The organism is Acinetobacter sp. P1(2023), from assembly GCF_028367635.1.
Classification (GTDB): Bacteria; Pseudomonadota; Gammaproteobacteria; order Pseudomonadales; family Moraxellaceae; genus Acinetobacter; species Acinetobacter pittii_E.
This window is the reverse complement of the sequence record NZ_JAQNDD010000006.1, coordinates 171121-228791: the sequence shown is the minus strand read 5'-3', so window position 1 is coordinate 228791 and position 57671 is coordinate 171121. Positions and strand designations below refer to the sequence as shown.

The following is a 57671-nucleotide window of genomic DNA, read 5'->3' as shown; positions in this document are numbered from 1 at the left end:
CCAGCGTGATAACCAGAGCACTTCTTGGGTAATTTGATGCGTAACATTTGGATTACCATCACGGTCTCCACCCATCCAAGATGCAAAACGTACTGGTGCAATGTTCAATGGTAAATTGAGTTGGCAATTTTCTTGAACCAACTCATTTAATTCGCGAATGAATTTAGGTACAGCATTCCAAAGTGTTTGCTCAATTGTGGCAAAACCCCATTTTGCTTCATCGACTGGTGTAGGGCGATGCTGTCTGATTTCATCCGTTTGCCATGCCGAACTAATTTGTTGCTTTAAGTTGGCAAGTGCATTTTGACGTTCGCGTGGTGTGAGTTTTTGCTGATCAAGCTGCGATAGGCAAGCATTAATATCATCATATTTTTGGATCAGGGTACGACGGCTCACTTCTGTTGGATGCGCCGTAAGTACCAGTTCAATCTTAAGATCACAAATTTGCTGGAACAGTTTTTCTGTCGAAATACTTTTATCTTTAAATTTTTGAAATAAGTGAACAAGGGGATTCGGAGAGTTTGCATCCGAATCAAATTCTGCCTGTCTGCGGCTACGCACCACATGATATTGCTCAGCAATATTGGCAAAATTTAGGAAATGAGAAAACGCGCGGGTAAGAGGAAGTAATTCTTCATCGGGCAGTTCTAAAAATAATTGTTCTAGTTGCTTTTCGGCTTCAGCTTGACCATCACGTGCACCTTTGGCAAGAGCACGGATTTGTTCGATCTGATTAAACAGTTCTTGTCCTGCATGTTGTTTTAGGGTTTCACCTAACAAGTTGCCAAGTAAGCGGACATCCTCACGCAGTGGCGCATCGATTTGCTGAACCATGCTATTTTTCTCCTGTTCTTATTCTTATCGAATATAGCGCGATTAGCGAACATTCCAAGCTTTGAGCGTAAGAAAATGTGAATTTTTGCTTAAAAAATAACATTTAATTCGCATGTTGAGGCTGAAAAGATGACATGCACTCAGCATAACTTTTGACAATCGGACTTTGGTTTAATTCTGGTATTTGAGCAAGAATAAATGAATTGCATCTTGAATAATTTGTTCAAGCTCGTGCGCATTGGGTACAGCAATGATGCCCAGTAAAACCTTCTGGTGACGTACACCAAGCAATAAAGACAAAAGAAGCTCGGTTTGATAGGTTGGGTCATCGGTTTGAATAAAACCTAATTGAGCTGCTTTTTGCAAAAACTCAGTTAACTGATTTTGCAGTCGAGTATGAGATGCATCAAAAAACTGTAGGGCGAGTGGACTTTGTTCTGCTGCAAGTTCAAATAAAACATGTTCAAGTTTAAGTGCCTCAGGTGAGTAAATAATTTGCAAGGCGCGTGAACACACAATAAAGAGGGCTTGATAAAAATCTGCCGATGCATCTAATTCAAATTGTTTAGTACACAGTGTCTCTTCACAGGTTTCTGTAATCGCACAGATAAACAAGTTGGCTTTGTCTTGAAAGTGGTTATAGACCGTCAGTTTAGTTACACCTGCTTCCTGTGCAATCTGGTTCATGCTGGTACCGTGATAGCCAGATTTCAAAAAAATAGCTTTAGCGGCTTGTAAGATACGAGCACGTTTTTCTAGATCTTTCGGGCGTCCACTTTGATTAACTGTTTGCACAAAATCCTCTAAATAATAATTTAAAAAATAAACACTTACATGTTTTTTTTAATTAATGTACCAATGGGTATATTAATTAAAAAATAAACGAACTATGATGCAAGCATATTGTGCCTTAAAAAATCAGTTTGAATAAGAGCGATAAGATATGAATGTGTTAAAACCTCTCATCATGAGTATGGTGATTGTTTGTATGGTCACATTAATGGGGTGTAGTAAAGAAACTCCAAAAACAGAAGAAATACCTTATGTGATGGTGGCACAGCCCTTAACCACACTTAATGAACAAAAAAGCTATGCAGGGGATGTTCAAGCGAGACAACAAACGGCTTTGGCATTTCGGGTAGGTGGACAAGTCACGGCTCGTTATGTGGATGTAGGCGACCGGGTTAAAGTAGGACAAGTATTAGCAAAGCTTGATGTGGCAGATGCTCAGCTACAATTAAATGCTGCTAAAGCTCAGCTAGACAATGCACAGGCTTCAGCAAAAACGGCAGCAGATGAACTTAAACGCTTTCAGCAATTACTCCCGATTAATGCTGTAAGCCGTTCGCAATATGACACTGTAAAAAATCAATATGACGCGGCACAAGCAGCCTTACAGCAAGCTCGTTCTAACTACGAAGTGTCTGCCAACCAGACAGGTTATAACCAACTCGTTTCTAACAAAAATGGTGTTATTACGGCGCGAAACATAGAAATTGGACAAGTGGTGGCAGCAGGCCAAGCTGCTTATCAACTTGCTATTGATGGTGAACGTGAAGTTGTCATTGGTGTACCAGAACAAGCGGTTAGCGAGATTAAAGTTGGCCAATCTGCTTGGATTACCTTGTGGTCTAAACCGAATGAAAAATTTGCCGGATATGTTCGCGAAGTTTCTCCCGCAGCGGACCAGTCCCGTACTTTTACAGTGAAGGTAGCACTTAAAGAAGGCCAGTCTGCTATTCAGCTTGGACAAAGTGCACGCGTATTTTTTAGTTCGACTCAAACCAACGTGATGAGCGTACCACTTTCGAGTGTTTCAGCAACAGATAACCAGCCTTATGTGTGGGTGGTTAATACAAATCAAACTTTACGTAAAGTACCTGTAACGATTGGTGCATATGGCAAAGATAGCGTACCTGTTATATCTGGTTTAGCTCCAAATGATTGGGTTGTGATTGGCGGCGTACATTTGCTACGTGATAAACAAAAGATTCACCCGATTGACCGTGAAAACCGTGCGGTGAAAATTCAGGGAGTGAAACAGCCATGAAATTCAATCTCTCGGAATGGGCATTAAAAAATAAAGGTCTGGTCCTTTATTTTATGCTCTTGCTTGGCATTATCGGTGCGATCTCTTATTCAAAACTCTCACAAAGTGAAGACCCGCCATTTACCTTTAAAGTCATGGTTGTACAAACCTACTGGCCGGGGGCAACTGCGAAAGAAGTTTCAACGCTGGTGACTGACCGTATCGAAAAGGAACTCATGACAACAGGGCAGTATGACAAGATTATGGCTTACTCCCGTCCGGGTGAGTCAATGGTCACATTCGTTGCCAAGGATTCACTGACTTCTGACAAGATTCCTGATGTTTGGTACAACGTTCGTAAGAAGGTGAATGACATTCGCCATGAATTACCAAATGGTGTACAAGGTCCATTTTTCAATGACGAATTTGGAGACACTTTCGGTAATATTTATGTTCTAACAGGCAAAGACTTTGACTATGCGCTTTTAAAAGAATACGCAGATCGTTTGCAATTACAGCTTCAAAGAGTCAAGGATGTGAGTAAGGTCGAATTGATTGGCCTACAAGATCAAAAAATCTGGATTGAGATTTCTAACACTAAAGCGGTACAGCTTGGAATTCCGGTTACAGCAATTCAAGAAGCCTTACAAAAGCAAAATAGTATGGCAAGTGCTGGCTTTTTTGAAACGGGCACAGACCGTATTCAAATTAGAGTAAGCGGTCATTTACAAGACATTGAGGAAATTAAAAAAACACCTTTATTGGTTGGCGATAAAACCATTCAACTCGGTGACGTTGCGGATGTCTATCGTGGTTTTAGCCAACCTGCTCAACCACGTATGCGTTTTATGGGTGAAAATGGTATTGGTATTGCCCTATCCATGCGTAAGGGCGGTGACATTATTGCCTTAGGTAAAAATCTGGAAACAGAGTTTGCCCAACTACAAAAGACCCTACCTCTAGGTATGAAACTGCAAAAAGTTTCCGACCAACCTGTAGCAGTACAACGTAGTATTCATGAGTTTGTGAAGGTACTCGCTGAAGCAGTCATTATTGTCTTATTAGTGAGTTTTTTCTCTTTAGGATTCCGTACGGGACTGGTTGTCGCTTTTTCTATTCCTTTAGTTTTAGCAATGACCTTTGCGGGTATGAATCTATTCGATGTCGGACTGCATAAGATTTCACTGGGTGCCTTAATTCTAGCGCTGGGTCTATTAGTCGATGATGCCATTATTGCTGTCGAGATGATGGCTATTAAGATGGAGCAGGGCTATAGCCGAATAAAAGCTGCCGGATTTGCATGGAAAACCACAGCATTTCCAATGCTCACCGGAACACTGATTACTGCGGCGGGTTTTTTACCTATTGCGACAGCTCAATCTGGTACAGGTGAATACACTCGCTCTATCTTTCAGGTAGTAACGATTGCCTTATTGGTCTCTTGGGTGGCAGCGGTTTTATTTGTACCTTATTTAGGTGAAAAGCTATTACCTGATTTTACCAAAACAGGCCATCAGGCACCTTGGTATGTTCGCTTATGGGCAAGATTAACTAAAAAGCCGCAACCGCAAACTGTGGCCATTTCTCAGGAACATCACTACGATCCTTATCAATCTAGTTTCTATTTACGTTTTAGAAAGATGGTCGAGTTTTGTGTGACCTACCGTAAAACTGTAATTGCGACTACGGTGGGTATTTTTGTGCTATCTGTGCTGATGTTTAAACTGGTTCCGCAACAGTTTTTCCCACCTTCGAACCGTGCCGAAATTCTGGTCGATTTAAAACTTGAAGAAGGTGCTTCTTTAACAGCAACAGAACAAGCTGTAAAAAAAGTTGAAAACTTCCTGTCTCAACAAAAAGGGATTGATAACTATGTGGCGTATGTCGGTACAGGTTCACCACGTTTTTATTTACCGTTAGACCAGCAATTACCGCAAGCCAGCTTTGCACAGTTTGTTGTACTTGCTTCATCGCTTGATGATCGTGATGAAATTCGACGTTCGTTAGACACACAAATTAAGCAATTACTTCCGCAAGTTCGTACTCGCGTGTCATTACTGGAAAATGGCCCACCTGTTGGTTATCCATTGCAATATCGTGTTTCAGGGGAAGATTTGAATCTGGTGCGTAAAGAGGCGCAGCAGGTCGCTAAGGTGATGAGTGAAAACCCGAATACCACTAATGTACACTTAGATTGGGGTGAGCCAAGTAAGATCATTTCCATTCAGATTGACCAAGACCGTGCTCGACAAATGGGCGTATCGAGTCTGGATTTAGCGAACTTCATTAATGCATCAATTACGGGTAGTGCGATTGAGCAATATCGTGAAAAGCGTGAACTCATTGAAATCCGTTTACGCGGAGACCAGGCAGAACGTGTTGAAGTGGCTTCATTGGCAAGCTTAGCTGTACCTACGAACAATGGAACGACAGTACCTTTAGCTCAAATTGCAAAAATTGAGTATAAGTTTGAAGATGGTTTGATCTGGCATCGTAACCGTTTACCGACTATTACAGTTCGCGCAGATATCCGAACTCAACTACAGCCCGCTACAGTGGTTGGTGAGTTAGCTGAATCAATGGATAAGTTACGCGCTGAATTGCCAAGTGGCTATCTCATTGAAGTGGGTGGAACCGTAGAAGAGTCTGCACGTGGGCAAAATTCGGTTAATGCGGGTATGCCGCTCTTCTTGGCTGTGGTCATGACATTACTTATGATTCAGCTCAAAAGCTTATCTCGCGCGACCATCGTGTTGTTAACAGCTCCATTGGGTTTAATTGGTGTAGTTTTATTTTTACTGTTATTTAACAAACCATTTGGCTTTGTGGCCATGTTGGGCACAATTGCACTCTCTGGCATGATCATGCGTAACTCGCTTATTTTGATTGATCAAATTGAACAAGATAGGCAAGCAGGACATCCAACTTGGGAAGCGATTATTGAAGCGACAGTGCGTCGATTCCGTCCAATTATTTTGACTGCTTTAGCTGCTGTTCTGGCCATGATTCCACTTTCACGGAGTATTTTCTTTGGTCCGATGGCAGTTGCGATCATGGGCGGCTTGATTGTTGCCACCTTACTGACATTATTTTTCCTACCTGCACTGTATGCAGCGTGGTTTAAGGTGAAAAAAACCGCATAAAATACATAAATTTTTTGTGAATAAAGGTGCGAAATATTGAAAACTCCAATATAGTAGCACCTGTCTTTACACAAAAAATACAGGAATATTTCACTGCATAAAAAATAGGCAAAATGCAGTGAATTGAGGTGAAATACAGATGGGGCAAGACCATATCGAACAGCATCGCCGTTATATAGTAATTTCTTATGCGTTCATGTTTCTTGCATTGTTTACGGTTATTTTTGCGGCCTTTGCTTATTTGGTCGCTCGTAAAGTAGCAGTGGTAGATAATGCTGAAGTTTGGATACATGCGCATGCACTATGGATTATGCGCAACGGGATTCTATTTCTTTGTATGGCAATTTTTGCTGTGGTCTGGTTTATTCCGCTCTTCTTCTTTGCATGGGACAGCAATCTTTGGGTCACAGCCTCTACAGTTGCTGGTGTAGTTTTTAGCGCTATCGCGTGGTTATTTTTATTAAATGCATGGTTAAAAGGCTTGTCTAAATATTTAAAAAATAAGGCAGTTTTTTAATATATCTATTTTTTGAACATTTTCCCCTTGTAAATTCGGCTAAAGTCCCCCATTTAGTCGGCAATAGAGTATTGATAAAATTCCGTGAGGAGCACCGCCAAAAATGGCTAAACGTGATTATTATGAGGTTTTAGGCGTTTCAAAAACCGCAAGTGATGATGAGATCAAAAAAGCCTACCGTAAATTGGCGATGAAATATCATCCTGATAGAAACCCTGACAATGCCGAAGCTGAAGAGAAATTTAAAGAAGCTGCTGAAGCTTATGAAATTTTATCGGACAGTGAAAAGCGTAGCATGTACGATCGCATGGGTCATAATGCGTTCGAAGGCGGCTTTGGCGGCGGCGGTGGCGGCTTCGGCGGATTTAGTGCAGAAGATATTTTTAGCCAGTTCGGTGATATCTTCGGTGGTGCATTCGGTGGTGGCGGACGTCAACAACGTCAACGTCGCGGATCAGATCTACGCTATGTCATGGAACTTACCCTTGAAGAAGCTGTAAAAGGGGTGAAAAAAACCATTACCTTTACTGCTCCTGCACCATGTGATGTGTGTGATGGTAAAGGTTCTAAAAATCCAAAAGATGTTGAAACCTGTAAAACTTGTCATGGTTCAGGACAAGTACGTATGCAGCAAGGTTTCTTCTCTGTACAACAAACATGTGGTACTTGTCGTGGTCAAGGTAAAATTATTAAAAACCCTTGTCAGGCATGTCATGGTTCAGGTGTGGCTGACCGTCAACAAACGTTGGAAGTTACCATTCCAGCGGGTGTAGATAATGGTGACCGCGTTCGTTTGAGTGGTAAAGGCGAAGCAATTCGTGATGGCCAATCAGGTGACTTGTACGTTGAAGTTGTAGTTCGTGAACACGAAATTTTCCAACGTGACGGTGCAGATCTTTATATGGACGTACCAGTAAGCATTGCTGATGCTGCACTTGGTAAAGAAATTGAAATTCCAACTCTGGAAGGCCGTGTTAGCCTGAAAATTCCTGAGGGAACTCAAACAGGTAAATTATTCCGCTTACGTGGCAAAGGCGTTCGTCCAGTACGTAGCAGCATGGTGGGTGATTTACTCTGCCGTATTGTGGTCGAGACTCCAGTCAACCTAAATTCTCGTCAACGTGAATTACTTAAAGAGTTACAAGCTTCTTTTGATGGCGAAGACAGTGCTTCTTCACCGAAGAAAAAATCATTCTTTGATCGTTTGTTCGATTAATGCTTGATTAGACAAAAAATTAAAAAGAAGGCGGATATTGATAAAATATCCGCCTTTTTATTGCGCTGATCTATCTTATTATTTTTATTCTGCTGTTGTTTCTCTAATAATCGGGTCAATATCTTCAACTTTAACGTCAGTGTTAGCATCAGTTGCTATAGTTTGAGCTGTAGGTATTGCTGTTTGAGTAGTTACGTTAGTTGTAATACGTGCTTTAGATAAGCTTTCTAATGTGTCTCCTGGCTGGATTGCTGGCTCTGCAAATGCCATTGAACTCATTATCCCCATCATCACTGTAAAGCCAATAATTCTCGAATGCATGCTGAACTCCTTATAGTCATCTTTTTTTCATTCGTGGCCCGTAGTGTGCAGATCAATTCTTTAACTTTTGTGAAAACAGATTAAATTTCAGTTCATCTCAAAAAATAATTTTTACTTTTTATCGGGAGCAAAGAGTTTTGATATAGTAGACAAATTACGTAAAACAGAAGATTGAGAAGGATTATGTCAGCAGCTCCACGCATTGGTATTTTAGGTGCAGGCGGTCGTATGGGCCGTACGCTTATTCAAGCAGTTCAACAGGCAGGTTATCAATTAGCTGCTGCAGTAGAGCGTCCGGAAAGTAGTTTGGTGGGCACTGATGCAGGTGAGCTTGCTGGTATTGGTTCAGTGGGTGTAAAGGTTTCAGGAAACTTGGCAGATGTTTTGAAAGACTGCGATGTAATCATTGATTTTACCGCACCAGTTGCAACTGCTCAGCACTTAAAGCTTTGCCGTGAAGCTGGGGTTGCCATGGTTATTGGTACAACAGGTATGTCAGATGAGCAAAAAGCTGAGTTAGACGAAGTTGCTACTCATACACCTGTGGTTTACGCTGCGAACTATTCTGTGGGTGTAAATGTATCAATCAAGTTACTTGAGCTTGCAGCAAAAGTATTTGGAGATACAGTAGATATTGAAGTGATTGAAGCTCATCACCGTCATAAAGTAGATGCGCCGTCAGGTACAGCGTTAATGATGGGTGAAGCGATTGCAGATACTTTAGGCCGTAACCTAAAAGAAGTTGCTGTATATGGCCGTGAAGGGCATACGGGCCCACGTGATCGTCAAACGATTGGTTTTGAAACTATTCGTGGTGGTGATATTGTTGGCGAACACACGGTTATGTTCATTGGTGAAGGTGAGCGCGTTGAAGTGACTCACAAAGCAACGAACCGTATGAACTTTGCTGCTGGTGCAGTGCGAGCTGCTGCATGGGTTGTGGGCCGTGAAGCACGTAAATATGACATGAAAGATGTTTTAGGATTGAACGACGTACAGGTTTAAAACCCTGTACGCATTCCATGTGTAGCGAGAAAAACAAGATAGAGCAGAACATGAATAAAAAACAAATTGCCTTGACCACTCTTCTTTGCTTGAGCAGCCTCTGGACGGGGGCTGCTTCTACAGAAAAAGCTAAACTCAGCTTAGACCGCAATAATATTAAAGTCTGGACGTATCAAAAGACAGATAATCCAGTCTTTCAATATAAAGCAGAAACGACTTTTGATGTGCCACTTGAACGCGCTGTCGCTGTGATTTTAGATGTAAATCGTGCCGATCAGTGGGTGCCTTATATGGGCAAAGTTGAGATGTTGTCTCAAGATGAGAAAAAAGGTGAATTCACACTCTACATGGTGTTAGATTTTCCATTTCCTTTAAAAGATCGTGATGTGGTTGTAAAAGGAAAAATGAGCAAAGCCACAAATGGCGTTGTGACAATTAAAAATACAGCAATTAGCGGAAACTATCCGATACAGCCCGATGTTGTACGCTTAACTCGTTATGAAGGGGATTGGACGTTCCAGAAACTTGCAAATAATAAGGTGAAAGTAACCACAAGTGGTTATGCAGATCCTGCTGGTTCAATTCCATTGAGCTTTGTGAATATGTTTGTTCAACAACAGCCTTACCAGATGCTGCTGAAAATGAAGCGGGAAGTGATGAGCCCGATTTATGAACACCCGAAATTACCAGAAATTTTAAAATAAATAGCTTAAAAAAAAGCGCCTGATTCAGGCGCTTTTTTTATTAATCTGAACACTGTTGTAATGTTTGGACAGGGCTACTTTCGCGTTTGATTTGGAATAAAACCAATAACAAACCTAACCCAGCCAACAATGCACCAGCAAATGATACTGCGCTATAGCCCCAATCTAAATCGAGTACTAATGCTCCTGCTGCGGCACCGACTGCATTACCTAAGTTAAATGCACCGATATTTACTGAAGATGCAAGTCCAGGTGCTTCATGAGCGACTGACATGACACGCATTTGCAAAGGTGGTACTAAAGCAAAGGTTGCTGCACCCCAGATGACTAATGCAATAGCTGCTCCAATCTGGCTTTGTGCAAGGATGGGGAAAGTCACCATCATGATAATCAACAGAACCAAGAAACCAATCAAAGTTTTGTTGATGGATAAGTCTGCAAAGCGACCGCCTAAATGGTTACCAATCGAGAAACCTACACCAATCAACACCAACATGAACGTAATGAAGGTCGGTGAAGCATGGGTAAACTCAGTCAAGCTTGGCGCAATATAGGTATAAAGCGTAAACATTGCACCTGCACCGAGTACAGTGGTGAGTAGCGCAAGGACCACAGGGGTACGCGTTAACACCTTCAACTCGGCTTTCACATTTGGCTTTTGGGCAACCATGCCTGATGGCAGGGCTTTCCATAAAGCGAGCATCGTAATCACACCAAGCAAGGAAATCGCAAGGAAAGACATACGCCAGCCAATGTTTTGCCCAACCCATGTTGCCAAAGGTACACCCCCAATATTGGCAATGGTTAAGCCCATAAACATGGTGGCTACAGCGCTAGCTTGTTTATGGGCGGGCACAATGCTTGCTGCCACAACAGAGCCAATCCCGAAAAAAGCACCATGATTCAGGCTTGTGATGAGACGCGCACCTAATAAGCTCATATAGCTTGGTGAAAATGCTGCGATCAGGTTACCTATCGTAAAGATCGCCATAAGGAAAATAAGCGCATTACGTCGTGCAAAACCACCAAACCAGAGGGTCATGAAAGGTGCACCGAGCATGACGCCAAGTGCATAACCTGTAATTAACATTCCGGCCGTTGGAATTGAAATCCCTAAATCATGAGCGATATTTGGCAGCAATCCCATTGGTGAGAATTCAGTAGTGCCAATGGCAAAGGCACCAATTGCCAATGCCAATAACGAGAACGCCGTATTTGATTGAGTGTTCATGAGTTTAGTCCCAAACTGGTGCCCATGGCTCTGGGCTAACTTCACGACTGTTACGGTCGAGCTCAGCAATCATTTGCATTTCAGCTGAAGTTAACTCGATATCCTGTGCTTTTAAATTACTGATCAGGTTTTCACGTTTAGTCGAAGATGGAATAACTGCAAAACCACGTTGCAATGCCCATGCCAGTGCAATTTGCGCTGTCGTTGCTTGATGTGCTGCTGCAATCTCCGCTAAAACAGGGTCTTGAAGCACTTTACCGTACGCAAGCGTCATATATGAAGTGACATCAATATTCTTCTCTTGTAAGAAATTCACAAGTTTATGGTTTTGAAGATAAGGACTTAACTCAATCTGGTTGGTTGCAATATGCTCTGCACCAATTGTGTCAATCGCTTGTTGGGTAAGCTCAATATTGAAATTTGAAATACCAATTTGTTGAGTAAGACCTTGTTGTTTTGCTTCAAGTAACAGTTGCATGATTTCAGGAATTGAAACGCCTAAATCTGGGGCTGGCCAGTGAATCAAAGTGAGGTCGACATGGTCAGTACGAAGCTTTTCCAAGCTCTCTTTTAAGCTCGGAATAAACTTATCTTGAGCAAAATTATCTACCCAGATTTTTGTGGTTAAAAATAAGTCCTGACGTGATACACCGCTTTCGGCAATAGCTTGACCAATCGCCGCTTCATTGTCATAAATTTGAGCCGTATCAATTGCACGGTAACCTACATCTAGTGCATTTTTAACAGAATCAATCACCGCTTGTTCTTTAAGACGGAAAGTTCCTAGACCAAAACGAGGGATATTCATGTGTTCACCTGAATTTAAATAATTGTTTAACTTGAGGTGCATTTTGCTTTTTTTATTGTTGCGAAAAAATAGATGAATAAGCAAAATATCTTTGATCATTAGTCAATAATGGAATAAGACATGAAATCAACAATTGAAGAATTGGTTGCCTTTATCACAATTGTTGATACAGGTTCATTTGTAGCGGCAGCAGAACATCTAAAACAAACACCTTCAGGGGTTAGCCGATCTTTAACACGCTTAGAGGCGAAGTTAGATGTGACTTTATTAGAGCGGACTACGCGTAAACTGAAACTCACCCAAGAAGGGCAACAGTTTCTGGTAAAGGCTCGTAAAATTTTAAATGAATTAAATGCGGCCGAAGAAGAATTACAAAAGTCTGATCAAGGTACTGCCGGTCTTATTCGTGTTGATTCTGCCACACCATTCGTTTTACATGTCATTGCACCATTAATGCATAAGTTCCGCGAGTGTTATCCTGATATTGAAATTGAACTCAATAGTAATGATCAGGTGATTGATCTCTTGCAGCATAAAACCGATGTCGCATTTCGATTTGGGGAACTTAATGATTCAAGTCTTCATGCCAAATTAGTATGTAAAAGTCGTTTATATATTGTGGCAAGTCCTGACTATTTAGCGATTAAGGGAACACCGACACAACCTGAACAACTCGAACAACATGATTTAATTGGTTTTACTAGACCTTCATATATCAATAGTTGGCCGATTAAAGTCGGCGATGAATATTTTTTTGCACAATCAAAAATTAAAGCATCGAGTGGAGAGACAGTACGCCAACTTACGATTAGAGGACATGGTATTGCACGTCTATCGGAATTTGAAATTTGGAAAGATATTGAAGAAGGGCGATTAATTGCTTTATTTGAAGACCAAATTGAACATCAATATCAAAGCATCCATGCTGTGTATTATCAACAAGAGCATCTACCAAAACGAATCCGTTTATTCATTGAATTTTTGGCAGAACGGTTAAAAGATGGCTTTAAAAACGCTCTCTAAAAGAACCATAGACATCACTTGGAAAATGAACTTCTAAAAGAAGAGTAACTTGTCCTTGTGATGTTTGTTGCGACAGAAAATAACTTTTTTGCTGTTCTCGGCAGCTAAAGTACAATTTTGAATAAACCGAGTTCATCATCACAACTTCATTTGAGTTATTACGTTTATATTGATAATGAGAAATCGTACTGGTCTTGTCATGAGTGCTTTTCTCCATTTTATAGTCTTGTTGGTTAGTCATTTTTAAATAACCTTCAATGAGACTTTGACAAACCGCATGTCGGTACTGCTCATCTTTTGGATGCGGTTGGCAGCCTGCTAAAAAAATAGAAAATAAAAATATAGCTTTTAATTTCATGATCTTGCTACTTTGTAAGTTGATTTCCATAGCCTAAAGGTGTTCTATAAACCAGTACAGATACAGAAATTTTTAAAAAAGCAGCACAGAATGACTTTCCAATATCAGACTCTTGCCAATCAATTAGCACATCGAATTTATCAAGATGAGCTTAAACCTCATCAGAAGCTTATTTCTTTACGTGATTTTGCTCGTCAGCACGGCATTAGTTTAAGTACAGCAAAAAGTTGCTATGAATTGCTTGAGGCGAGGGGACTCATTTATGTAAAACCGAAGTCAGGTTATTTTGTGGTCGCACGCACTCAATCTGGTCCTATTCCTGATAGCCCAGATTTTTTGTCTTTACCTCGACAAGTCTCAAATCTAGAGCTGCATAACCAAATTCAAGAAGCTGCATTACAGAGCCATCTCGTACCTTTGGGTTCGATTCAGTTAACGCCTCATTTCATTCCAGTGGAAGGTTTACGTCGTTCTATTCAAAGGTCTTTAAAAAATTGCCAGCCACAAGACTTTCTTTACTGTAATAAACAAGGGCATGAGCAATTAAGAAAAGCACTATCTGATCACTGGCGTGAAGACGGTATCTTTATCGCAGCAGAGGATATTTTTATTACCAATGGTTGTATGCCAGCCTTGTCTTTAGTGATTCAACATCTAACAGACGTCGGGGATAGTATTTTGATTCCGACGCCTACTTTTAATGGGCAATTACAGCTTTTAGCAGGCTTAAAACGGCAGATTATTGAAATTCCTGCACATCATCGAGGTATTGATCTTGAGCGCTTAGAATCATTTATGAAGCAAGGTTTGGCTAAAGTTTGCTTAATGACAGCCAACTATCAAAACCCTTTGGGATATTGCTTAAGTAATGCAGAAAAACAAAAGATTGCCGAATTAGCTGCAAAGTATCAGTGTTTTATTATTGAAGATGATATTTATGGGGAGTGTGGTTACAGTGGTGAGCGACCATTACCTATACGTTATTGGGACCGTGAAGGCTATGTGATTTGGTGTGGATCAGTTTCTAAGTCATTGTCGAGTGCGTATCGGGTAGGGTGGTTCTGTTTAAGTGTGAAGCTACAGCATTTAAGGCTTGAGCTGTTGGCTAGTAATATTGGAGTGAATACACCCCTACAATTAGCTCTAGCTGATTTTATTTATAGTCGTGGTTATAGAGAACATTTAGAGCAACTACGACCAAATTTAATGCGCCAAGTCGAGGAGTACCGTAGTTGTATTTTAAATGCCTTTGAAGGTATTCCAATTGCGCTGAGCCAACCAGAAGGTGGTTATGCATTATGGATGCAATTACCTAAAACTGTAGATAGCTTGGCGCTCTATTACACTGCAAAATCACATGGAATTACTGTAGTTCCAGGTCATGTTTTTGGTGAGGATGAACGATATCGGCATTTTATTCGTTTAAATGCAGGCCATGAGCTAACAGCGGATGTCCGTCAAGCGATTAAAGACTTGGCGGACTGGTCACGACAACAGATGAAAACGGTAAGTTAATTTTATTCTGCGAAGTCTGCTTTAAGCACAATACGGTAGCGTGCCTGACCTGAGTGTAGACGTTCAATGGCTTCATTGAGCTGTGACATTGGAAATAGCTCAATTTGAGGCGCGATTTTTTTACGTGCAGCAAACTTTAAAAGCTGACGTAGTGCAGCAGGTGAGCCTGTAGGTGAACCAGTCACTGACTTAGCGCCATCAATGAGAGAGCCGACAGAAACAGGAACAGGCTCCAGCGTGAGTCCCAAGAAGTGTAAAGAACCGTTTGGTGCTAGCGTAGAAATGAAAGCACGCCAGTTTAAGGTCACATTCACAGTACTCAGCAATAAATCAAATTTACCCTTTTGAGCTTTTACTGCATCTGTATCGCGGCTATTTACCACATGGTCGGCTCCCATTGCTTTGAGTTCTTCTGTTTTATCTGGGTTAGAACTAAAAGCAGTGATTTCACAGCCCCAAGCTTTGAGTAGCTTAATAGCTATATGACCTAAGCCACCAATACCAATCACACCCACGTGATGTGTTGCCTGAATTTTGTGTTTGAGTAACGGATCAAAAACAGTAATTCCACCGCAAAGTAGAGGGCCTGCACTTTCAGCGTCTAAATCGTCAGGGAGGGGAATAACCCATTGCCAACCTGCACGGACCTTATCGGCAAATCCACCGGCATGTCCCACGATTGTTGCGACATTTTCGCCCGTACAAAGTACTTGCTGACCACCAATACATTCATCACAGGCTTGGCAACTTTCAGCTGTCCAGCCAATACCAACACGTTGCCCAATTTGTAGACCTTTGGCTTCTGAGCCCAAAGCAACAATTCGTCCAATAATTTCATGGCCCGCAACCACAGGGTATATAGTTGAGCGCCATTCGTTGTTAAGAACAGCAATATCGGAATGACATAAACCACAATATTCAACTTTTACCTCAACCTGATGCGGTTGTAATTCACCTGCATCGAATTGGTAAGGAACTAGTTTTTCACCTGCCTGCATTGCAGCATAAGCCTGAATCGTATTATTGCTCATCGGAACTCCTTAAGCGGATTTGAACCGTTCTGGTGGGTTATGAAGCCTTGAATTGACAATTATTTTCATGATCATCGACCATACCTACTGCCTGCATAAAAGCATAGCAGGTGGTTGGACCGACAAATTTGAAACCATTCTTTTTAAGCGTTTTAGAAAGCTTTACGCTCAGTTCGGTTTGAGCAGGGGCCTGACGGTAATCTATAACATCATTGTGTTGAGGCGTTGCATCTACAAACTGCCAAAGCCATTTAGGAACATCACCAACTTGTGCTTTGAGCGCTTGCCAAGCAATTGCATTATCACGAATGGCTTTGAGTTTGCCTAAGTGGCGAATTAAGCCTGCATCTGATAATTTTAATTCTAAAAAATCATCCGTAAATGAAGCAATTTCTGCAATCGGGTGATTAAAAAAGTGCTGACGATAGCTTTCTCTTTTTTTCAGTACGGTAATCCAAGATAAGCCGGCTTGTTGACCTTCAAGACAAAGCATTTCAAATAGTCGAGCTTCGTCGTGTTCTGGTTTACCCCATTCTTCATCATGATAGGCAATATAAAGTGGATCATTGGAACACCATCCGCAGCGTTGAGTTTTCATGATGATGCTCCTTATATTTATCTTAGAATTTTAAAGTTTGAATAACACCCATTCATTTGGGCGAGTGTCCCAATAATATAGTTCAGCTTGAGTTAAGTCTTCAAACTTTAGCCAAAAGTCTTTACCAACTTTATCTGAAAAACCAGTACTGATTAGTAGGGCATCATCGCTGATTTCCATGATCCAGCCTTGATAGCTATTGCCATTTAAAATGATCTTTTGCTGGTTACCAGACTCGGCAAACTCTACTAAGCGATTGATCAGCGCTTCCGACATAAAATGTTCCTAGCGTAAATATGAATAAGGATTAACTGCACCACGTCCTTTACCGTTGAGGTAAAGACCATAATGAAGATGAGGTGAAGTATAACGCGCATTGCCAGTATTGCCGACATAGCCAATTAGTTCGCCCTTTTTGACGTAGTCACCTACATTTAAGCCACGTTTGTGTCCATCAAGATGAGCATAATAATGCCATGTCCCTGCCGGGCCTAAAATCCAGATGACTTTGCCACCGAGATTATTATTGCGAAGATCGGCAACGAGCCCTTCGGTTGCACTGTACACTTTGGTTCCACGTGGAGCCAAAATATCAATTCCTTCGTGACTGCGCCCCTGACTACGAGCCGCACCCCATGTGTCTTTTAATTCATCTCGATCGATACCCTTTACTGGTACAGGTAGTCGATTTGGAAGCTGCATACTTTTAAGTTTAAAGACCTGAGCAGGTGGAAGTGGGGCAGGTTTTTTAGGTGCACTGGCACAGGCAGCCAATAGAATAATCAGAAAACCAAGTGAGAAGTGAGAAACAAAACGTCGCACGAAATACTCCCTGTCACAGCCATATCAAAATTATTTTACTCACTATGTCACGAACGGCTTGTCGAGATCAATTTTTTCATAGCGGTTGGAACCCCTCTGGCAATGGCTTGTTCTGGACTTAACCATTGGCCTTCAAGTTCAATGGCTAGATGTTCTTTTTGATCAGGTTCCACGTGGAACGTGTGAGCATTAAGTAACCATGTAAAGTGTGTGAAGCTATGACTGATCTGAAAGGTTCGTGGTTGAGGCTGTAGTTTAAATTGCTGGCTTAAGCTCAGTCGATCATGTTCATTTTCTAAAATAGGTAAACAGAATAAACCACCCCATAGGCCATGGGCTTGGCGTTGTTGCCAGAACCATTCATCTTCACACTGAATAATAAGAATATCTGCTGTTTTAACAGGTGGTGTTTTTTTCGGTTTCTTAAAAGGTAATTCTTGCTCTAAACCTTGCTGATAAGCCTGACAATGTGCTTGCATTGGACAGTATAAACATAGCGGTTTTTTAGGCGTACAGATGGTTGCGCCAAGGTCCATAATCGATTGAGTGTAATCATGATTACGATGTGTCGGGCAAAGCTCTGCAGCGAGTTTCCACATTTCACGTTCGTGCTGTGGTTTACTTAAGTCATCTTCAATGGCAAAGAAACGAGCTAAGACACGTTTCACATTGCCATCCATAATGACGCCGTACTGACGTAGACCCAAAGACATGAGTGCACCTGCGGTAGAGGGACCAATGCCGGGTAGTGCAATCCATTCTTCTAGTGTTTTAGGAAACCTGCCTTGCTGAGTGACAAGGCCAGCAGCTTTATGCAAATTGCGTGCACGAGCGTAATAGCCCAGACCCGCCCAATAAGGAGCGACTTCATCCCAAGTTGCATGACCTAAAGCTTCTACTGTTGGGAAGCGTTCCATAAAGCGGTCAAAATATTGCAGAACCGTTTTCACCTGAGTTTGCTGCAACATAATTTCAGAAACCCAGACTTTGTACGGATCATCTGCAACTTGCCAAGGCAAATCATGACGACCATGTTGATCGAACCAGTTTAAGAGGGCATCAGAAAAAGAAAATTCAGGCATGAACAGCTATAGAAGAGAAGTAAGGGCTAAATTATAGCTGAAATTTAGATGAAATTTTGTTTAAAGCAGGCGAACAGCGAGAGTATGTTAAAACAGAGATTACCAGATAATGAGTAATCTCTGTTTCATGTATAAAAAAGGATTAATCCTTTTGTATGCCCCAACGTTGGTCGAGTTTCAACGGTTGGTTTTTGTAGTACGGAATGACATGAATGTGGAAATGATCTGAATTTTGTCCGAACACTTCACCATCATTGAAGCCGATATGGAATCCGTCTGGTTGATGGCGAAGCTGTGTTTCGTGACGAGCAATTTCAAGAAGTGTAAGTAGCCCTTGGTGTTCTTTAGATGTGATGTCAAAAAAAGAACGAACGTGGCGTAGGGGTGTTACTACACAGTGGCCTTTAGATAACGGATTAGAATCAGGCAAAATTACAGCAAATTCATTTTTATCAATGATGTCATATTCATCAAATTCGCAATACGGACATTTCTTGTCAGTCATTGTTGTATCCTCTCATGTTATTCCATTAAACCCCGAGTGCGGGAAATAAGACTAGGCTTTGCTCTAGCTCAACGGGAGTATAGTTATTGAAGTATGGTTTAAAAAATACAGTAAAAATATTGCAAAGTCATATACATTTAAGGGAGCAAATGCGAAAAAGTCATTTGCTCCAAATTTGCTTCTTTTATTTTAAAGTACGATCTAGCAAACCGTACATTTTAGCAAGGCCTTGTTTTTCCGCTTCGCTGCTGTAGCCAAGATCTACACCGTTCGCCTTAGCTTTTTCATCTGCAAGCGGGTTACTAAAGCCATGTTTAGCACCTTCTAAAACCACTACTTCGTGTTTAACCTCAGCAGCTTGCATTTCTTTTTCAAAATTAGCAACATCTTCTAAGGTGACCATACTGTCTAGTTCACCATGTAGAACTAAAACTTCACCTTGAATGTTACCTTTTTGAGCAGGCGCCTTCGGTGCTAATGTCGCATGGAATGTTACGACTGCTTTAAGTGGTGCACCTGAGCGAGCAAGGTCTAATACAACTTTACCGCCATAGCAAAAGCCAATTGCGGCTAGTTTATCGCTATTTACTTCTGGTTGATCAGCAAGCGTTTGTAGCGCTGCGTTAGCACGATCAGTAACTGTGTCTAATTCTTCAAATGTCTGCATCATCCATTCATAGGCTTGAGCTGCAGTTGAGGTGACTTTTTTATCGCCATACATGTCAATAGCAAGAGCGGCATAGCCGTGTTCAGCAAGTTCGCGTGCGCGTTGTTCAGTATATTCATTACGGCCCCACCACTCAGGACCAATAATGATACCTGGTACAGGTTTTTCACTCTCTGGAGCTGCAAAATAACCAATTAATTGGCTGCCGTCTGGTGCAGTATATTGAATTTCACGGGTTTTAATTGCTGTACTCATGACATTAATCCTGAAATTTAACTCGATTTAAACACGCTTGATTAAAGCATAAAAAGGTAAAATTAATATAAATAACTATGTAAGAATCTACATCAAAAGAAAAGATAGAAAACCTCAGGCAATAAAAAAGAAGGAAACCGGTTCCTTCTTTTTTATGTGCTAATGATTAGATTAGGTTCTGCCTCGCGAAATGAAACCAATAACAGCGAGAATTACAGCTATGACTAATAAAATCACGGCAAAGTCTTTAGATAACCCTGCAACACCACCAAACCCTAATAGACTGGCAATGAGTGCAATCACTGCAAAAATTATTGCCCAACGGAACATATGCTGTCCTCCTTATTTTTTCATTGTTGTTTAACTATAAAGCTTGTTTTTTGAACCGAATGTGTCGTTTATGTGGTTGAAATGTATATTAAACAATCATTTTGTGATTCTAAAAACACGACTTCTTTTTTTAGCACCATCCACTTCAATGTTATACTCCTACACTGTTTCAACTATTCAGCTATTAAAAACCTATGTCTACCGAGACCTCACTTCGTCCATTGTTTTGGAAAAATTACACGCTTGAGCAACTGACTCAGGCTGAGTGGGAAGCTTTGTGTGATGGGTGTGGTTTGTGCTGTCTGGTTAAGCTAGAAGATGAAGATACCCATGAGGTGGCTTATACCAAAGTGGCGTGTAAGTTACTTGATTGCAGTACAGGGCGTTGTTCGGATTATCCAAATCGTCAGCAGCAAGTGCCAGACTGTTTACAGTTAACGGTAGAGTCTTTAAAGACCATTCACTGGTTGCCATCAAGCTGTGCATATAAGCGTTTAAATGAAGGCAAAAATTTACCTTCATGGCACTATTTAAATACGGGTTCGAGACAAAGCGTAGTTAAGGCGAAAAAATCAGTTGCAGGACGTTGTCTATCTGAGGTTGATGTCCATGAAGATGAGCTTGAAGATTATATTGTGCGATGGGTGCGTTAATTCGCTCTTAAAAGAGAGGTTTTAATTACAGCGTATAATAAAGCAACACTTTTATCGTAAATTTTTTGCTCATCTCCGTTATATAACAATAAAAACAAAAGGAGATAAGAATGATGAGACGATTAGTAGCCCCCTTATTATGTAGTAGCTTTTTTTTGTTAATGGCCTGTGGGTCTAATAATACTAATTCAAAAAATCTTGAACAAAATACGTCTGCAAAAGCAGAGCAGCCCGCCTTAACCAAACAAACTTATCAATCTGAAACCTTTGCCCATTTCAATGAACCGTGGGCAGTGACCAGTCTGCCTGATCAACGTTTATTAGTGACTGAACGGCAGGGCAAATTAAAAATTTTTAATCCTAAAAATAAACAAATGTTGGATGTGCAGGGTGTTCCAGCGGTGAACTATGGGGGACAGGGTGGCTTAGGAGACGTTGTTTTACACCCAGACTTTGCTAAGAACCACTGGGTTTACCTCAGCTATGCCATGAAAGGACTGGGCGGTTCTGGCGCAGTGATTTCACGTGCTAAATTAGATTTATCTAATCCTCATCAGCCAAAACTTATAGATGTGAAGCAGATTTGGCAGCAAGTGCCCAAAGTTTCAGGGCAAGGCCATTATGGGCATCGCATGCTTTTTGGTGCAGATGGTAAGCTTTGGGTCAGTTCAGGTGAGCGACAAAAGTTCGATCCTGCCCAAAACATGAAAAGTAACTTGGGCAAAATCTTACGTTTAAATGAGGATGGTTCAGCGGCTGTAGGTAACCCATTTTATAAGCAAGGTGGGGTTACTGCTGAAATATGGTCACTGGGACACCGTAATCCCCTAGGTATGGCTTTTGATCACCAAGGACAGCTCTGGGTAGTTGAAATGGGACCTAAAGGCGGTGATGAGCTTAATATTATTACCAAAGGCGAAAACTATGGTTATCCAATCGTTTCAAATGGAGACCATTATTCAGGTCAACCTATTCCAGATCATCACACTCGCCCAGAATTTAAAGCGCCTGAAATTGATTGGACCCCTGTAATCTCTCCATCGAGTATGATTATTTATCGCGGTCAACAATTTCCTGCATGGCAAAATAAAGCCTTAATTGGCGGGCTATCTTCTCAAGCAATTATTGTGGTGGATTTAGAGCAAAAGCCTGTGAAAGAAGTGCAAAGACTAGAGATGAAGCAACGTATTCGTGGGTTACATGAAGCACAAGATGGTTCAATTTGGGTAATTGAAGACGGCTCAAATGCACGTTTACTAAAGCTCAGTAAGAAACCCTCTTAAAGCTAGGAAATACTTGTAAATAAAGGGCGTGTCTCATAGATTCAAATTGTAGATTTCTGTGAGACACAATAGACTATAGAGAAAAGACGATAAAGCTATTTGAGATGTCAGACACCCATATTCCACTTCCCGAACGCCTGCGCCCAAGAGACTTGTCTGAAATTATTGGGCAAGATCATTTATTAGGTGAACATGCGCCCTTACGTCAAATGATTGATCAGGGTCATTTGCCTTCTATTATTTTTTGGGGACCACCAGGCGTTGGCAAAACAACAATTGCTTTGCTTTTGGCTCAAGCGATAGACCGCCCATTTGTGAGCTTATCTGCGCTGAATACGGGCGTGAAAGAATTACGTGAAGTGATTGCAGAAAGTGGCGATTTACTAACACCAGTCGTTTTTATTGACGAAATTCATCGTTTTAATAAATCTCAGCAAGATGCTTTATTGGGTGCAGTTGAAAAAGGCAAAATTACCTTAATTGGTGCGACCACTGAAAACCCATCTTTTGAGGTAAATAGTGCACTTTTATCACGCTGTCAGGTTTATACCTTAAATAGTTTAGACAGCGAGGCAATTCAGTCTCTCATTAATAATGCGCTCCAAGCCGACAAATTTTTAAAAGACCGTTATATCCATATCGAAGAATATGACGCGCTCATACAGTTCGCAGCAGGCGATGCTCGTAAAGCGCTTAATTTACTGGACTTAATTGCAAGTACTTTTGAGCCTGAAATTGAAAACACGATTACCAATGCGGTGGTGGTGAAAGTCGCTCAGCAAAATATTGCGCGTTATGACAAATCTGGCGAGCAGCATTACGACCTCGTTTCTGCCTTTATTAAATCAATTCGAGGCAGTGATCCAGATGCAACTCTATATTGGATGGCTCGTATGCTCAAAGGCGGAGAAGATCCCGTTTTTATTGCAAGACGTATGCTGATTGCTGCCTCAGAAGACATTGGAAATTCTAACCCTAATGCGTTATTGCTTGCGGGCGAATGCTTCCGTTCTGTACAAGCAGTGGGGATGCCAGAGGCTCGAATTATTCTAGGTCAAACAGCAGTTTACTTAGCAACGAGTGCAAAAAGTAATAGTACTTATTTAGCGATTAATAAGGCCCTGGAACTTGCCGAAAAAACGGCGAATTTACCTGTACCTTTGCATTTGAGAAACGCACCAACCAAGCTTATGAAACAGCAAGGCTATGGGATTAATTATCTCTATCCTCACGATTACCCTGAACACTTTGTGTTGCAAGACTATTTGCCGCCTGAGTTAAAGGGAACCAAACTCTATGAGTCTGCGAGAAATAAGCGTGAGGTTGAAGGTGAGCGCTTACAACAACGTAGGTGGCAGCAGGAACAATAGTTTTATTGTGTCCTGCTATTGTTCCAATTCCTCAGTAACCTGACCATAAATCAGCAGGGTAAACACGCCTGTACCACCAATAATATTTCCAATGGTGGTTGGAATCAGGAAATTAAAAATATATTCACTAATTGAGGCATCGCCTTGCCAAACTAGATAGGACATTTCTGTAGAACCAACCACTACATGGGTAAAATCACCCAGTCCTATCAGGTAAGTCATGAAAAAAATAAGCAGGAACTTATTACTGACTGAGGGCAACATCCAGACCAATGCAGCAATTAACAGTCCTGACATAATACCTTTGAGCAGATTCTGAGTGGCAGAAAAGGAACCCACATGAAGGGCGAGTTCATCTAGTGCCTTGTCAATACCTGGAGTAAACAGGTGAGTAGTGAGGAAAAATAAACTCGCTAAAGCTGTTCCAATGATATTGCATAGAATCACAATTCCCCATAATCGGCCCACTGCCCGTAATTTATCGAATGTAAAGGGTTTAAATAAAGGTACAACAGTGGTGATGGTATTCTCGGTAAAGAGTTGCATGTGACCCAAAATGGCGATTAGAAAGCCGATGGTATAACCGATATTGGTAATTAAATTGGTCCAGATCGCATCAGTTGGGAGATAAGAGGCAATAATCGCTTTAAATACAAATGAAAAACTGATGACTAAACCCGCAGCAATCCCCGAAAAGATCAGTGCAGCAGTTGGGCGATCCAGCTCTTCGGCACCATCACGGCGGATAATTTCATAGACTAGACGAGGTGACAGTTTTTCATGTTCTTCAACTGCCATTTTTTCGCGCCAGCTTAAGGTTTTCTCGACCTTTTTTTCCTCTATTTCGTGATCCATCAGGTTTACTCCTCACTAAATAAATTTCTTATATTTATTGTTTTATTTATTGTTAAGGCAGTGCTCAGGATAAATCTAGTCTATTCATAACACGTTTATGTGTCTTTTTATAAATTGAATGTGCAATGCAGTAGACTACCGAAAATAAGATTAAAGAAATGTATAAGCTCTTAAAGTGCGGATGAGTGCCATATAGTCGCCTTGAGAGGCTTTAGAAATAACGGATTCAACCTCTGTTTGAGTCCAGCCTTGTTTTAAAGCAGAACTGCTAAAGTTGGTTAATAAGACTAGAGGATTTTCACCAAAATGGACTGGATGATTGATTAATTTCTTTTCAAACTTAGATATTTCCATAAATTCACCCTAGTTTTTAAATTTAATTATTGTGAAGTACTTTGTGTTTTTTTAGATTTTAGTGTTTTAAATTAAGTTTGTGCAAGTGATAATTTATTTTAATAGACAAATCTGTCTATATTATTTGGTTCTCGGGCATTAAATATAAAAAAACCGGGCTGAAACCCGGTTTTTTATGAAGTCACTGATTAGATGTCAGATAAATCTACGCCTAAACGAGCAGCAACTTCTTCATAAGCTTCAACAACACCGCCTAAACCTTGACGGAAACGGTCTTTGTCGAGTTTCTTCTTAGAGTCTTTATCCCATAAACGGCAGCCGTCTGGAGAGAACTCATCACCAAGCACGATACGGTCATGGAAAACACCGAATTCAAGCTTGAAGTCCACCAAAATCATGTTGCCTTCAGCAAACAACGCTTTTAATACGTCGTTTACTTTATAAGTTAAAACTTTCATTTGTTCTAACTGTTCAGCAGTCGCCCAACCTAAAGCAATCGCTTGAGATTCGTTAACCATTGGGTCGCCTAGACCGTCATCTTTATAGAACAATTCAAATGTAGGAGGAGTTAACTCTTTACCTTCTTCTACACCTAAGCGACGGCATAGAGAACCAGCTGCGTAGTTACGAATTACACATTCAACTGGAATCATTTGAAGTTTTTTAACAAGCACTTCAGTTGGAGAAAGCAATTTTTCAAAATGCGTTTCAATACCTGCAGCAGCAAGTTTTTCCATAATGAAGGCGTTAAAACGGTTGTTCACCTTGCCTTTACGATCTAGTTGTTCGATTTTTTCGCCGTTGAACGCAGAGGCATCATCACGAAAGACTAAAATCAGATGGTCGGCATTGTCTGTTTCATATACAGATTTTGCTTTACCAGTATAGAGCAAGGTTTGTTTTAACATGAGGGAACCTTTTTAAAAAAAATGCCTAGTAAACGACTAGGCTGGCCAATTTTGGTAAATCTGGTTTAACACTTCAGCGGCCACATCTGGACTTGCAAAAGTGTTATCTACATTAAATAGGGCAAGAGTATGACTAGAACCCACACCAGTAAGTTTAAGCACATAAGTATTATCATTTACTTTAATCGTCGCCTGATTACTGCCTTGAGCGATGATGTTGTAATTTAAAGTACTTAAAGTTGCTTTGGTGTATTGCCAAATCTCGGTCGTATTTCCATCAATTTTTAATAACGGGTTTTTATTACCGTCAGTCACAAGTTGAGGACGTCCAAGGGCGGTCGTGGTTTGAGCAGACGCATCTGCTGTAGCGTTACCTTGCGTTTGTTCAGGGCGTGGCAATTCAAAACGGTTGCCACGCTTGTTTTCAAACTTAGGTGCGTTATCGATAGCGCGCTGCTCTACAGTTGGTGCAGGATACAAAGGTGTCGCTGGTCGTACAGTTGCATCGGCAGGGTACTCAAGCGGGGCAAGTTGCTTGGCATTTTTATAATCTAAAGAATGATTATTAATTGCGAAGCGACTACAACCAGCTAAACTTAAGGCTGAAACTGCAAGGACTAAACCAAGACGTAATTGCATCATAAATTGCTCTTATTAAATAATTCCCGCATCTTTTAGGGCATTGCGGAGAGGTTCGCGATATTGCTCAGCGAGAGGAGTGAGTGGTAAGCGAATACCAGTATCAATCAGTCCCATCTCATGTAGTGCCCATTTCACAGGAATTGGGTTTGATTCGCAAAATAGAATATTGTGTAAATTTGCAATCTTATTGTTAATTGTCTTCGCTTGTTGTTCATCTTTAGCAATCGCAACAGCACATACTTCACTCATTGCTTTAGGTGCAATATTGGCAGTAACCGAGATATTGCCGTCAGCGCCAAGAAGCATGAGTTCCCAAGCGGTCTCGTCATCACCTGAGTACACAGCCATTTTGCCGTTTAAAGCCTCGATTAAAGCTTTACCGCGAGGTACATCACCTGTCGCATCTTTAATACCAACAATATTAGGGATCTCTGCTAAACGTACAGCTGTGTCGTTTGCAAGATCTACACCAGTACGGCCAGGTACGTTATAAAGAATAAGAGGGAGCTCTACGGCTTCAGCAATCGCTTTATAGTGTTGGAATAGGCCTTCTTGAGTTGGCTTGTTATAGTACGGCGTTACAAGTAAAGCTGCATCTGCGCCAAGATCTTTCGCAGCTTTAGTTAATTCGATTGCTTCACGGGTTGAGTTTGCACCAGTACCGGCAATAATTGGAATACGTTTATTGGCTACACGAATAATTTCTTTAATAACCTGTGTGTGCTCTTCCATGCTCAATGTTGAGGCTTCGCCGGTTGTACCGACGGCTACAATACTGTTTGTACCTTGTTCTATGTGCCACTCAACCAGCTTCTCAAGACCCTTCCAATCTACACCGCCGTCTTTCAACATTGGTGTGACGATTGCGACGATTGAGCCTTGAATGGTCTGTGCTTGCTGAGTCATTTTTAAAAATATCCTATTTATCCATCCGAATCTGAGGTAAGAAAAACAAAATGTGGGATGGTTGCAGTATTTTGATTGTCCAGTTCTAACAATAACAGATTGTTGAATGACAATTATGCAAATTATGACTGATCAGACGCATAAGAACAATACGCCTAACGGATAATCGCGATGTAAACTTGAGGAAAAGATAGGATGTTTTCATTATTGTCAGCTGAGAGAGGCCAGTAAATATAACAATACAGCCTGATTCGACTGAGCCTTACTTAATATAGGCTTTTTTTATGGCAAGATAGAATGAAATTTTCCCGATTGGGATTGAAGATGACATGAGTATGAATAAACAACCCCAAAATGCGGCTTTAATCGTAGTTGATGTACAAAATGGTTTTACACCGGGTGGAAACTTAGCAGTTGCTGATGCCGATACAATTATTCCAACCATTAACCAATTGGCGGGTTGTTTTGAAAATATTGTTCTGACCCAAGATTGGCATCCGGATAATCATATTTCTTTTGCACAAAACCATTCGGGCAAACAGCCATTTGAAACGATTGAACTCGACTATGGACCGCAGGTGCTTTGGCCTAAGCATTGTGTACAAGGTACCAAAGATGCTGAGTTCCATGCTGATTTAAATATTCCAACCGCTCAACTGATTATTCGAAAGGGCTTTCATGCGCATATTGATAGCTACTCGGCCTTTATGGAAGCAGACCACACCACAATGACGGGTTTAACGGGATATTTAAAAGAGCGTAGCATTGATACGGTTTATGTGGTCGGAATTGCCACAGATTTTTGTGTCGCATGGACTGCTTTAGATGCAGTTAAACAAGGTTTTAAAACTTTAGTGGTTGAAGATGCTTGCAAAGGTATTGATCTGAATGGTTCATTAGAACACGCGTGGCAAACCATGCAGCAACGAGGTGTTGTACGTATTCAATCGACTGATCTGTTGAGTAAGCATTAAGTATATTGCTCTAGTATTTTAACTTTCATATTTTATTTTTAGGGATAGAAAATATGGCTGCATTTCTGCGTTTTACTCAATTTATTCAAAAAACTTTTGCCCTATGGGTGATTGTTTTTGCAGCTCTGGCGCTATGGCAGCCTGAATTTTTTGTCTGGCTCAAAGCATACATTCCATGGATTTTGGGGATTATTATGCTCGGCATGGGAATGACCATGACCGTTGACGACTTTAAAGGGGTTTTACAAAGTCCTAAAGCTGTGTTGATTGGGGTGGTGGCACAGTTTGTGGTTATGCCGGGTTTGGCATTTATCTTATGTAAATTATTTAATTTACTGCCTGAAATTGCTGTCGGCGTCATTTTAGTGGGATGTTGTCCGGGCGGAACGGCTTCAAACGTAATTACTTATATGGCTAAAGGCAATGTGGCTTTATCGGTGGCCTGTACATCGGTGTCTACGCTTTTAGCGCCTGTGTTAACACCTGCTATTTTCTATCTGCTTGCGAGCCAATGGCTAAAGATTGATGCAGCTTCGATGTTTATTTCGATTTTGCAGGTGGTTCTGCTTCCTATTGTCGTGGGTCTGATTTTAAGAACATGGCTTAAACGTCAAGTCGAATCTTATATTCAAGTGATGCCTTTGGTGTCAGTCATTGCAATTGTAGCGATTGTGGCAGCCATTATTGGCGGCAGTAAAGCGGCAATTTTACAGTCGGGTTTGCTCATTTTGGCTGTGGTGATATTGCATAATGGCCTTGGATATTTATTAGGTTTTACCGCAGCACGTTTCTTTAAATTACCTTATGCGGACAGTAAGGCAATTGCTATTGAGGTAGGGATGCAAAACTCAGGCTTAGGCGTTGCGCTTGCAGCAGTACATTTTGCTGCATCTCCAATTACTGCCGTACCAAGCGCAATTTTCAGTCTTTGGCACAATATTTCTGGTCCTGCACTTGCGACTTACTGGGCAAGTCGTAAAGATGTAAATGATCTTGCTAAAAACAAAATTGAGTAACTTTTAAAGAGGGTGCTCTACTAACCAATCTTCAATTTCATTTTCAGAAATCACTTCAAAACCATGGCGCCGCAACAGTGCCGTGGTGATTCCAGTTCCCACAATTTTTTCGCCTTGAAAAGTACCGTTATAAATTTTTTGACTGCCGCAAGAAGGGCTATTTTCTTTTAATACCACACAACTTGCTTTTATTTGTTGTGCGACTTCTAGTGTGCGATAAGCACCTTTTAAATATAGATCAGTCACATCTGAACCAGATGAATCGGTAATTTTTGCTTTGCCATCAAGCACATCTTGACCTGTTCCGCCCACAATTTCTGCGGGTAAGCGAGGAGTAGTAAAACCGCCTAATAACTCTGGGCATAATGATTGGGCTTTTTTATTGAGTAATAGTTGCTTAAGTCGGGTATTTGGGCAAGATTTACCATCATATCGAACAGGTTCACCAGTTAAACAGGCGCTGACTAAGATCATAAGTTTTCCTAAATCAAATGGATGGCGGGGCTTATTGTAGAAATCATAAACAAAATTTGAAAACTGACCATCAATTTTAAAATAGCTTAATTCAAGATTACTAAAATTATGCAATTCATAATTAAGTTATGTATTGCATAATTTAATTGTTTTTAGTAGCATCTAATTCAAGGTAAATGGCCATTGGAGATCCAACAAGGATGTTGGTCTCCATAAATCTATAAATGATTTTTAGGAAAAGACGATTTTTAAGGGTTTATTGAAAAATCTCAATCGTACTTTTAGATAACAAAGGACAGTGTGTATGGAAAACAAACACCACATGGAACAGAAATTAATCATCCAAGGCTCTACGCTCATCATATCTTCGTTTTAATGATTCGTTTTTTTCTCATAGGATGCGTTGGGTTAAGGCATTTTGACGGTTCAAATACTCACCCAATGATTACGTATTCTATAGAGAAAGGAGCTGAGTTCATCAGCAATAGAGATAAACGGAACAGGTAATCACCAGAGGGAAACTAGATGGATATTTTAGAGAACCCATTAGAATTATGCGGTTTTGCATTTATTGAATTTGTTTCAAAAGAAAATGAATTAGATCCAGTTTTTGAAACAATCGGCTTTTCAAAAGTAGCCAAGCATAAATCGAAAGAAGCGTACTTATGGCGTCAAGGAAATATCAATATTATCCTGAATTATCAGCCAGAATCTTATGCTTCATTCTTCTTTAATGAACATGGTCCATCTGCTTGTGCGATGGGTTTTAAAACACGTGATGCAGCAAAAGCTTTCCAAAAGGCTGTAGAGCTTGGTGCTGAACCAATGTATTCAAAAGTTGGGCCAATGGAGCTCAACATTCCGGCAATTAAAGGTATTGGTGGCATGCCAATCTTTTTAGTTGACCGTGATATTTATGAAAATGACTTTGTTTTCTTTGATGATGCCGAGAAACGTCCAGTAGGGGCAGGCTTAAACGAGATTGACCACTTAACTCATAACGTCTATAAAGGCCGTATGGAGTACTGGGCAAACTTCTATGAAAAAATCTTCAACTTCCAAGAAATTCGCTACTTTGATATTAAAGGCGAATATACAGGTTTAACATCTAAAGCATTAACAGCGCCAGACGGCATGATTCGTATTCCTCTAAACGAAGATTCGGACAAAGGAAACGGCCAAATTGCAGAGTTCCTATCTGACTTTAATGGTGAAGGTATTCAGCATATCGCATTTATTTGTGATGACTTAATCTCGACTTGGGATAAGTTAAAAGGCCTGGGTCTGAAATTTATGACTCCACCACCAAATACGTATTATGAAATGCTAGAAGATCGTTTACCTGAGCATGGTGAACCGACTGATGAATTAAAACAGCGCGGCATTTTGCTCGATGGTAATACTAAAGACGGTCAGAAAAAGCTGTTATTACAAATTTTCTCTGAAAACATGATTGGTCCAGTTTTCTTTGAATTTATTCAACGTAAAGATGATGATGGCTTTGGTGAAGGTAACTTCAAGGCATTGTTCGAGTCAATTGAACGTGACCAGATTCGCCGTGGTGTTTTAGAAACTAAATAAATAAGCTGAGCTTTATTCCTGAGCTAAAAAAACCAAGAGTTGATCTCTTGGTTTTTTTATCGCTATTGATTAGCGGCTTTTAATATATTGATTGATGAGGTTTACTTCATTTTTCAAGATTTCAATAGTTTTACTGTGAGGGTCGACTGGTAAAAACATTTCGCTATCCAGTGCAACAATACAAAACTCAATGCTCTGGTTTGAGTTAAACACAGGTAAACCCACCGCATTAATTCCTGTCAGTAAGTCACCTTTCGCTGCTGACATTTCTTGTTGGCGAATGGTTTCTTTAAGCTCTGTAAACGCTTCCCAGTTTCGTGGTGCGATGTGCAATCCAAGTTCTTGATGCTTTTGCCATTCAGCTTCCATTAAGGGACGAACAAAATGCTCTGGAAGATAAGAAGCAAATAGACGTCCCGCAGCAGAATTGACTAAAGGCATAATTGAGCCGACTTTAGTGACAATCGAAATAGGGTGGTTCGATTCAATCGATTGAACCACGACAGGACCTTTCGGTGACCATTTACTGATTTGTATGCCGCAACCAATTTTGTTTTGTAGGTCGTAAATTAAATGCTGTACCAGCTGTAGTGTGTCGCTATGCTGAACACAGTTTAGACCTAAGCGCCATGCCTGATCACCTAAAGCATATTGCCCATCATCAAGCTGTTTTGCATATTCCATACGAATAAGGCTGACTAGATAACGATGTACCTTGGCAGGATGCATGTCGAGCTTGCTCGATAGATCTTTGAGAATAATAGGTTGATTGTGTTCCAAAAGGGCGTTTAGTACAGATAAACCGACTTCAAGTGATTGAACCCCCCCAGATACTTTTTCTTCAATCATTTAAATACCCTTAATAAATTTACTTCAGCTGTTAAATAGTGACGATCAAAACATAAATTGAAATTGGCGCGTTTTACATCATGCCTGAGCCTAGTGAAAAATAGAAATCACCTTTTTCTATTAGCGAAATTGACATGTTTAATAATCAACAATTTTCTAAAATCACTGTGCTCTTATTTATAGCGCAATTTTCTAGAAACTTAGCAGTATTAAATAATATAAATCGGCATTGATATAGAACTGCTCGTTAAAACAATTCTAATCAATGCCGACTTTTTAGTTCGCTCTTTTAAAATTAGGTTCCTAACTCTTCTTCATGTAAGAAATGAGTGTGGTGCGGAGCACGTTTAGTTTTGCTCCATTCCTCTAGCATTTCAACTTTCATCTCTTCAGTAATTTTTGCAATTTTTTCTTCAGCATGCACATCGTTATAAGTTAGCTCTAAACGGTGGCCATTTGGGTCAAAGAAGTAAATTGAGTGGAAAATGCCATGGTTGGTCACGCCTAAAACTTTCACACCATTTTCTTCTAAATGTTGCTTGGCAGCCATTAGTGCATTTAAGTCTTCAACTTCAAAAGCAATATGTTGTACCCATTGAGGCGTATTTTCGTCGCGCCCCATTTCCGGTTGAGTTGGCAATTCAAAAAATGCCAAAACGTTACCTTGGCCGGCATCTAAAAATAAATGCATATATGGGTCAAAGGCTTTAGTTGAAGGTACATGATCTTCGGCAAAAGCTAAAATAAAGTCCATGTTGAGCATTTTTTTATACCACTCAACGGTCTCTTTCGCATCCTTACAACGATATGCAACGTGATGTATTTTTTTAATGGCAAATGTCATGTTGAAACTCCTTTTTACTATTCCCAATCTGGTTGTTGTTCTGGCGCCGCGTTATAGAAGGCTGGGATAGACAAACAATGGTGATAAATCGATTCAATTTTTGGAAACGCAGATAAATCAATCTTGAAGCGTTTCGCGTTGTAGACCTGTGGAATCAGGCAGCAATCGGCAATAGTTGCTTGTTGTCCAAAGCAAAATTGTCCATTTGAATCTTGAAGTTGCTGTTCGAGATTTTGAAAGCCTTCAATAATCCAGTGCTGATACCAATAGTTTTTCTGCTCATCTGAAACATTTAAGTCATTTTTTAAATATTTCAGTACGCGTAAGTTGTTTAACGGGTGAAGATCGCAGGCGATTGCTTGGGCAAAGGCACGGATTTTGGCTCTCTCTTGCACATCACTTGGAAGTAACTTGGTCTCTGGATATTGCTCATCCAGATATTCCAAAATACTTAACGATTGAGACAAGGTTAAATCACCATCAATTAAGGTCGGCACAAGAGCACTGCGGTTTAACTTTAAATAGTCTTCGCTCTGCTGTTCGTTTTTTACCAGATGAACTGGAACAGTCTCATAAGCTAAGCCTTTAATGTTGAGGCCAATCCGTACTCTGTAAGCTGCAGAGCTACGAAAGTAACTATACAGCTTCATAGTCAGGCTCCGAAGTTTCTGCAAAATCGAAAGTTAATGCAGGAAGAACCGTGTTTCGAACCTCGCCAAAGCCAATGCGAATACCATTTTTCTCACAGTGACCTTTCATAATGAGTGTATCGCCGTCTTGCAAGAAACCACGAGTTTCACCATTGGCGAGTGTTAAAGGCTTGGTGGTGTTCCAAGTCAGCTCAAGCAAGCTGCCATATGAATCTGGGGTAGAACCTGAAATGGTACCTGAGCCCATCAAGTCACCAACCTGAACGTTACAGCCTGCAATCGTGTGGTGAGTCAACTGTTGAGCCATTGACCAATACATATATTTAAAATTAGTACGGCAGATCACATCAGCTTGTGCCGATTTCGGGCTTTGAATTTCAACACTCAAATTAATGTCGTAACTATTTGCGATATTTTCTTGTAAATACGCTAAAGGTTTAGGCTCTTGTTTTGGGCCTTCCACCTTAAATGGCTCAAGTGCTTCAAGCGTGACTACCCAAGGAGAAATCGAACTTGCAAAAGTTTTTGCGTTAAAGGGTCCAAGTGGAACATATTCCCATTGCTGGATATCGCGTGCTGACCAGTCGTTCAGTAAAACCATTCCAAAAATATGGTCCCATGCATTTTCAATCGAGATAGGTTGCCCAAGCTCCGTTGGTTTACCAATAACAAATGCTGTTTCAAGTTCAAAATCGAGTTTACGCGTCGCTGAAAAAATTGGGCGCTCTTCATTTGGAAGCTTAATTTGTCCAGATGGACGAACGATTTGAGTACCACTGACTACAACAGAACTAGCACGGCCATTATAACCAACAGGTAATTCACTCCAGTTTGGCAGTAAAGCATTTTTAGGATCACGGAACATACAGCCCACATTGGTCGCATGTTCTTTAGAAGAATAGAAATCGGTATAACCCGGGACTTGAAGTGGTAAATGCAAAGTTACGCTGTCTTGCTTAACCAAAACTTCTTGGCGCAATGCTTCATTTTCTTGAAGTGTTAAATTTTCAACCGAGAGAAGAGACTGTAGTGTCTTACGAACTTTTGACCAGTTGGCTTTGCCAGACTCGATAAATTTATTCAGTGTAGGCTGGTTAAAATATGTGTCTTGTTCTGAAAGTTTTAAAAGCCCGTGCTTTTCAAGTGCAGCGAGATCAATCACCCAATCACCGATTGCTACACCAACTTGACGATCACTTTCGTTAGTTCTACTAAAAATACCGTAAGGCAAATTATGAATAGTGAAATCTGATTGAGGTGAAACTTCAATAAAAGAGTTTAGTTTTTGTTCCATTTTCGCGTCCTTGTCTTTATCTCGGGTCTTATACAAATAAAAGTTCGGTCTAGGACTGAGCTACTCAATAAGTTTTTAACCTTTGCTTAGATCATCTTTAGTCTTATGAGTTTGATATAGACCGAGCACAACCAATTGCTTCATGTCTCTATAATACTGAATTCATGAAATTACGCAATACATAATTTAATTACACATTTCATAATAATTGTCATTTCTTGTATTTTCTGTTTTCATTCGCGTTCTTGAGAAAAGTCACGCAATTATTTTTTCATCAATCTCTATGAAAGTTTGATCAATTTATGATATACGTAATTTATTGGAAAAAAATTACGTGACACGGATGAGAATAATCATATGTCAGCACAAGAGCAAGGAAACCTGAAACATGGTTTGAGTAATCGGCACATCCAGCTTATTGCATTGGGTGGGGCGATTGGCACAGGGCTTTTTCTTGGTATATCACAATCGATTAAATTAGCAGGTCCATCGGTCATCCTCGGTTATGCCATTGCAGGATTTATTGCTTTTTTAATGATGCGCCAGCTTGGTGAAATGGTGGTTGAAGAGCCAGTAAGTGGTTCTTTTAGTCATTTTGCCTACAAATATTGGGGACCATTTGCAGGGTTCATGTCAGGATGGAACTATTGGGTACTCAATGTCCTTGTCTGCATGGCAGAACTCAGTGCAATTGGTCTTTACATTCAATATTGGTGGCCGCAAATCCCGACGTGGGCATCTGCTTTAACCTTCTTTGTCTTAATTAATGGCATTAATCTGCTACACGTTAAGTTTTTTGGCGAAATGGAATTTTGGTTTTCTATTGTCAAAATCTTGGCGATCCTTGCAATGATTGGCTTTGGTTCATATCTACTTGCAACAGGCACAGCAGGTCCACAGGCAAGCATTTCGAACCTCTGGGCACTTGGCGGTTTCTTCCCGTTTGGTGTTGAAGGCTTAGTTATGGCAATGGCGGTCATTATTTTTGCTTTTGGTGGTATTGAGCTGTTCGGTATTACTGCGGCTGAAGCACGTGACCCTGATAAAACTTTACCTAAAGCTGTGAATCAAATTATTTACCGTATTTTGATTTTCTATATTGCGACACTTTTTGTTTTATTCTCGCTATTCCCATGGAATCAAATGGCTGAAGGCGGAAGCCCGTTTGTGATGGTTTTTGCTTCTTTAGATAGCCAAGGCATCGCAACGTTATTGAACTTTGTCATTTTGACAGCAGCAGTTTCAGTTTATAACGGCACAAGTTATTGCAGTAGCCGTATGCTATTGGGCCTTGCACAACAAGGAAATGCACCAAAAGTATTTGCACGTATTAATAAACGCGGTATTCCAACCAACGCAGTGATCCTTTCTGCGGCAGTCACTATTTTATGTGTCCTGTTAAACTATATTTTCCCTGAAAAAGCATTTGGTTTACTGATGATGCTGGTGGTTGCAGCGATTGTGATTAACTGGGTAGTCATTTCATGGACGCATTTAAAATTCCGCAAATATATGCAGCGCCAAGGGCAAACAACCAAGTTCCCAAGCTTTATGTATCCGTTTAGCAACTATTTATGCATCGTATTTATGTTGGGCATTTTAATTGTGATGTCTTTAACACCAGATATGCGTGTTGCGGTCATGATGATTCCTGGCTGGATTTTGTGTTTGATGGTGGCTTATCAATTTAAACGTCGGAAATTAAAAGCTGAGCAGTCTATACGCGCTTTAGAAGCAGATATTTAATAAATTATTGAGTTGTATTTAAAAAAGGACGTTCGAGAGGCGTCCTTTTTGTTTTTAAAATTTAGCAACAGAAATTAAAGGATTTTATTATTGTTATAATATAACATTTCGGTAATTTAATGTTGAGCAATTTTCCCATTTTTGGTGAAGATAGAGCATATTTATGAAGCGTTATTTAGGTTTACTTTTTTTATCTCTCACAGCGTGTAGTACTCAAACGCCCAAGCCAACAATTCCTCTGCACACCCAGACCTCTTTACCTCAAGCTACAAAACCAGTGGTCAGAATAAAGCCTCAACCCGAGGCGTATGTTGCATGGTTAGCTACAGGCGATCACAGGCAGTCTGTGCAAGCTTACAAGCAATTTCTTAAGCAAAAGGGTCTTGCCGATTTAGTTCCAGATCATGAGTTATTACGTTCAGCTCGAGACTGGCAAAAATGTGGAGTCGAGCCCTATGCTGTACCACCGCGCGAGATTTGGTCCAATATTGTTCCGACACTTAGCATTTTAAAAGCGTTAGTTGATGATGGTGTGATTAATGATTTTGAAGTGACTTCGGTCTACCGTGCTTTATCTTTAAACCGCTGTGCAGGTGGTGCGGATGCTTCCCGACATGTGTTTAATGCAGCACTTGATTTTAGAATTGGCCCAGAACAGCCGAGTGATTTAGACCAGTTTAATATTCAACAAACCAAAACCAAACTGTGTCAGTTCTGGGAAACAAAGGGCCAAGCTTTTAATATGGGGCTGGGTGTTTATGCTTCGGGACAAATTCATATTGATAGTCAAGGGTTCCGTTCATGGGGACCTGACCATCACTATAGAACCTCGATTTGTCAGTGACTATAAAAGTAATTTTTTCAAATACTAAGTGATTTGGCTTAAATAAAACTGGAATAAAAACTTGATCAATAGTTATGTTATAACATAACATTATTATGGTTTAGAAATAGATTACGCCTGTGATCTGGCCATATTTAAATGGCCAGCCATGATCAGTTTAAAGATTATTCAAAGAGATCAAGCCATGCACACTGCAATCGCCAACTCATTTGCCAAGCTTCCAGTCACTGTTTTGTCAGGCTTTTTGGGTGCAGGAAAGACCACATTACTCAACCATATTTTAAATAATCGCGAAGGCCGCCGTATTGCCGTGATTGTCAATGATATGTCAGAGGTGAATATTGATGCGGCATTAGTACGCGAAGGCGGGGCAGAGCTTTCAAGAACAGATGAAAAACTGGTTGAAATGAGTAATGGCTGTATCTGTTGCACACTACGAGAAGATTTACTGGTTGAGGTTAAACGTTTAGCTGATGAAGGACGCTTTGACCAATTGGTGATTGAGTCAACAGGCATTTCAGAACCATTACCTGTGGCAGAGACCTTTACCTTTGAAGATGAAGATGGAAACTCACTCAATGAGTTCGCTCGACTCGACACCATGGTCACGGTAGTCGATGCTTTTAACTTTCTTAAAGATTACAGTTCGGTTGACTTACTGCAACAACGTGGTGAGTCCTTGGGCGAGCGAGATGAAAGAACTGTAGTCGATCTTCTCATTGATCAGATCGAGTTTTGTGATGTAATTGTGCTGAATAAAATTGACCTGATTGACCAAGCTCAGCAAGACCAACTCATCGCAATTTTAAAAACTCTCAATCCGCGTGCCCGAATTGAAATTGCTCAATTTGGAAAGATTGCCTTAAATAAAATTTTAAATACACAGCTATTTGATTTTGATGAAGCCGCACAAGCACCGGGCTGGCTAAAAGAGTTACGCGGCGAGCATACGCCAGAGACTGAAGAGTATGGAATCAGTAGCTTTGTTTACCGTGCCCGCCGACCTTTTCACCCAGAGCGTTTTTATGATTTAGTACAGTCTGAATGGCCGGGTGTCGTCCGTTCTAAAGGCTTTTTCTGGTTGGCTGCTGAACCGACATTGGCTTATTCATGGTCACAAGCGGGAGCAATGGCTCGCCACGGCTTAGCAGGCTACTGGTGGGCGGCCGTTGCAGAAGAAGACTGGCCGAGTGACCTAGCCAGTATTGAAGAAATTAAGAAAAACTGGGATGCCCGCACAGGTGATGCCCGTCAGGAGCTGGTTTTAATTGGTATGCAAATGGATGAGCAAGCCTTAATACAACGCTTAGATCGTTGCTTGTTAAATGATGAAGAAATGGCTTTAGGACCACAAGCTTGGCAGAGCTGGTCTAATCCTTTTAAGCAAGATGATGAAACGATGTTGATCGCTTAATAAAATAAAGCCCCTATTTTAAAGGGGCTTTATTTTTATGATTTATCTTTAATAAAAACCTTTCGAATATAGCTGTTAAGTGGGGTGGAATAATATTTTTCAATTGCTGCGCTGATGATAAAAGTCAGAACCAAGTAGCCAATTAAAAGCATAATTTTGATGCTAGCGTCGGTTTGAGCCGGAATAAAAGCAACTTTCATAAGGCCCAGCACAACCAGATGAAACAAATAAGTTTCATAACTTCGTTGCCCCAACCAGACCATCACTTTGGTAAATAGGTTATGCGCTTGCGTTCCTGAAGGATGTTGAAAACACAAAATCAGTAAGCCTGTAGCAAAAGCAAATAAGCTAATCCCCCATGTACTCACTTCTTTAATTGGTGCATATAAATATAGAGCGGTCATGCTCAAAATAATCAACCACGAAAGAGGTTTTTTATAAGTCCAGTCTGGTCGATATGTATGAGAAAAAATGGCAGTTAAACAGCCAATCGCTATGCCATCAAAACTCGAAAAATAATGATATAAATAGGCGCCGCTTTCTTCTCCAAAATGTAGAGATCTAAAATAAGGCCCATATAAAATTACTCCAATCAGTACAGCAATAAAGAGCTTATTACTACGCGTGAGCAGGCACAATAATGGAAAAACAAAGTAAAAAACTTCTTCTACAGAGAGCGACCACAACACGCCTAAAGCATAGTTGACCCAACCGAATTTAATAATCAGAATATTCATCCAGAAGGTTAAAGCTGCAAAAATTGTTAATGGATAAGAGACCTCAATGCCATTCGGGGCTTGGTTCATAAAGGGTTTTAAATCAAATGACCCAAGTAGACTTACCCCTAAAATGAGTAATCCTAGACACGGTAAAATACGCGCTGCCCGCCGGATATAAAAATGCTTGAGGTTAATTGCGGAGAATTGTTTATCTCTTTTTAAAGTGTGATGAGTAATTAAAAAACCCGAAATCACAAAAAACATGGTGACGCCATAATTTCCGTTTCTTGCGATGACTGTGCTAAATGCTTCACCTAAGAAATCAAAACCTAACCATGTGTCTTTAAGTTTATAGGGAATATTAAAATGATGTAAAAGAACCAAAAGGATAGAAATTCCTCGGAGAATATCTATTTTATAATTACGCATTCGATGTGCTTCCAGTTTTATTAATATACTGTGTGGCAGAAGAATACTATCGATCAGTTATTTTAAATAAAAATTTTAAGCAGCGTTTCGTAAATTAGAAAAGATGATACTTTTTACATCCTTGAATTGAGCACAGACTTAGCATAAATAACTATTAAATAAATATTGATAAAAGCCTAATATATTTGAATTTCTCTACATAAAACTTTAAATTAGCTCTTATTGAGCTATGTTTATTTTTTAAACTTTTTAAAATCTATTTAATTCATCAATTAACATGTTGTATGTAGTTGTATATACATAGCATGTCAACTAAAATACTTTTTTGCCTGCTGCCTTTTTGAGTATTTGTTATGCCCAGAACATCAAAACAAGAACATGCTGAGCTTTCGATTGAAGCTGATAGTCCAGTTCCTTTATATCAACGCGTCAAACAGCTAATTTCACAAAAAATTTATGAAGGCTCGTGGGCTGTAAATAAAAAAATTCCTTCGGAAAGTGAACTCGTTAATCAACTCGGCTGTAGCCGTATGACGGTAAACCGTGCGCTACGTGAGTTAACGACTGAGGGTTTACTAGTGCGAATTCAGGGCGTTGGTTCTTTCGTAGCCGAAGGACAGGGTCGTACTGCACTTTTTCAGATTAATAATATCGCCGATGAGATTATTGCACGAAACCATAAGCACCACGCTGAAGTTTTAGTCTTAGAACAAATTTATGCAAATGCAGAGCAAAGCGTGTTAATGCAGACTCGCGAAGGGCAAAGATTATTTCACTCGATTATTGTGCATTATGAAAATGATGTGCCTGTTCAGGTCGAAGATCGTTTAGTCGATGCAGCACTGATTCCAGATTATCTACAACAAGATTTTAAAACGATTACGCCTAATGCTTACCTCATGGCAAAAGCGCCTGTGACAGAAGGCGAGCATATTGTCGAGGCCGTTTTAGCATCTGCTCAAGAGTGCAAGTGGTTGAAGATCACCAAAGCTGAACCATGTTTACTCATCCGTCGCCGTACATGGTCAAATAAACAACTCATTTCAAGTGCACGTTTGATCTATCCGGGCAGCCGCTATTATCTCGAAGGGAAATTTAATCCATGATTGAATTGATCAGGGCCGATCAATATACAAAAATGCTTTGGAAAAATGGTGCGGGTTTCACTTTAGAAATTGCTCGAAGCCAAGGTGAGGCTGACTTTGAGTGGCGCATTTCGATGGCAGATGTAACTACTTCTGGGCCATTTTCGCTATTTCCCAATAAGCAGCGAATTATTAGCGTACTCGATGGACAGGGCATGGTTCTGCATGTCGATGATCTTCCTGCCAAGACGCTAAACCAAGGCGATATTTTTGCTTTTCATGGTGAGAGTCAGATCCAAAGTGAACTGGTAGACGGTGCAATTCGAGATTTAAATTTAATTTATGATCCAGCAAAGTTTTATGCTCGTTTTCAGTGGTTGAATGAGGCAGCGGAGCAGACATTTATTAGCTCGGCAGATCTAATTTTTATCTTTAACCAGGGTGGTGAGACACAAGTGAACGTTGATGAGCATTCCTTTGAAATTGCTGCCCATGAGACTTTAAAAATTGAAAAAAATACTGGGGTAACATCGGTTCATTTTACTCAAATTCAGGCAAAAAGTTGTTATGTTATTGAGCTAATTCAACGTTAAAACTTAAATAATTTGCTTATTCAAAAGCACATGTCTAGTGAAAAGGCATGTGCTTTTTTTATGCCAGTTATAAAAATAAATTAATTTAATTCATAAGCTTATTTAATTTTTTCAAAAAAATATGAGCAACCCTCTTCACGCCGAAAAATATTTGTGTAGTATATAGATGTATATACAAGTTAATACATTACTATACAAATGCAGAAACAAGTGATGTTCTGCTGATGTAAGCTCAAAGGAAGGAGTCCGCCTGTGACAACAATGACAACAAAATTTCGTGATGTAGAAATTCGTGCGCCACGCGGCACTGAATTGACGGCTAAAAGTTGGTTAACTGAAGCTCCATTACGTATGTTGATGAATAACCTTGATCCGGACGTTGCAGAAAACCCGAAAGAGTTGGTTGTATACGGTGGTATTGGCCGTGCAGCACGAAACTGGGAATGTTTCGACAAAATTGTAGATACTTTAAAAAATCTTGAAACTGATGAAACTTTATTAGTTCAATCAGGCAAACCAGTAGGTGTATTTAAAACTCATAAAGATGCACCACGCGTTTTAATTGCAAACTCAAACCTTGTACCGCATTGGGCAAACTGGGAACATTTCAACGAGTTAGATGCAAAAGCTTTGGCAATGTACGGTCAAATGACAGCAGGTTCATGGATCTACATCGGTAGCCAAGGCATTGTGCAAGGTACTTATGAAACTTTCGTTGAAGCAGGCCGCCAACACTACAACGGTGACTTAAAAGGTCGTTGGGTACTTACTGCCGGTTTAGGTGGTATGGGTGGTGCTCAGCCTTTAGCTGCAACACTTGCAGGTGCATGTTCTTTAAACATTGAATGCCAACAAGCAAGTATCGATTTCCGTTTACGTACCCGTTATGTAGACGAACAAGCAACTGATTTAGATGACGCTTTAGCGCGTATTGACCGCTATACAAAAGAAGGCAAAGCAATTTCAATTGCGCTTCATGGTAACGCTGCTGAAATTTTACCTGAGCTTGTTCGCCGTGGTGTACGTCCAGACATGGTGACTGACCAAACAAGTGCACACGATCCACTCAATGGCTATTTACCAGTAGGTTGGACTTGGGATGAATATCGTGAACGTGCAAAAACTGAACCAGAAACTGTTGTAAAAGCTGCAAAACAGTCGATGGCTAAGCATGTACAAGCGATGCTCGATTTCCAAAAAATGGGTGTGCCAACATTTGACTATGGCAACAACATTCGTCAAATGGCGAAAGATGAAGGCGTAGCAAACGCTTTTGATTTCCCAGGTTTCGTACCTGCATACATCCGTCCATTGTTCTGCCGTGGTATTGGTCCATTCCGTTGGGCAGCGTTGTCTGGCGACCCAGAAGATATTTATAAAACAGATGCCAAAGTTAAAGAGTTAATTCCTGATGATGAGCATTTACATCACTGGTTAGACATGGCTCGTGAACGCATTAGCTTCCAAGGCTTACCAGCGCGTATTTGCTGGGTAGGTTTAGGCTTACGTGCAAAACTTGGTTTGGCATTTAACGAAATGGTTCGTAGCGGTGAATTATCAGCTCCAGTTGTGATTGGTCGTGACCATTTAGACTCAGGTTCGGTTGCGAGTCCAAACCGTGAAACTGAAGCAATGCAAGATGGATCTGATGCAGTATCAGACTGGCCTTTATTAAACGCATTGTTAAATACAGCGGGCGGCGCAACTTGGGTGTCTTTACATCACGGTGGCGGTGTAGGTATGGGCTTCTCTCAACACTCAGGCGTTGTGATTGTGTGTGATGGTACAGATGAAGCTGCTACACGTATTGCTCGCGTACTAACCAATGACCCTGCAACAGGTGTTATGCGTCATGCCGATGCAGGTTATGAAATTGCGATTAACTGTGCGAAAGAGCAAGGCCTACACTTGCCAATGATCACGCAATAAAAATACACGGAAGAACTGGCGGTGCTTTTTGCAATTGTGAAAAGCACCGTCTCAGCAGAATATAGTGCAAAAAATTAGGAAGCCAACATGGAATTATTGATCCAACCGGGAAAACTGACCTTAGCCGATTTACGTCAAGCGTACCTCAATCCGATCAAAGTTAAATTAGATGAAAGTGCTTCATCTGCAATTAATGCAAGCGTGGCTTGCGTTGAGAAAATTGTAAATGAAGGACGTACAGCTTACGGTATTAACACGGGCTTTGGCTTACTTGCTTCAACCAAAATTGCTCCTGAAGATTTAGAAAAGTTACAACGTTCATTGGTTCTTTCGCATGCCGCAGGTGTTGGTGAAGCACTTGATGATGCAATGGTTCGTTTAATCATTCTATTGAAAGCAAATAGCTTGGCGCGTGGTTTCTCTGGTATTCGTCGTAAAGTGATTGATGCGTTGTTGGCTTTAATTAATGCCGAAGTTTACCCACACATTCCACTGAAAGGTTCAGTAGGGGCTTCAGGTGATTTGGCACCACTTGCACACATGTCTTTAGTGTTACTTGGTGAAGGTAAAGCGCGTTATAAGGGTGAATGGTTACCAGCAGTTGAAGCTTTAAAAGTTGCAGGTTTAGAACCGATTTCTTTAGCAGCTAAAGAAGGTTTAGCACTTTTAAACGGTACACAAGTTTCAACCGCTTATGCTTTACGCGGCTTGTTTGAAGCTGAAGATTTATTTGCAGCTGCAACTGTTTGTGGTGGCTTAAGCGTTGAAGCAATGCTGGGTTCACGTGCACCATTCGATGCGCGCATTCACGAAGTACGTGGTCAACGTGGTCAAATTGATGTGGCTGCGGCTTATCGTGATCTATTGACTGATTCGAGTGAAATTGCACATTCACACGAAGACTGTAGCAAAGTTCAAGACCCATACTCTTTACGTTGCCAACCACAGGTAATGGGCGCTTGTTTAACCCAAATCCGTCAGGCTGCGGAAGTACTAGAAATTGAAGCGAATGCTGTATCTGATAACCCGCTTGTTTTTGCTGAACAAGGTGATGTGATTTCTGGTGGTAACTTCCATGCAGAACCTGTAGCAATGGCGGCAGATAATTTAGCATTGGCCATTGCAGAAATTGGTTCACTGTCTGAACGTCGTATTTCAATGATGATGGACCGCCACATGTCACAGCTTCCACCGTTCTTGGTGGCAAATGGTGGTGTGAACTCAGGCTTTATGATTGCTCAAGTGACCGCTGCTGCGCTTGCGAGTGACAACAAGGCACTTGCACATCCTGCAAGTGTTGATAGCTTGCCAACTTCAGCGAATCAGGAAGACCATGTATCAATGGCTCCGAATGCGGGTAAACGTCTTTGGTATATGGCTGACAACGTCCGTGGCATTTTAGCTGTTGAATGGTTAGGCGCTTGTCAAGGTCTAGACTTCCGTGAAGGCTTAAAAAGCTCGCCTAAACTTGAACAAGCTCGTAAAATCTTGCGCGCTCAAGTGCCTTACTACAGTGAAGACCGTTTCTTTGCTCCTGATATTGAGCAAGCAAGTGAATTACTCTCAAGCGGCTGCCTAAACGAGTTAATTATTCCAAAACTACTCCCTAGTTTATCTGAAGTGTGATTGATAAAACGGTCACATGGAGTGGCCGAATCTAACTAAATATCCTCAAGGATTGGAGATTATAATGTCACAAAACTCCACACTACAGCGGGGTTTAAACACCCGCCATATTCGTTTCTTGGCATTGGGCTCAGCAATTGGAACTGGGCTTTTCTATGGTTCGGCAACTGCCATTAAAATGGCAGGGCCTTCAGTTTTACTTGCGTATATCGTTGCAGGGATTGCAATTTATATCGTTATGCGCGCATTGGGTGAAATGGCTGTCCATAATCCCGTCTCTGGCTCATTCAGCCACTATGCATCACAGTACATTGGGCCTTTGGCTGGCTTTACGACAGGCTGGACTTATGTCTTTGAAATGGTAATTGTTGCGATTGCCGATGTGACTGCTTTTGGTATTTATATGGGGTTCTGGTATCCCGATGTACCACGGTGGATCTGGATTTTATCCCTGATTATGTTCTTGGGTGCAATTAACCTGATTCACGTTAAAGTCTTTGGTGAACTCGAGTTTTGGCTTTCTATTGTCAAGGTGAGTGCGATTGTTGCCATGATTTTAGGTGGAATAGGCTTAATGTTCTACGGTTTCCATGCTGACCATAGCAGTGTAGTTCCGGGGATTCAAAACTTGTGGATTTATGATGGCTTTATGCCGCATGGGATTGCAGGCTTGGTTGCATGTTTATCTGTGGTTGTATTTGCGTTCGGTGGTATCGAAATTATTGGTATTACGGCAGGTGAATCACAAGACCCGAAAACAACTTTGCCAAAAGCGATTAATGCTGTTCCAGTACGTATTTTACTTTTCTATGTATTGACCATTTTTGTTTTGATGTCGATTTTCCCATGGAATCAAATTGGTAGCCAAGGTAGTCCATTTGTACAAATTTTTGAAAATCTAGGAATTCCATCTGCTGCGCATATTTTAAATATGGTGGTGGTGACCGCCGCGATCTCGGCAATTAATAGTGATGTGTTTGGTGCTGGCCGTATGCTTTATGGCATGGCAAATCGTGGTCAAGCGCCTCGAGTTTTTCAGAAATTATCACGTAATGGCGTGCCGTGGATGACCGTAGTGGTTATGGCTGGTGTGCTATTAATTGGTGTCGTGCTGAATTACCTGATTCCTGAAAATGTGTTCATGATCATTGCGTCGATTGCAACTTTCGCAACCGTTTGGGTGTGGCTCATGATTTTACTTTCGCAAGTCGCAATGCGCCGTAAGTTATCTACTGCTGAAATTAAGGCACTGGATTTCCCTGTATGGGGTTGGCCATATGCACCTGCATTTGCGATTGGTTTTATGGCGTTCATTTTAGTCATGATGGGGTATTTCCCAGATTCACGTCCTGCAATTTATGTAGGAATCACTTGGCTTGCTCTGTTAACAATTGCTTATCGCATTTGGGTAAAGCCAGAGCAAAGCTTGGGAAAGGAAAGTAATCCTATCCAGCAAAATGTTGAGATAGAAAGCTAACAAATGAACTGCCCAATGGTTGAACTATTGGGCAGTTTTGAGGAAGGGCTAATGAAAAAACTTTGGCAAAATTGCCACATTGCGACCATGCAAAATGGGCAATATTCCTACATTGAAGATGCTGCAATTGTCACAGAAGGGCATCTCATTCACTGGATTGGAAAACAACAACAACTTCCTACCGATACTTATTCCGAAACAGTTGATTTAAAAGGTGCTTGGGTAACCCCAGGGTTTATCGACTGCCATACGCATAGTGTATTTGGTGGCAACCGTAGTGTTGAGTTTGAAAAGCGCTTACAAGGCGTGAGCTATGCTGAAATTGCAGCAAGCGGTGGCGGTATTGCAAGTACAGTGCGTGCAACGCGTGAAGCAAGCGAAGAACAACTATTAAAATCAGCACTTAAACGTATTCGCTGTATGCAGCAAGATGGTGTAACCACCATTGAGATTAAGTCTGGTTACGGACTCAACTACGAAAACGAGCGCAAGATGCTACGTGTGATCCGTCAAATTGGTGAAGCTTTACCAATGACGGTTAAAAGCACGTGTTTAGCTGCGCATGCTTTACCGCCAGAGTACAAAGACCAAAGTGATGCTTATATCGAACATATCTGTACAGAAATGCTGCCTAAACTGCATGCTGAAGGTTTAGTCGATGCAGTAGATGCATTCTGCGAGCATTTAGCATTTTCACCTGCTCAGGTTGAACGCGTTTTTAAAATGGCACAATCATTGGGTTTGCCCGTTAAGCTTCATGCTGAGCAGCTCTCATCGCTAGGTGGTTCAAGCTTGGCAGCGCAGTATCATGCTTTGTCGGCTGACCATTTAGAATACATGACCGAAGATGATGTCAAAGCCATGGCAGAGTCGGGCACGGTTGCAGTGTTACTACCGGGTGCCTTTTATTTATTACGTGAAACACAATACCCACCAATTGAAAGTCTCATTAAGCATGGCGTCCGTATTGCGCTGTCGAGTGATTTAAACCCGGGTACATCTCCAGCACTTTCTTTACGTTTAATGCTCAATATGGGCAGCACACTTTTCCGCTTAACGCCTGAGCAAGCATTAGCTGGTGTCACCATTCATGCGGCACAAGCACTTGGTTTAGAACAAACGCACGGCAGTCTAGAGCAGGGCAAAGTCGCTGACTTTGTGGCTTGGGATATTGAGCATCCATCTGAAATTGTTTACTGGCTGGGCGGAGATTTGCCTAAGCGAGTCGTTCAGCATGGACAAGAAGTTATTTTTTAAACGGTGTCACATGAATCACACATTTAAATGGCAAGGTCGTCATGATGGCGAGGGTGAAGCACACCAACGTATTCACCATATTATGAATAAAACTCAACATGCCGAATTTGCGTTGATTGGTTTTAGCTCTGATGAAGGCGTGAAGCGTAACAAAGGCCGAGTCGGTGCTGCCGATGCACCAGATGCAATTCGCACACAACTTGCCAATTTACCCATTCATTGTCCAGTCAGTATGGTCGATTTGGGTACAGTGACCTGTGAATATGGCAACCTAGAGCAAGCCCAAACAGAGTTGGCTGAGCAAGTCGCAAATAGTCTGCAAAATGATTTAAAACCGATTGTACTTGGTGGTGGACATGAGGTTGCATTTGGCAGCTTTAGCGGTCTGTTCCAATATGTACAAGCTCACGCGCCAGATAAAAAAATAGGCATTATTAATTTCGATGCCCATTTCGATTTGCGTGAAGCAGAGCATGCAACTTCTGGAACACCTTTTTTACAAGCAGCGCGACTTTCAGAACAGCATCAAAAACAATTTAATTATTTATGTATTGGGGTCGCTAACCATGCCAATACTAAAGTTTTGTTTGATACAGCCGATGCTCTAAATTGTTCATATTTACGTGATCATGAGATTAATATTTTTAACCTGAATAACGTGCTCGCGGCGATAGATGCTTTTATTGAAAAAGTAGACTGTTTGTACGTTACAATTGATTTAGATGTCTTCGCGGCTGCGGTTGCACCGGGGGTCAGTGCACCAGCTGTAAAAGGAATTGATTTAGCCACTTTTGAAGCAATTTTTAAGCATATTCAAGAGACTGGAAAAATCAAACTTTTAGATATTGCCGAGTGCAATCCAAAATTTGATTTGGACAACCGAACAGCAAAACTGGCTGCATATATTGTTTATCAATATTTGTTTTCTTGAGAAACAATTTTTAATGTAAAAATTAAAAAGTGCACTGAGATCGATCATGTGCGCTTTTTTTGGTTTCTGGATTATTATAGTCAGATACGGAATATAGATAGCAACTATAAATAATTTAATTAAAAAGAAAATTAATTTATAAAATCATTGAGTTAAAAAATACTCGATTTTTACACCATTTTATATGCTGCTTGGCACGTAATTTGTTTTGTCTTTATTTTAACCTTCGTTAAATATTTCTGGATAATTAAATGAAAAACAGATCCTTACATTTTGCTTGTATCAGTGTTTTATTTTGGATGTCTCATTCTTCTGGTGCTGCAACCCCCGAAATAAATACAAATACCGTCGAAAAATCACAATCTAAACAAAACAGTGATGTCTCTGTTCGGGTGAAAGCTTTAAACCAGCTTTTACAAGAACAGTGGGAATATACTTTGAAAAATAACCCTGAAATTGCAACGACTCTAGGAGATTTACGCTACAACAATCGTTGGACCGAGGTTTCAAAAAATCAGATCGAGAAAGATAAAAAAACTACTCAAAATTTTTTAAAACGTTTTGAAGCAATTGATAGCACAGGATTTTCAGCAACTGATCAATTAAATAAAGATTTAATGATTTATCAGTTGAAAGAGACACTTAAAAGTTATGATTTGAAATTGTATGAGATGCCTTTCAATCAAATGTGGGGGCTACATTTACAATTTCCGGGATTTATTAGTTCGATTCCATTTGATAATGCTAAGCAATATCAAGACTATATTTCTCGTTTAAAACAAATCCCTCTTATTTTTGATCAAGGGATTCAGTTAGCGAAACAAGGACAAAAAGATGGCTTGATGCCACCCAAATATTTAATTGAAAAAGTGGCAAAGCAGATTAATAGCATTGCAACTCCAGCAGGGAAGGACAGTGTTTTTGCTTCTCCATTAAAGCAATTTCCAAAAAACATTTCTAAAGCAGAACAAGAGCGTTTAAGCCGTGAAATCTTACAGGCCATAGATCAGTATGTTCGCCCCGCTTATCAAAAACTTGGCACATTTATTCAGAAAGATTACTTACCCTATGGACGACAACACGAGGGTATATGGAGCTTGCCAAACGGTGACGAGCTCTATCGTTTTTATGTAGAAAATAATACAACAACCTCAGAAAGCCCTGAAAATATTCATCAGCTCGGATTGAAAGAAGTTGCTCGTATTGAAGCGGAAATGCTGAAAATTGCCAAAGCACAAGGTTTCAAAGACTTAAAAAGTTTCCAACAATCTTTAAAAACAAATCCTGCGGTTTTCCCAAAATCTCGTGAAGAAATTTTAGAGATTTATCGTGGGTATATTGCCCAAATGCAACCCGAGTTGCCGAAGCTGTTTGGTTTATTACCCAAAAATAAAGTCGAAGTTTTGCCTGTAGAGCAATATCGAGAAAAAGAAGCGGCAGGAGCGGAGTATCACCAAGGCACGCCTGATGGTTCACGTCCCGGACAGGTGTATGTAAATACTGGTGACTTCTCTGAACGTTCCAAAATATCAATGGAAGCGACTGCTTACCATGAAGCAATTCCCGGCCACCATATGCAGATTGATATTGCCCAAAACCTGCCAAATTTACCGATGTTCCGAAAGCAACCCAACCACACCGCCTACATTGAAGGATGGGCACTTTACGCAGAGCAATTGGGTAAAGATGTGGGTTTTTATAAAGACCCGCTTTCAGATTATGGAAGGCTCTCAAGTGAGTTGTTCCGTGCTTGTCGTTTAGTGGTGGACACTGGTGTGCATTATAAAAAATGGACCCGCCAGCAAATGATTGATTTTATGCGTGAACACTCAGCTTTAGATGAGCCTGATATTCAGGCAGAGGCCGACCGCTATATTGCTATTCCTGCACAAGCATTAGCTTACAAGATGGGCCAACTCAAAATTTTAGAGCTACGGGAATTAGCAAAACATGAGCTTGGAGATCGTTTTGATATCAAAGCCTTCCACGACATAATCTTAAACGCAGGAACATTGCCTTTAAATATATTGGATGCACGTATTAAAAATTGGATTAAGGAACAAAAAGCGGCAACTTAAAATAAAATTCGAAATTTAGGTCAGGTCCTCGTTGGGCCTGATTTAAAAACCAATAGAAAACAGAATATAATTATAAAAAATATAGTTTCTTTTAGAATTTTAAATTGGAAAAATAATGAACCAGAAGAATAACCCGATTGGAATGATTGACTCTGGTTTAGGCGGGTTGTCTCTCTTTAAGCATATTCGGCAGGCGCTTCCGAATGAAGATATTATTTATTTTGCAGACTCAAAATATGTGCCTTATGACGACAGAGAAAGTGACTGGATTGTTTCACGAACCACGCATTTAATTTCAAATCTAGTTAATCATGGCAAATGTAAAGCGATCGTGATTGCTTGTAACACCATGACGGCTGTAGCGATTGAAACGATTAGAGCACAAATTAATGTGCCACTGATTGCGATAGAACCAGCGGTAAAACCAGCAGTGGCAATCACACAAAGTAAGCACATTGCTGTTTTGGCAACAGCCACTACGGTGAAGGGTAAAAACTTAAAAAGTTTAATTGAAACGTATGCGCAAGATATTAAAGTCTCTTTAGTGCCGTGCATTGGCTTAGCCGAAAAAATTGAAACGGGTAAAGCGCATACAGCGGAAGTTAAGGATTATTTAAAAAATATTTTAGCGCCGTTGGTCGAGCAAAAAGTCGATACGATTATTTTAGGATGCACACATTATCCGTTTGTTTCAGATACGATTCAGGAAATTGTTGGTCGTGATATTCAAATTATTGAGCCTTCGGAAGCAGTTACCGCACATTTAATGCGCCAATTAAATACATATGATTTAAGTTCTGAAAGTCCAAATGAAGGGAATCATATTATTTGGACCAGTTCAGACCCGTTGGAAGTTGCAGACGTTACTTTTTCTTTGTTATCTGAGAAATTGTCTGTAAAAGCAGTAGAACTATAAAAAGCCCGATATGCATTAATACATATCGGGCTCTAATCAATCAGTTATTAAAGCAAGTGATGCCTTAATAATGACCTTTTTTGAATTACTCTACAGTTACTGACTTCGCCAAGTTACGTGGCTGGTCAACGTCTGTACCACGTAAAACAGCAACGTGATAAGACAACAACTGAACTGGTACGCTATAAACGATTGGTGCAAGCCATTCGTTTACTGCTGGAATATGCACAACGTGTTGACGGTCTTTTCCACTGATTCCGCTATTTTCATCAGCGAAAACGAATAATTCACCACCACGTGCCTGAACTTCTTCCATATTTGATTTTAGCTTATCAAGCATTTCATCATTTGGAGCAAGAATTACGATCGGCATTTCATTATCAACAAGTGCTAATGGGCCGTGTTTTAACTCACCAGCTGCATAGCCTTCTGCATGAATATATGAAATTTCTTTTAGCTTTAATGCGCCTTCCAATGCGATTGGATAATTCGTACCACGGCCTAAGAATAAGCAGTGATTTTTTTCAACGAATAATTCAGACAAACGCAAAATTTCTGGATCATGTTTAAGCGTATCAAGAATAACTTTCGGGCTGTGCCATAACTCACGTGTAATTTCTTCAAGAAGAGCAGGGCTAATACGTTGTTTCACTTGACCAATTTTCAAGATTAACAACATAAGCGCAGCGAGCTGAGTCGTGAACGCTTTAGTTGAAGCAACACCAATCTCAGGACCAGCAAGCGTCAATAAGTGATGATCAGTTTCACGAACCATTGAAGACGTAGCAACGTTACAGATAGTCAAAGTCTGAATATCGATATTGTTTGCTTTCGCACGCTTTTGAGTTTCACGTAGTGCAGCTAAAGTATCAGCAGTTTCACCTGACTGAGAAATACAAATATAAAGTGTATTTTCAACAATTACAGGAGTGCGATAGCGGAATTCGCTTGCGATTTCAACTTGGCAAGGCACGCCAATCAGTTGTTCAAACCAATATTTCGCAATCATTCCTGAATGGTAACTTGTACCACACGCAATGATTTGTACACTTTGAATTTTGTTGAAATCTGCATCAGCATTTTTCAAAAAATCATCACGTAAGCTATTGCCATCAAGCGCTTGAGAAATCGTTTGCTTGATTGCTTCTGGTTGCTCATAAATTTCTTTGAGCATGTAGTGCTTGTATTCACCTTTTGATGCACTGCTTACGGTTGCATCAAGCTCTCGCACTGGGCGTTCAACGCGTTCGCCATTTGCAAATACTTCAATTGAAGTACGAGTAAGACGTGCAATATCGCCTTCGTCTAGGTACATAAAGCGGTTAGTCACTGGTAAAAGTGCAAGTTGGTCTGAACTAATAAAGTTTTCACCAATACCTACACCAATCACGAGTGGTGAACCTTCACGTACAGTAATCAGTTCATCTGGATAATCGCTATGGATAATACCTAACGCATAGGCACCTTTAAGCTGCGGTACAACAGTTTCGACAGCTTCTAAAAGGCTATCTGTGCTTTTTAGTGCTTCAGCAACTAAGTGTGCAACAACTTCAGTATCTGTTTGAGAAGTAAAAACGTAACCTAAAGCTTGAAGGTCGTCTTTTAATTCTTGGTAGTTTTCAATAATACCGTTATGTACAACAGCCACCTTACCAGACATATGCGGGTGGGCATTATTTTCAGTTGGTTTACCGTGCGTTGCCCAACGTGTATGTGCAATCCCGATAGCCCCTGTAAGCTGGTGTTCAGCAACTGCATCGGCAAGATTGATTACTTTACCTACACGACGCTCACGTAAAATTTGTTGGTTATTCAGTAAAGCAACACCCGCAGAATCATAACCGCGGTATTCAAGACGTTTTAAACCTTCAATTAAAATCTCGGTTACACAACGTTCTGCAACGCCTCCGACGATACCACACATACTTCAATCCTCTTATTTTTTAACCTTTTGGGGACGTTGATAATTTGCTTTTGAAATTTGTTGCGCACGTTCAAAGGAGAGACTTTGTTCGGCTACATCTTTCGTAATCACAGAACCCGCACCAACTGTAGCGCCATTCCCAATAGTCACCGGAGCAACCAGCGAGCTATTAGAACCGATAAAAACGGCATCGCCAATAGTGGTTTTGTGTTTATTTGCACCGTCATAATTACAAGTAATCGTACCTGCCCCAATGTTTGATTCAGCACCGATTTCTGCATCACCTAAATAGGTGAAATGGTTAGCTTTACTACCCAATCCAATCGTTGTGTTTTTAACTTCCACAAAATTGCCAATATGTACTTCATTTGCCAATTTAGCGCCTGGGCGTAAGCGTGCAAATGGTCCAATTTGAGCATTTTCACCGACAACAGCACCATCAAAAACGCTATAAGCCTGAACTTTAGTGCCTGCTGCAATTTTGGTGTTCTTTAAGATACAACCAGCGCCGATTTCGACAAAATCGCCCAGTTCGCAGTCACCTTCAATAATCACATTGACGTCAATACGAACGTCATGTCCGACTTTCACTGAACCACGTAAGTCAAAGCGTGCAGGGTCTGCAAAAGTTACGCCTTGTTGCATAAGCTCTTTTGCTTGCTGTTGTTGGAACTCACGTTCAAGTGCAGCAAGTTGCAAACGGTCATTGACGCCTTCAACTTCAAATGCGAGTTCTGGTTGAATAGATGCGATTTCTAGTCCATCTGCAACAGCCATTGCCACGATGTCGGTTAGGTAATATTCGCCTTGCGCATTTTCATTTGAAAGTTTAGGCAACCACTCATGAAGTTTTGCGTTGCTAACACAGTAAATACCGGTGTTGATTTCTTGAATCTGGCGCTGAGCTTCTGTTGCATCTTTATGCTCAACAATCGCTTGAATCTTGCCTTCTTGACGAACGATACGACCATAACCTGTTGGATTATCGACATGTAAAGTAATCATGCCAATACCCGTTTTACTTGATTCTTCAACAAGTTGCTCGAGTGTTGTTTGACGTACTAAAGGCACATCACCATAAAGAATTAATGAAATACCGTCTTTAGGAAGTACGGGTAAGGTCATTTGTACTGCATGGCCTGTACCTAATTGTTCTGCTTGTTCAACCCATTCAATATTTTCTTGTGAAAAAGTTTGTTTGACGTGGTCACCACCATGTCCATAAATCGTAATAATATTTTCTGCGAGTATTTTTTTTGCTGTTTGAATGACATGTCCTAAAAGTGGGCGACCCGCTAAAGGTTGTAGTACTTTAGGAAGCTGAGAACGCATACGCGTTCCTTTGCCTGCAGCAAGAATAATGACGGTAGTTGACATGAATAACTCTAATGATTTAACTCAAATGGATAATAATTAGTGTACAAAGAGCAGCCCATACACCGGCAATAATATCGTCAAGCATAATACCAAAACCACCATGCACTTGACGATCAATAACGCGTATAGGCCAAGGTTTCCAAACATCGAAAATCCGAAATAATATAAATCCCCCGATCACCCACATCCAATTCATTTGTTGTAAATAAAGCAGAGGAAGAAAGGTAATAGATTGACCTGCAAATTCGTCCCACACAATTCGACCATCATCGTGTACATCTATAACTTTTGCAGTTTGACCACAGATATAAATCCCGACCAATGACATGATGAGGATGGCGATCAAGCTTAAGTGAAAGCCAAGCGATAACCAGATTGGAACGAAGAGTAGGGCAAAGGCAGAGCCAAAAGTACCGGGAGCTTTAGGTGCGAGACCAGATCCGAAACCAACTCCACAGAAAACGATGCAGCGGTTGAACCAAGACATGTCCTTAAAATGAATCGGTGGCTTATGCAAAGTGTTGGTATCCATGAATTTGCAATGGGTAATCTGAACCCAAATGCTCAAAAGTTAGTTGTGTTTTTTCAACGATCTCTCCGATCATTGTAATCTTAATGTCTAGTTGTTTTTGCAAAAGTTTTTCATAATTTTGCGGTGTTATTGTAAAACATAATTCGTAGTCATCGCCACCAGCGAGTGCATATTGCCAACGTTGCTGTTCCGGTAGTTCTTGTAGTGTTGAATCAGTCGGTAATTTTTCTAAAAATAATCGGGCACCGACCTTTGACGCTTTTAAAATATGACCTAAATCTTGGGCTAATCCATCCGAAATATCAATCATACTTGAAGCTAATCCCTTTAACTGTTGTCCAAGCTGACAACGTGGCGTCGGGTAGTCTAGTCTTTTTTGTAATGGATGACCTAGATGCTGTAAACCATAAGCTGCATCTCCAACTTGACCGCTCACACAAACATAGTCACCGACTTTTGCGCCCGAACGTAACACCGCTTGTCCAGCTTCAATCCAGCCCATAGCCGTCACGGTAATGGTCAGATGTGGACCTTGCGTCGTATCTCCACCAATAAGAGCAACCCCAAATTGATTACAGCAGTCGTAAATTCCCTGACTGAATCCTTTAAGCCATTCATGGTCAATGGTGGGTAGGCTGAGTGCAAGTAAAATACTATGCGGTTTTGCCCCCATTGCTGCAATATCTGAAAGATTGACAGCCACACTTTTCCAGCCAATTGCATGGGCAGAAGTATCAAGAGGGAAGTGACGTCCAGCAACGAGTGTATCTGCACAGATCACCAATTGTTGGTTTGCGGGAGGGGTAATTAAGGCTGAGTCATCTCCAATACCTAAGGTGACATCTGTATAAGATTGTCTGTTAAAGTACTGGTCAATAATAGAAAACTCAGCCATATCAACTTCAAACCTGTTAGTTTGCTTGTTGTTTTTCAGCACTACGTAGTGTTGAACTTAAACGATCTAGAACGCCGTTAATATATTTATGGCTATCTGCTCCACCAAAGTGTTTAGCGAGTTCAATAGCCTCATCTAGAACTACTCGGTAAGGTACTTCTAAATGATCACGTAACTCGTAAGCACCTAAGCGTAATGTTGCTAGCTCTACACCATCAAGTGCACTAAGTTCACGGTCAAGAACCGGAACAAGTAATGCATCAAGATCTTCGTGCTGTGCAATCACTTGTGTTAGCAGTTCGTGATAGTAGTTTAAGTCTACCTTGTGCATTGCATTTTCCGCACGGGTACGTGCTTCGATTTCATGTACAGGATTGTGACTCATTTGCCACTCATAAATACCTTGTACAGCAAAACGACGTGCTTTACGTTTTGCTGCATAAGCGGCTTGCAGTGTTTGAGACATGCTTTAAATTGCCTTTAATAAATTAACCATTTCAATAGCAGTTAACGCAGCTTCGCTACCTTTGTTTCCTGCTTTTGTACCTGAACGTTCGATGGCTTGCTCGATGCTATCAGTAGTTAATACACCATTGATGACAGGCAAGCTGCTTTCTAACGCGACTACACCTAAACCTTTTGCACATTCACCAGCAACGAAGTCAAAGTGTGGTGTGCTACCACGAATCACTGCGCCAAGTGCGATGATTGCATCAAATTGGTTTGATGTAGCTAATTTTTTAGCAACAATCGGGAGTTCCCATGCGCCAGGAGCATGAATAACAGTAATGTTATCTTCATTTACACCATGACGTTTTAATGTGTCGATTGCACCATCCAATAAGTGTTCAACAACAAAGCTGTTGAAACGACCCACTAAAATCGCATAACGACCTTCGCTTGCGAGATGTAATAAACCTTCAATACGGCGAATTGCCATAGCAACCTCGATTATTTCGTTGTGATTTGATCAGCAGTGACATATTCCACTACTTCTAAATTAAAGCCAGATAAAGCATTGAAACGTAATGGTGAGCTAAGAAGCTTCATTTTTTCAACACCTAAATCACGCAAAATTTGAGCACCTACACCAATGGTTTGATATTGATGTGAAAGTGCTGCATTGGATTTCACCGGTTTTGGCTTATTTAAATCATCCAACGCTGGTCCCAAGTCTTGCAAATGATCTTGTCCGATCCAGACTAAAACACCGCGATCACTCGCTGCAATCGTCTGTAGTGCACGGTCTAGA

At 40.7% G+C, this 57671-nt stretch carries 57 protein-coding genes and 1 pseudogene (2 of these 58 only partly in view); 26 read left to right on the top strand and 32 right to left on the bottom strand.

Features of this window, described 5'->3' with window-relative positions:
* Together ppc and POD11_RS11525 are read right to left on the bottom strand one after the other, a co-directional pair.
* Positions 1-834, bottom strand: the beginning of a protein-coding gene (gene ppc, locus POD11_RS11530; protein WP_262457242.1) for a phosphoenolpyruvate carboxylase. Its footprint begins 1851 nt before the window's first position; the window shows 834 of its 2685 coding nt (coding positions 1-834); its start codon is at positions 832-834; its stop codon lies off the left edge, out of view.
* A 171-nt stretch (positions 835-1005) separates the two neighbouring features.
* Complete coding sequence (locus POD11_RS11525; RefSeq protein ID WP_224992241.1) at positions 1006-1629, bottom strand: TetR/AcrR family transcriptional regulator; 624 nt, start codon at positions 1627-1629, stop codon at positions 1006-1008.
* A gap of 148 nt (positions 1630-1777) precedes the next feature.
* Between POD11_RS11525 and POD11_RS11520 the strand changes: the two genes are divergently transcribed.
* From POD11_RS11520 to dnaJ, 4 genes are all read left to right on the top strand, one after another.
* The gene (locus tag POD11_RS11520; protein ID WP_262457241.1) at positions 1778-2884 is read left to right on the top strand and encodes an efflux RND transporter periplasmic adaptor subunit; all 1107 of its coding nucleotides are present in this window, start codon (positions 1778-1780) and stop codon (positions 2882-2884) included.
* Entirely contained in the window at positions 2881-6006 is a 3126-nt protein-coding gene (locus tag POD11_RS11515; RefSeq protein ID WP_262457240.1) for an efflux RND transporter permease subunit, read from the top strand. Before POD11_RS11520 ends, POD11_RS11515 begins: the two co-directional genes overlap by 4 nt.
* A gap of 139 nt (positions 6007-6145) precedes the next feature.
* Positions 6146-6523 carry a hypothetical protein gene (locus POD11_RS11510; RefSeq protein ID WP_004790237.1) on the top strand — a complete coding sequence of 126 codons (378 nt, stop codon included), beginning with the start codon at positions 6146-6148 and terminating at the stop codon, positions 6521-6523.
* A 103-nt stretch (positions 6524-6626) separates the two neighbouring features.
* Positions 6627-7739, top strand: a complete 1113-nt coding sequence (dnaJ, locus tag POD11_RS11505; RefSeq protein WP_239968724.1) for a molecular chaperone DnaJ — start codon at positions 6627-6629, stop codon at positions 7737-7739.
* An 87-nt stretch (positions 7740-7826) separates the two neighbouring features.
* On the opposite strand, the pseudogene POD11_RS11500 reads toward dnaJ, so the two are convergent.
* A pseudogene (locus tag POD11_RS11500) lies at positions 7827-8060 on the bottom strand (hypothetical protein); the annotation flags it as partial.
* Positions 8061-8243: 183 nt separating this feature from the next.
* Here POD11_RS11500 and dapB point away from each other — a divergent pair.
* A complete protein-coding gene (gene dapB, locus POD11_RS11495; protein WP_239968722.1) occupies positions 8244-9065 on the top strand; it encodes a 4-hydroxy-tetrahydrodipicolinate reductase in 822 nt (273 codons plus the stop codon).
* Positions 9066-9115: 50 nt separating this feature from the next.
* Entirely contained in the window at positions 9116-9769 is a 654-nt protein-coding gene (locus POD11_RS11490) for an START domain-containing protein (RefSeq protein ID WP_262457239.1), read from the top strand.
* A gap of 40 nt (positions 9770-9809) precedes the next feature.
* Here POD11_RS11490 and POD11_RS11485 read toward each other — a convergent pair whose 3' ends face one another.
* Together POD11_RS11485 and dkgB are read right to left on the bottom strand one after the other, a co-directional pair.
* Entirely contained in the window at positions 9810-11000 is a 1191-nt protein-coding gene (locus POD11_RS11485) for an MFS transporter (protein ID WP_262457238.1), read from the bottom strand.
* Between the two features lie 4 nt (positions 11001-11004).
* The gene (gene dkgB, locus POD11_RS11480) at positions 11005-11808 is read right to left on the bottom strand and encodes a 2,5-didehydrogluconate reductase DkgB (RefSeq protein ID WP_224992236.1); all 804 of its coding nucleotides are present in this window, start codon (positions 11806-11808) and stop codon (positions 11005-11007) included.
* Between the two features lie 120 nt (positions 11809-11928).
* On the opposite strand from dkgB, the gene POD11_RS11475 reads away from it, so the two are divergent.
* On the top strand, positions 11929-12831 hold the full coding sequence (locus POD11_RS11475; protein WP_016142664.1) for a LysR family transcriptional regulator: 903 nt from the start codon (positions 11929-11931) through the stop codon (positions 12829-12831).
* Here POD11_RS11475 and POD11_RS11470 read toward each other — a convergent pair.
* Entirely contained in the window at positions 12815-13189 is a 375-nt protein-coding gene (locus tag POD11_RS11470; protein ID WP_224992235.1) for a hypothetical protein, read from the bottom strand. The genes POD11_RS11475 and POD11_RS11470 overlap by 17 nt on opposite strands.
* A gap of 90 nt (positions 13190-13279) precedes the next feature.
* On the opposite strand from POD11_RS11470, the gene POD11_RS11460 reads away from it, so the two are divergent.
* Positions 13280-14704: an aminotransferase-like domain-containing protein gene (locus POD11_RS11460; protein ID WP_224992233.1), complete on the top strand. Its 1425-nt coding sequence runs from the start codon at positions 13280-13282 to the stop codon at positions 14702-14704.
* Positions 14705-14706: 2 nt separating this feature from the next.
* On the opposite strand, the gene ahr is transcribed toward POD11_RS11460, so the two are convergent.
* The 8 genes from ahr to POD11_RS11420 all read right to left on the bottom strand — a co-directional run bounded on the left by ahr (position 14707) and on the right by POD11_RS11420 (position 19994).
* Positions 14707-15735: an NADPH-dependent aldehyde reductase Ahr gene (gene ahr / locus POD11_RS11455; RefSeq protein ID WP_262457237.1), complete on the bottom strand. Its 1029-nt coding sequence runs from the start codon at positions 15733-15735 to the stop codon at positions 14707-14709.
* A gap of 37 nt (positions 15736-15772) precedes the next feature.
* A complete protein-coding gene (locus POD11_RS11450) occupies positions 15773-16333 on the bottom strand; it encodes a DNA-3-methyladenine glycosylase I (protein ID WP_239968714.1) in 561 nt (186 codons plus the stop codon).
* A gap of 30 nt (positions 16334-16363) precedes the next feature.
* Positions 16364-16609 (bottom strand): hypothetical protein, encoded by a 246-nt coding sequence (locus tag POD11_RS11445; RefSeq protein WP_001287364.1) that lies wholly within the window; start codon positions 16607-16609, stop codon positions 16364-16366.
* A gap of 9 nt (positions 16610-16618) precedes the next feature.
* Positions 16619-17155 (bottom strand): M23 family metallopeptidase, encoded by a 537-nt coding sequence (locus POD11_RS11440; protein ID WP_016142669.1) that lies wholly within the window; start codon positions 17153-17155, stop codon positions 16619-16621.
* 47 nt (positions 17156-17202) lie between these two features.
* The gene (mutY, locus tag POD11_RS11435) at positions 17203-18237 is read right to left on the bottom strand and encodes an A/G-specific adenine glycosylase (protein ID WP_262457236.1); all 1035 of its coding nucleotides are present in this window, start codon (positions 18235-18237) and stop codon (positions 17203-17205) included.
* A gap of 142 nt (positions 18238-18379) precedes the next feature.
* Positions 18380-18742, bottom strand: coding sequence for an HIT family protein (locus tag POD11_RS11430; RefSeq protein ID WP_016142671.1), 363 nt, complete (start codon positions 18740-18742; stop codon positions 18380-18382).
* 184 nt (positions 18743-18926) lie between these two features.
* On the bottom strand, positions 18927-19664 hold the full coding sequence (locus POD11_RS11425) for a dienelactone hydrolase family protein (protein WP_262457235.1): 738 nt from the start codon (positions 19662-19664) through the stop codon (positions 18927-18929).
* 171 nt (positions 19665-19835) lie between these two features.
* A complete protein-coding gene (locus POD11_RS11420; protein WP_000490267.1) occupies positions 19836-19994 on the bottom strand; it encodes a DUF1328 domain-containing protein in 159 nt (52 codons plus the stop codon).
* 194 nt (positions 19995-20188) lie between these two features.
* Between POD11_RS11420 and POD11_RS11415 the strand changes: the two genes are divergently transcribed.
* From POD11_RS11415 to POD11_RS11405, 3 genes are all read left to right on the top strand, one after another.
* On the top strand, positions 20189-20647 hold the full coding sequence (locus POD11_RS11415; RefSeq protein ID WP_262457234.1) for a YcgN family cysteine cluster protein: 459 nt from the start codon (positions 20189-20191) through the stop codon (positions 20645-20647).
* Between the two features lie 110 nt (positions 20648-20757).
* Entirely contained in the window at positions 20758-21930 is a 1173-nt protein-coding gene (locus tag POD11_RS11410) for a PQQ-dependent sugar dehydrogenase (RefSeq protein WP_262457233.1), read from the top strand.
* A gap of 104 nt (positions 21931-22034) precedes the next feature.
* A complete protein-coding gene (locus POD11_RS11405; protein ID WP_239976259.1) occupies positions 22035-23300 on the top strand; it encodes a replication-associated recombination protein A in 1266 nt (421 codons plus the stop codon).
* Between the two features lie 15 nt (positions 23301-23315).
* On the opposite strand, the gene POD11_RS11400 is transcribed toward POD11_RS11405, so the two are convergent.
* From POD11_RS11400 to dapA, 5 genes are all read right to left on the bottom strand, one after another.
* The gene (locus POD11_RS11400) at positions 23316-24155 is read right to left on the bottom strand and encodes a formate/nitrite transporter family protein (RefSeq protein WP_262457232.1); all 840 of its coding nucleotides are present in this window, start codon (positions 24153-24155) and stop codon (positions 23316-23318) included.
* A gap of 150 nt (positions 24156-24305) precedes the next feature.
* Complete coding sequence (locus tag POD11_RS11395) at positions 24306-24509, bottom strand: hypothetical protein (protein ID WP_239968706.1); 204 nt, start codon at positions 24507-24509, stop codon at positions 24306-24308.
* Positions 24510-24697: 188 nt separating this feature from the next.
* On the bottom strand, positions 24698-25417 hold the full coding sequence (gene purC / locus POD11_RS11390; protein WP_002119240.1) for a phosphoribosylaminoimidazolesuccinocarboxamide synthase: 720 nt from the start codon (positions 25415-25417) through the stop codon (positions 24698-24700).
* Positions 25418-25453: 36 nt separating this feature from the next.
* Positions 25454-26056, bottom strand: a complete 603-nt coding sequence (locus POD11_RS11385) for a hypothetical protein (protein WP_014207991.1) — start codon at positions 26054-26056, stop codon at positions 25454-25456.
* Positions 26057-26071: 15 nt separating this feature from the next.
* Positions 26072-26965: a 4-hydroxy-tetrahydrodipicolinate synthase gene (gene dapA / locus POD11_RS11380; protein WP_016142680.1), complete on the bottom strand. Its 894-nt coding sequence runs from the start codon at positions 26963-26965 to the stop codon at positions 26072-26074.
* 329 nt (positions 26966-27294) lie between these two features.
* On the opposite strand from dapA, the gene pncA reads away from it, so the two are divergent.
* Entirely contained in the window at positions 27295-27939 is a 645-nt protein-coding gene (gene pncA, locus POD11_RS11375; RefSeq protein ID WP_016142681.1) for a bifunctional nicotinamidase/pyrazinamidase, read from the top strand.
* A gap of 53 nt (positions 27940-27992) precedes the next feature.
* Positions 27993-28955 carry a bile acid:sodium symporter family protein gene (locus tag POD11_RS11370; RefSeq protein ID WP_262457231.1) on the top strand — a complete coding sequence of 321 codons (963 nt, stop codon included), beginning with the start codon at positions 27993-27995 and terminating at the stop codon, positions 28953-28955.
* A 3-nt stretch (positions 28956-28958) separates the two neighbouring features.
* Here the strand turns inward: POD11_RS11370 and POD11_RS11365 are convergent, their stop codons facing one another.
* Entirely contained in the window at positions 28959-29429 is a 471-nt protein-coding gene (locus POD11_RS11365) for a DUF523 domain-containing protein (protein ID WP_262457230.1), read from the bottom strand.
* A gap of 525 nt (positions 29430-29954) precedes the next feature.
* Between POD11_RS11365 and hppD the strand changes: the two genes are divergently transcribed.
* The gene (hppD, locus tag POD11_RS11360; RefSeq protein WP_032054566.1) at positions 29955-31010 is read left to right on the top strand and encodes a 4-hydroxyphenylpyruvate dioxygenase; all 1056 of its coding nucleotides are present in this window, start codon (positions 29955-29957) and stop codon (positions 31008-31010) included.
* 69 nt (positions 31011-31079) lie between these two features.
* On the opposite strand, the gene POD11_RS11355 is transcribed toward hppD, so the two are convergent.
* The 4 genes from POD11_RS11355 to fahA all read right to left on the bottom strand — a co-directional run bounded on the left by POD11_RS11355 (position 31080) and on the right by fahA (position 34647).
* Positions 31080-31859 (bottom strand): IclR family transcriptional regulator, encoded by a 780-nt coding sequence (locus POD11_RS11355; protein WP_262457229.1) that lies wholly within the window; start codon positions 31857-31859, stop codon positions 31080-31082.
* A gap of 295 nt (positions 31860-32154) precedes the next feature.
* On the bottom strand, positions 32155-32703 hold the full coding sequence (locus POD11_RS11350) for a VOC family protein (RefSeq protein WP_016142686.1): 549 nt from the start codon (positions 32701-32703) through the stop codon (positions 32155-32157).
* Positions 32704-32720: 17 nt separating this feature from the next.
* Positions 32721-33353: a maleylacetoacetate isomerase gene (maiA, locus tag POD11_RS11345; protein WP_151748271.1), complete on the bottom strand. Its 633-nt coding sequence runs from the start codon at positions 33351-33353 to the stop codon at positions 32721-32723.
* A complete protein-coding gene (gene fahA / locus POD11_RS11340; protein WP_151748270.1) occupies positions 33340-34647 on the bottom strand; it encodes a fumarylacetoacetase in 1308 nt (435 codons plus the stop codon). Before fahA ends, maiA begins: the two co-directional genes overlap by 14 nt.
* A gap of 357 nt (positions 34648-35004) precedes the next feature.
* Here fahA and POD11_RS11335 point away from each other — a divergent pair, with 357 nt between their 5' ends.
* The 3 genes from POD11_RS11335 to zigA all read left to right on the top strand — a co-directional run bounded on the left by POD11_RS11335 (position 35005) and on the right by zigA (position 38651).
* Complete coding sequence (locus tag POD11_RS11335) at positions 35005-36393, top strand: amino acid permease (RefSeq protein WP_262457228.1); 1389 nt, start codon at positions 35005-35007, stop codon at positions 36391-36393.
* Between the two features lie 163 nt (positions 36394-36556).
* On the top strand, positions 36557-37237 hold the full coding sequence (gene zrlA / locus POD11_RS11330; RefSeq protein ID WP_262457227.1) for a D-Ala-D-Ala carboxypeptidase ZrlA: 681 nt from the start codon (positions 36557-36559) through the stop codon (positions 37235-37237).
* Positions 37238-37385: 148 nt separating this feature from the next.
* Entirely contained in the window at positions 37386-38651 is a 1266-nt protein-coding gene (gene zigA, locus POD11_RS11325; protein ID WP_262457226.1) for a zinc metallochaperone GTPase ZigA, read from the top strand.
* Between the two features lie 35 nt (positions 38652-38686).
* Here zigA and POD11_RS11320 read toward each other — a convergent pair whose 3' ends face one another.
* The gene (locus tag POD11_RS11320) at positions 38687-39799 is read right to left on the bottom strand and encodes an acyltransferase family protein (protein ID WP_262457225.1); all 1113 of its coding nucleotides are present in this window, start codon (positions 39797-39799) and stop codon (positions 38687-38689) included.
* Between the two features lie 353 nt (positions 39800-40152).
* Here POD11_RS11320 and hutC point away from each other — a divergent pair, with 353 nt between their 5' ends.
* The 9 genes from hutC (at position 40153) to murI (ending at position 51691) form a co-directional block, all read left to right on the top strand.
* A complete protein-coding gene (gene hutC, locus POD11_RS11315) occupies positions 40153-40905 on the top strand; it encodes a histidine utilization repressor (protein ID WP_199985820.1) in 753 nt (250 codons plus the stop codon).
* Complete coding sequence (locus POD11_RS11310; protein ID WP_224992217.1) at positions 40902-41477, top strand: HutD/Ves family protein; 576 nt, start codon at positions 40902-40904, stop codon at positions 41475-41477. Before hutC ends, POD11_RS11310 begins: the two co-directional genes overlap by 4 nt.
* Positions 41478-41738: 261 nt before the next feature.
* Positions 41739-43406, top strand: a complete 1668-nt coding sequence (hutU, locus tag POD11_RS11305; protein WP_262457252.1) for a urocanate hydratase — start codon at positions 41739-41741, stop codon at positions 43404-43406.
* Between the two features lie 87 nt (positions 43407-43493).
* Positions 43494-45032: a histidine ammonia-lyase gene (gene hutH, locus POD11_RS11300; protein WP_000421598.1), complete on the top strand. Its 1539-nt coding sequence runs from the start codon at positions 43494-43496 to the stop codon at positions 45030-45032.
* Between the two features lie 64 nt (positions 45033-45096).
* Positions 45097-46509, top strand: coding sequence for an amino acid permease (locus POD11_RS11295; RefSeq protein WP_016142696.1), 1413 nt, complete (start codon positions 45097-45099; stop codon positions 46507-46509).
* A gap of 51 nt (positions 46510-46560) precedes the next feature.
* On the top strand, positions 46561-47766 hold the full coding sequence (gene hutI, locus POD11_RS11290) for an imidazolonepropionase (RefSeq protein ID WP_262457224.1): 1206 nt from the start codon (positions 46561-46563) through the stop codon (positions 47764-47766).
* Between the two features lie 10 nt (positions 47767-47776).
* Positions 47777-48697: a formimidoylglutamase gene (gene hutG, locus POD11_RS11285; protein ID WP_262457223.1), complete on the top strand. Its 921-nt coding sequence runs from the start codon at positions 47777-47779 to the stop codon at positions 48695-48697.
* Positions 48698-48948: 251 nt separating this feature from the next.
* Positions 48949-50775 (top strand): DUF885 domain-containing protein, encoded by a 1827-nt coding sequence (locus POD11_RS11280; RefSeq protein ID WP_262457222.1) that lies wholly within the window; start codon positions 48949-48951, stop codon positions 50773-50775.
* Positions 50776-50890: 115 nt separating this feature from the next.
* Positions 50891-51691 carry a glutamate racemase gene (gene murI, locus POD11_RS11275; protein WP_262457221.1) on the top strand — a complete coding sequence of 267 codons (801 nt, stop codon included), beginning with the start codon at positions 50891-50893 and terminating at the stop codon, positions 51689-51691.
* Between the two features lie 85 nt (positions 51692-51776).
* On the opposite strand, the gene glmS is transcribed toward murI, so the two are convergent.
* The 7 genes in view from glmS to ribBA are tightly spaced (at most 16 nt apart) and all read right to left on the bottom strand, a layout consistent with a single transcriptional unit that may run on beyond the window.
* Entirely contained in the window at positions 51777-53615 is a 1839-nt protein-coding gene (glmS, locus tag POD11_RS11270) for a glutamine--fructose-6-phosphate transaminase (isomerizing) (protein ID WP_262457220.1), read from the bottom strand.
* 12 nt (positions 53616-53627) lie between these two features.
* Positions 53628-54992, bottom strand: coding sequence for a bifunctional UDP-N-acetylglucosamine diphosphorylase/glucosamine-1-phosphate N-acetyltransferase GlmU (gene glmU, locus POD11_RS11265; RefSeq protein ID WP_224992211.1), 1365 nt, complete (start codon positions 54990-54992; stop codon positions 53628-53630).
* Between the two features lie 16 nt (positions 54993-55008).
* The gene (locus POD11_RS11260) at positions 55009-55524 is read right to left on the bottom strand and encodes a phosphatidylglycerophosphatase A family protein (RefSeq protein WP_016142704.1); all 516 of its coding nucleotides are present in this window, start codon (positions 55522-55524) and stop codon (positions 55009-55011) included.
* Entirely contained in the window at positions 55502-56419 is a 918-nt protein-coding gene (gene thiL / locus POD11_RS11255) for a thiamine-phosphate kinase (RefSeq protein WP_262457219.1), read from the bottom strand. The genes POD11_RS11260 and thiL overlap by 23 nt, the downstream gene beginning before the upstream one ends.
* Positions 56420-56435: 16 nt before the next feature.
* Positions 56436-56885, bottom strand: a complete 450-nt coding sequence (gene nusB, locus POD11_RS11250) for a transcription antitermination factor NusB (protein WP_032054550.1) — start codon at positions 56883-56885, stop codon at positions 56436-56438.
* A 3-nt stretch (positions 56886-56888) separates the two neighbouring features.
* Entirely contained in the window at positions 56889-57359 is a 471-nt protein-coding gene (ribH, locus tag POD11_RS11245) for a 6,7-dimethyl-8-ribityllumazine synthase (protein WP_002119264.1), read from the bottom strand.
* Positions 57360-57370: 11 nt separating this feature from the next.
* A protein-coding gene (gene ribBA / locus POD11_RS11240; protein ID WP_016142707.1) for a bifunctional 3,4-dihydroxy-2-butanone-4-phosphate synthase/GTP cyclohydrolase II crosses the window boundary here: on the bottom strand, positions 57371-57671 show its final stretch. It continues 821 nt past the right edge of the window; 301 of the gene's 1122 nt are visible here — the last part of the coding sequence; its start codon lies off the right edge, out of view; it ends in the stop codon at positions 57371-57373.

Excerpts from the sequence above, each read along its gene's own strand:
- POD11_RS11520 (WP_262457241.1), top strand. The coding sequence starts at position 1,778 with ATGAATGTGTTAAAACCTCTCATCATGAGTATGGTGATTGTTTGTATG.
- POD11_RS11515 (WP_262457240.1), top strand. The coding sequence starts at position 2,881 with ATGAAATTCAATCTCTCGGAATGGGCATTAAAAAATAAAGGTCTGGTC.
- POD11_RS11510 (WP_004790237.1), top strand. The coding sequence starts at position 6,146 with ATGGGGCAAGACCATATCGAACAGCATCGCCGTTATATAGTAATTTCT.
- dnaJ (WP_239968724.1), top strand. The coding sequence starts at position 6,627 with ATGGCTAAACGTGATTATTATGAGGTTTTAGGCGTTTCAAAAACCGCA.
- dapB (WP_239968722.1), top strand. The coding sequence starts at position 8,244 with ATGTCAGCAGCTCCACGCATTGGTATTTTAGGTGCAGGCGGTCGTATG.
- POD11_RS11490 (WP_262457239.1), top strand. The coding sequence starts at position 9,116 with ATGAATAAAAAACAAATTGCCTTGACCACTCTTCTTTGCTTGAGCAGC.
- POD11_RS11485 (WP_262457238.1), bottom strand. The coding sequence starts at position 11,000 with ATGAACACTCAATCAAATACGGCGTTCTCGTTATTGGCATTGGCAATT.
- dkgB (WP_224992236.1), bottom strand. The coding sequence starts at position 11,808 with ATGAATATCCCTCGTTTTGGTCTAGGAACTTTCCGTCTTAAAGAACAA.
- POD11_RS11475 (WP_016142664.1), top strand. The coding sequence starts at position 11,929 with ATGAAATCAACAATTGAAGAATTGGTTGCCTTTATCACAATTGTTGAT.
- POD11_RS11470 (WP_224992235.1), bottom strand. The coding sequence starts at position 13,189 with ATGAAATTAAAAGCTATATTTTTATTTTCTATTTTTTTAGCAGGCTGC.
- POD11_RS11460 (WP_224992233.1), top strand. The coding sequence starts at position 13,280 with ATGACTTTCCAATATCAGACTCTTGCCAATCAATTAGCACATCGAATT.
- ahr (WP_262457237.1), bottom strand. The coding sequence starts at position 15,735 with ATGAGCAATAATACGATTCAGGCTTATGCTGCAATGCAGGCAGGTGAA.
- POD11_RS11450 (WP_239968714.1), bottom strand. The coding sequence starts at position 16,333 with ATGAAAACTCAACGCTGCGGATGGTGTTCCAATGATCCACTTTATATT.
- POD11_RS11445 (WP_001287364.1), bottom strand. The coding sequence starts at position 16,609 with ATGTCGGAAGCGCTGATCAATCGCTTAGTAGAGTTTGCCGAGTCTGGT.
- mutY (WP_262457236.1), bottom strand. The coding sequence starts at position 18,237 with ATGCCTGAATTTTCTTTTTCTGATGCCCTCTTAAACTGGTTCGATCAA.
- POD11_RS11430 (WP_016142671.1), bottom strand. The coding sequence starts at position 18,742 with ATGACTGACAAGAAATGTCCGTATTGCGAATTTGATGAATATGACATC.
- POD11_RS11425 (WP_262457235.1), bottom strand. The coding sequence starts at position 19,664 with ATGAGTACAGCAATTAAAACCCGTGAAATTCAATATACTGCACCAGAC.
- POD11_RS11420 (WP_000490267.1), bottom strand. The coding sequence starts at position 19,994 with ATGTTCCGTTGGGCAATAATTTTTGCAGTGATTGCACTCATTGCCAGT.
- POD11_RS11415 (WP_262457234.1), top strand. The coding sequence starts at position 20,189 with ATGTCTACCGAGACCTCACTTCGTCCATTGTTTTGGAAAAATTACACG.
- POD11_RS11410 (WP_262457233.1), top strand. The coding sequence starts at position 20,758 with ATGATGAGACGATTAGTAGCCCCCTTATTATGTAGTAGCTTTTTTTTG.
- POD11_RS11405 (WP_239976259.1), top strand. The coding sequence starts at position 22,035 with ATGTCAGACACCCATATTCCACTTCCCGAACGCCTGCGCCCAAGAGAC.
- POD11_RS11400 (WP_262457232.1), bottom strand. The coding sequence starts at position 24,155 with ATGGATCACGAAATAGAGGAAAAAAAGGTCGAGAAAACCTTAAGCTGG.
- POD11_RS11395 (WP_239968706.1), bottom strand. The coding sequence starts at position 24,509 with ATGGAAATATCTAAGTTTGAAAAGAAATTAATCAATCATCCAGTCCAT.
- purC (WP_002119240.1), bottom strand. The coding sequence starts at position 25,417 with ATGTTAAAACAAACCTTGCTCTATACTGGTAAAGCAAAATCTGTATAT.
- POD11_RS11385 (WP_014207991.1), bottom strand. The coding sequence starts at position 26,056 with ATGCAATTACGTCTTGGTTTAGTCCTTGCAGTTTCAGCCTTAAGTTTA.
- dapA (WP_016142680.1), bottom strand. The coding sequence starts at position 26,965 with ATGACTCAGCAAGCACAGACCATTCAAGGCTCAATCGTCGCAATCGTC.
- pncA (WP_016142681.1), top strand. The coding sequence starts at position 27,295 with ATGAGTATGAATAAACAACCCCAAAATGCGGCTTTAATCGTAGTTGAT.
- POD11_RS11370 (WP_262457231.1), top strand. The coding sequence starts at position 27,993 with ATGGCTGCATTTCTGCGTTTTACTCAATTTATTCAAAAAACTTTTGCC.
- POD11_RS11365 (WP_262457230.1), bottom strand. The coding sequence starts at position 29,429 with ATGATCTTAGTCAGCGCCTGTTTAACTGGTGAACCTGTTCGATATGAT.
- hppD (WP_032054566.1), top strand. The coding sequence starts at position 29,955 with ATGGATATTTTAGAGAACCCATTAGAATTATGCGGTTTTGCATTTATT.
- POD11_RS11355 (WP_262457229.1), bottom strand. The coding sequence starts at position 31,859 with ATGATTGAAGAAAAAGTATCTGGGGGGGTTCAATCACTTGAAGTCGGT.
- POD11_RS11350 (WP_016142686.1), bottom strand. The coding sequence starts at position 32,703 with ATGACATTTGCCATTAAAAAAATACATCACGTTGCATATCGTTGTAAG.
- maiA (WP_151748271.1), bottom strand. The coding sequence starts at position 33,353 with ATGAAGCTGTATAGTTACTTTCGTAGCTCTGCAGCTTACAGAGTACGG.
- fahA (WP_151748270.1), bottom strand. The coding sequence starts at position 34,647 with ATGGAACAAAAACTAAACTCTTTTATTGAAGTTTCACCTCAATCAGAT.
- POD11_RS11335 (WP_262457228.1), top strand. The coding sequence starts at position 35,005 with ATGTCAGCACAAGAGCAAGGAAACCTGAAACATGGTTTGAGTAATCGG.
- zrlA (WP_262457227.1), top strand. The coding sequence starts at position 36,557 with ATGAAGCGTTATTTAGGTTTACTTTTTTTATCTCTCACAGCGTGTAGT.
- zigA (WP_262457226.1), top strand. The coding sequence starts at position 37,386 with ATGATCAGTTTAAAGATTATTCAAAGAGATCAAGCCATGCACACTGCA.
- POD11_RS11320 (WP_262457225.1), bottom strand. The coding sequence starts at position 39,799 with ATGCGTAATTATAAAATAGATATTCTCCGAGGAATTTCTATCCTTTTG.
- hutC (WP_199985820.1), top strand. The coding sequence starts at position 40,153 with ATGCCCAGAACATCAAAACAAGAACATGCTGAGCTTTCGATTGAAGCT.
- POD11_RS11310 (WP_224992217.1), top strand. The coding sequence starts at position 40,902 with ATGATTGAATTGATCAGGGCCGATCAATATACAAAAATGCTTTGGAAA.
- hutU (WP_262457252.1), top strand. The coding sequence starts at position 41,739 with ATGACAACAAAATTTCGTGATGTAGAAATTCGTGCGCCACGCGGCACT.
- hutH (WP_000421598.1), top strand. The coding sequence starts at position 43,494 with ATGGAATTATTGATCCAACCGGGAAAACTGACCTTAGCCGATTTACGT.
- POD11_RS11295 (WP_016142696.1), top strand. The coding sequence starts at position 45,097 with ATGTCACAAAACTCCACACTACAGCGGGGTTTAAACACCCGCCATATT.
- hutI (WP_262457224.1), top strand. The coding sequence starts at position 46,561 with ATGAAAAAACTTTGGCAAAATTGCCACATTGCGACCATGCAAAATGGG.
- hutG (WP_262457223.1), top strand. The coding sequence starts at position 47,777 with ATGAATCACACATTTAAATGGCAAGGTCGTCATGATGGCGAGGGTGAA.
- POD11_RS11280 (WP_262457222.1), top strand. The coding sequence starts at position 48,949 with ATGAAAAACAGATCCTTACATTTTGCTTGTATCAGTGTTTTATTTTGG.
- murI (WP_262457221.1), top strand. The coding sequence starts at position 50,891 with ATGAACCAGAAGAATAACCCGATTGGAATGATTGACTCTGGTTTAGGC.
- glmS (WP_262457220.1), bottom strand. The coding sequence starts at position 53,615 with ATGTGTGGTATCGTCGGAGGCGTTGCAGAACGTTGTGTAACCGAGATT.
- glmU (WP_224992211.1), bottom strand. The coding sequence starts at position 54,992 with ATGTCAACTACCGTCATTATTCTTGCTGCAGGCAAAGGAACGCGTATG.
- POD11_RS11260 (WP_016142704.1), bottom strand. The coding sequence starts at position 55,524 with ATGGATACCAACACTTTGCATAAGCCACCGATTCATTTTAAGGACATG.
- thiL (WP_262457219.1), bottom strand. The coding sequence starts at position 56,419 with ATGGCTGAGTTTTCTATTATTGACCAGTACTTTAACAGACAATCTTAT.
- nusB (WP_032054550.1), bottom strand. The coding sequence starts at position 56,885 with ATGTCTCAAACACTGCAAGCCGCTTATGCAGCAAAACGTAAAGCACGT.
- ribH (WP_002119264.1), bottom strand. The coding sequence starts at position 57,359 with ATGGCAATTCGCCGTATTGAAGGTTTATTACATCTCGCAAGCGAAGGT.